The following is a 57,671-nucleotide window of genomic DNA, read 5'->3' as shown; positions in this document are numbered from 1 at the left end:
AAATTCAGCATCTTGGGTGACTACAATCTTTTTATGATGCTCTAATGTAGAAATTGAAACTTAAAAATGACTTAAATAAAAAATGATCTAATTCAGAAGCTTTAAAGCATGCTAATTCTTTTAATTTATATAAAAAAAGACGAGGTTAGATTTAACCTCGTCTTTTGAGCTTTTAACTAAATATTGTTTTTAGAAACTGTATTTAGCCATTAAACCAACACGGTTGTCTTTGTAATCATCACCAGCAAAGGTTTCGCGTTTACCATTAACATATTCAATACCTAAGTCAATTGGTTTAACTGGTGTATAAATGACGTTGAGCCATGCTTGCTGAACTTTTTCATTACCCGCAGTATATGCTTTAGCATAGTCTGTGCCATCATCAGCGAATTGAGCACCGTATGCTAAAGTAGCACGTAGGTTAGGTAAAATCTTATAAGTTCCACCCACTTGTACAGCTACAAATTCATTTTGCTCAATATTATCATTAACTAAAGTATAAGCAGAATTACTACCATATAAGTAGTTACTGTTACCTACAACATAAGAAGCATCAGCAAAGAGTTTTAAAGGATCTGCTACTTTAAAGTCAGTACCTGCAGCAACGCCCCACCCAGTCTGGTCATCGCCCTTTCCTGATTTGTAGTTTTCAACAAAAGCTCGAGCAGAAGCATTACCATTACCACCAGCATAACCTTGAGTAATTTTAGCTGTTAATACAGGTAATCTATATTTAACTGAGTCACCTGTTGCTGAACTATTACCTTCCTCAGCTGAAACAAATAATTGAGTCGCAGGAGCTAATTTATAGTTATAACGTACTTGTGGAATACGCGTTGTACCACCACCAATGTTCGTCGAAAAGTCGATCATTTCTGGTGCGTGGCTCGCCAAGAAGTTAGATGTAGTTTGACCAAACAACCAGTTGTTATAAGTTAAGTAAGCATGACGAATACGTACATTTTCAGATTTGTTATTGTCACCACTTGCAAAGTCCAACTCAATTTTACCACCAACTTTGGCATTGCTTACAGGAGCAGTAAAATCTAAACCTAGACGAGTCGTTTTAGCAGTAGCACGCAATTTATCTTTTGCTTCACCATTAGACTTACTTACATCAGCGAAGTCACCATCCGCACCTTCGATAATATAGTTAGCATCGCCACGAACAAAACCATATAGATTCACATCAGCACCAGTTTTAGATTTTAATGATGCTAATGGAGAAGCTGGTGCAGCAGCTTGAGGTTGTGCCTTAACTTCAGCTAACTGTACTTGCTGTTGTTGCTGTACTTGCTGTTGTTGTTGCTGAACTTGACGTTGTTCTTGAATTAAAGCTTTTAACGCTTCAACTTCTTTACGAAGCTGTTGAATTTCCGCTTTGTCGGAAGTCGCAGCATGTGCCCCACTCATCATTAAAGCTGTAACTGTAAGAGCTAAACTTTTAATAACGAAAGATTTACGATTAAGGAATAGATCCATCAAAAACTCCTAAAAATATATTTTATGTTGCCTATCCATGCCAAGTTGATTTACGCCATTAAACTAGGGGCTAAAAAATCAACTCTCCTCCACATTGGTTACATTAATTTTATTACCGCAACCAAAACCAATTTCAACGTTGTGCAAGACTAAAACCGATAAACAAAGACATAAAAAACATACTTTGATTTACAGATTTTTACCTTAACTTCATGTTGTAACGAATCCTACACAACTCTCTTATCTTATAGAATGATTAAATCGTTATTTCATTATTCTTTTTTAGACTTTAGGCTAATAACCAATCTAATTGAACATTTTTCTGCCCATTTTGATTGATTCACATGATTTTTCTTGTTATCCAAATCCATTTTTTCTCCATTTAGCTTCCATTTGCTACCCACACAAGATGGCACAATTAATTGAGCATTTAAATAGCTAAAAATATACATTTTTAAAAACATAGACAAAGGTAGTAGATAAAGCTTAGATCACTGCTTGAGCAATATTAAAGTTCTTTATTTCATTTAGTTAACATTATTTTTCCTGTAGTTTCTCATGTTTCCAGAGGAAAATAGGCAGTAAACTGATCACTGCAATAATGACAATAGCTATCAAATAATGGAAATAACCGAGTAAATCTCCAATCACACCGCTAAAACTATAAAGAAGACCGCTAACAGTCGCCATAACTGAAACCTGAAAGGTAAAATCTGTCCCCGCATATTCTTTTCGACTGTAATGCATGACTAGAGTCAACATAGCTACCAATAGCATTGCCGAGAATGCATCTTCTAAAGCATTGACTGTATATATAACCCAGACATTCAACTGAATTTTTTGTTCATAGGCATAGGCTAAATAAGCATAGGCTCCTACACTCATAATTTTAAAAATTGAAAAGCCAATTAATGCTGCTGGTCTTGAAAAGTATTTAAGCACGCCTCCTGCTATTGCCGCCCCAGCGAGTGCTGCTAATGCACCGAGCATCGTGATGTAAACACCAATTTGAGTAAAACTTAACCCCATATCAACCATTAAAGGTTTAAGTAATGGTCCAGCTAAGCCGTCTGCTACTTTAAAAGTGATCAGTACCACCAACCAAGAACGGAGTTCTTTATTTTGAGAGAAATATCTTAGGTAAGCTTTAATTTTTAGGACTAAATTTTGCTGATTAAGTTTGAGTTCGCGACTCGCATGAGAAGTATGTTGAGGCTCTTTAAATAACCAAATAGGTAAAGTATTTAAAAATACTATGGTTGCTAATAGCAAAAAAGTGGGTTGCCATGTTAACCAGTCTAAGCACCAAAGTACGGCACCTCCCCCAACAATAAAACCTAAGCGTGAACCAATGACCTGAAATGTATTGCCCCAATGCTGCTGATCATGTTTTAACAAGTTGACTGCTAAAGCATCGGTAGCAATGTCTTGTGTTGCTCCAGTTAAGTTCATAAAAAGTAGTGAAATAAAAAAGGCTAATAAATAAATAGGTTGATCTAAAGCTTGAACGGGGAAAAAAGATAAAATACACAGTACAGCTACCGTCAAAAACTGAGTAGGTAGAATCCAACTACGATAATGTCCTAAACGGGAAAGTGCGTGTCGGTCGACCCATGGCGCCCAAAAAATCTTGATTGACCACGGCAACATTAATAAGCCAAAGCCACCAATGTGGGCGAGTGAAACTCCTTCTGCCCTTAAAATCACAGGTAAAGCATGAGTCATAAACCCAACAGGCAGTCCTTGTGCCCAATATAAAGAAAATAGCAGAAGATAAAGATTTTGCTGCCGCAACATAGAAACCTACTTTTTATTTGTTTAATGAGGAATAACATCAAATGTCATGTTGTTCTTACATTTTGCCAATGAAGCATATATTTCAAAAGATTAAGATAAAACTAGGACAAGTTAAAATTTAAAAAAATATGGATCAACATTTCCCTAATTTACCTGATTTAGTACCTCAACGCGGTACTGCTTTAAGCCGAGCGCTATTTAAAAAACTTTTTTTAGCGCAAGGTTGGACAATTGAAGGTGAAGTTCCTAATTTGCCAAAAGCAGTGGCGATTATTTCCCCCCATACTTCCAATATTGATGGATGGTATGGCTTTCTTGCAATTTTTGGATTAGGTATTCAAATTACGGTCCTAGGTAAAGATGCCCTTTTTAAACCACCGTTTAAACGAGCTTTAGATTGGGCTGGGGTCATTCCAGTTAAACGTGACACAGCCAATGGACTTACTGAGCAAGTCGTTGCAACCATTCAAAAATATGACAAGATCTGGATTGGAATGGCGCCCGAAGGCACACGTAAAAAAGCAAAAAAAATGAAAAGTGGTTTTTACCATATCGCAGCAAAAGCCAATATTCCCATTGTGATGTTTTCTTTTGATTATGATCACAAGACGATTCACTGCTTAGGTCACCTAAACCCAAGTGGCAACTACGACGAAGATCTCGCCAAGATTTTTGAGCGTTATGAAGGAAAAATATCACCTAAAAATCGTAATTGGCTTGCTGAACCTTTACAAAATCTAGTGAAAAAAACCTAGCAAAAATTGAGCAAATCTGGTCTCATGAGCCCTCTTAATTTATCTCGACGTAGATTATTTTTAAAGATGAAAATTGCTCAATTTGCCAGTATTGGATTTATCTCTCTAGCACTATTTGGCTGTGATAAATTTAGCAAAACACCAACACCGACAACCTCAATGAAAGCCCGTGAACCTGTGATTGCACTTGCTTTAGGTGGCGGTGGAGCAAAAGGATTTTCACATATTGGTGTAATTAAGGTTTTAGAGTCTCACGGAATTAAACCTAAAATTGTCACGGGTACCAGTGCCGGTAGCTTTGTTGGAAGTATCTACGCAAGTGGACAAACGCCTTATCAATTGCAAAGTCTGGCTCTAAAGTTACAAGAGTCAGATATCCGCGATTTAACACTTAATCGTCAGGGTATTATTCTTGGACAAAAGTTACAGGACTACGTTAACCGTAATGTAGGCAATAAACCGATTGAGAAGTTTCCAATCCGTTTTGCTGCCGTGGCAACACGCCTTGATAATGGTCAAAAAGCTGACTTCATTAAAGGTAATGCAGGCCAAGCAGTACGTGCATCTTGTAGTATTCCAAATGTGTTTGTACCAGCGACAATTGGCAAGCAGAAATATGTCGATGGTGGATTGGTTAGCCCAATTCCTGTTAAAACAGCTCGTGACATGGGTGCAGATATTGTGATTGCTGTTGATATTTCCGCGCGTCCAGCAGGAAATCGCCCAGCCAATATGTGGGGACTACTGGATCAAACCATTAATATCATGGGTCAACAAAGTATTAATGAAGAGCTCAAGCAGGCCAATGTTGTCATTCAACCTAAAGTTGGTCATCTAGGTACTCTTGATCTCAAATCAAGTAATCAAGCAATTTTGGAAGGCGAAAAAGCAGCTCAAGCGCAAATACGCCAAGTTGAAACTGCAATTGCAAACTTCAAAAAATCTCCAGCTGCGTTTAAGCCTGCACCACGCCCTAAATTCTAATTGAGGTGGTTTTTTTCTATCCACACTCCCTATCATCTGCTACAGTGGTAAAAGTGATATTGAGTCACTTTTACCCATCATAAAGATATATAAAAGAGCAGATCTATGGAGTTTGTTATACAACCTTGGCACTGGTTTGTATTGGGTATCTTACTTATTCTTTCTGAACTGATTCTACCCGCCTTTGCCGCGCTTTGGTTTGGTATTGCCGCCATTATGGTGTGCTTTCTCTACTGGTTATTTCCAGATATTAGCCTCACAACGCAAATTGTATTGTGGATAGTTCTGTCAGTGCTATGCACCATTCTTTGGTTCAAATTTATTAAACCATTATCAATTGATAAAACTAAAGCGGGATTACCCCGTGAAGCGACTATTGGTCAAATTGGTATGGTGATTCAAACTGGTCTTGACCATGACCAAATTATCGTTCGTTTTCCAATGCCCATTTTAGGGGCGGATGAGTGGAACTGCCGAAGCACCACACCAGTCAAAGTCGGTGATCGTGTGAGAGTTATTGATATTTCGGGTAATGACTTAATTGTCCAGTCCCATGGTACTTCATAAACATTAAAGATAAAGAGAGGGTATTTTCATGCCAGTCGGTACTATTATTGTTTTAGCCTTTTTGGCTTTTGTGGCTGTCACCATTTTTAAAGGGGTTCGTATTGTTCCTCAGGGTTATAAGTGGATTGTTCAACGTTTAGGGAAATATCATTCTACCCTTAATCCCGGGCTTAATTTCGTGATTCCCTATGTTGATGAAGTGGCTTATAAAGTTACCACTAAAGATATTGTGTTAGATATCCCATCTCAAGAAGTGATTACGCGTGACAATGCTGTATTACTCATGAATGCTGTGGCATATATTAATTTAACCACACCAGAAAAAGCGGTTTATGGTATTGAAAACTATACATGGGCTATTCAAAACCTTGTACAAACTTCGTTACGTTCTATTGTCGGTGAAATGGATCTAGATGATGCTTTGTCTTCACGAGATCATATTAAAGCGAAGCTCAAAGCTGCGATTTCCGATGATATTTCAGATTGGGGGATCACTTTAAAAACTGTTGAAATTCAAGACATTCAACCCTCTTCTACCATGCAAGCTGCCATGGAAGCTCAAGCTGCGGCAGAACGTCAACGCCGTGCTACAGTAACGAGAGCTGATGGTGAAAAACAAGCTGCAATTTTAGAAGCTGATGGTCGCTTAGAAGCATCTCGCCGTGATGCAGAAGCACAAGTTGTTTTGGCTGAAGCTTCACAAAAAGCCATTGAGATGGTGACAAGTGCAGTGGGTGATAAAGAAACGCCAGTTGCCTACCTATTAGGTGAACAGTATGTCAAAGCGATGCAAGATATGGCGAAATCAAGCAATGCTAAAACTGTGGTTTTACCAGCCGATGTTTTAAATACAATTCGCGGAATTATGGGAAAACATAATTAATTTAGTTACTTTGAATACGTAATTGAAGTCAAAACGGCGACCACTATGTCGCCGTTTTTTATCTTTTATATTATTGGTTTTTTAATCTTTTCTGATCTTTCAAAGGGAGTTTTTTTACAACCAAATCATAAGAGTCGCGAATTAAATCTTGAAGTAAATCGGTTGTTAAGTTCTTATGCGGTGTAATCGAAATCCAGTGCTTTTTATTCATGTGATAGCCCGGAATAATAAATGAATAGAGCTCCTGATATTCCTGACTTTTATAGGGATCACATTTGACATTAACTATTTTGACATCAGCTACTTCTGCGGTCAGCATGAATATTTTTTCTAAAATTTTAAAAACTTCATATTCGGGCCCAAATGGATGATCCTGTTGGCTAAAAGGAAGATTGCGAGCGATTTCAATTGCTTTTTGATGGAGTTGTTCACCATTCATTCTTTTCTCCCTTATTCATTGAATATGAATAGAAGCACGAATATTGATTTAATATTATTAATTGGTACGTGCTAAAAGAAATTGTGAGATATCTACTAATTCTTTTGCATCGTCACCAAAATGAGCTAAGGCTTCAAAAGCTTGATCATGCAATTCTTTAGCATACGACTTTGCTTGTTCGAGCCCCATTAAGGCTGGGTACGTCGATTTTTGTACTTGTTCATCCTTACCTGCAGTTTTACCCAAGGTTTCAGTACTCGAAGTAATATCAAGAATATCGTCTAATACTTGAAAAGCCAAACCTATCGTTTGCCCATATTGACGCAACTTTGGAATTGCTTGATCTGTTCCAGAGAAGATAGTCACTGCACCCATCATAATGGCCGCCTGAATGAGCGCACCGGTTTTATTGCGATGAATATTTTCAAGTTCGTCTTGAGTAATTTGCTTGCCTTCAGCTTGCAAATCTAAAACCTGTCCAGAGACCATTTTGGAGCTAGCAGTTGCTAAAATCTGCATTTGTTTTAATACAATCGCGGCATCGGTACCCTGGCCTTGTTCATCGAACAAACGGCTCCCTAAAACCTCAAAAGCCATTGATTGTAAAATGTCGCCTGCAAGCAAAGCAGTATCTTCACCAAACGCAACATGGCAAGTCGGCTGACCACGACGCAGTAAATCATTATCCATGCAAGGCAAATCATCGTGTGCTAGTGAGTAACAATGAATAAGTTCAACTGCAACCGCAGCACGGCGAGCCGCAGCAAAATTCGGATTTGGCTGTAAAGAAGCCGTGGCATAACATAAAGCTGGACGCACACGTTTTCCACCAAGCATGACTGCATGGTGTACTGCACTTTTTAAAGGTTCTGGAATTGAAAATGCGGCCAGTGTCGTCAATAAATCTTGTTGAATACGTTGTTGAGCTTGTTTTAAAACATCCGCATTAACTTGAGAGAGTGATGACACAGTCGCCTCGATAAAATCAGTAGAGAAATTTTATTGAATGTCATGAAGCATTCATGCGCTACATCATACACGATTCACTATGAAAAGTGCGTGATGAGTTTTCGAAGGCCCATGTAAAAAAGCCTCTACAAAATGGAGAGGCTTTTTTCATTTTTAAGTGACTTTTAGAAACTGTCACCTGGAACGCGTACCCAACCTTCCATTAACACACGCGCACTACGGCTCATAATTGCCTTTTTAACAACCCACTGGCCATTTGTAAGTTCAGCTTGAGCACCAACACGTAATGTCCCAGATGGATGACCAAAGCGTACTGCTTCACGTTCACCACCGCCAGCTGCTAAATTTACCAATGTGCCGGGAATAGCAGCTGCCGTACCAATCGCTACCGCTGCTGTTCCCATCATGGCATGGTGAAGTTTACCCATCGACAAAGCACGAACCAGTAAATCGACATCACTTTCTGAAACTGACTTACCACTTGAAGCGATATAGTTTTTAGGTTTAGAAACAAAAGCAATTTTTGGTGTGTGCTGACGCGCAGCCGCTTCTGAAATATCTTTAATTAAACCCATCTGTACTGCGCCATAGGCACGAATTTTTTCAAAACGTGCTAGTGCTGCTGCATCACTATTAATATGATCTTGTAATTCTGTACCTTGGTAACCCAAATCTTCTGCATTTAAGAAAATAGTTGGAATACCTGCATTAATGAATGTCGCTTGGAAACGGCCAATATCAGGAACATCTAATTCATCAACGATATTTCCTGTCGGGAACATATCGCCGCCGTCTTCACCGTCATCGGCTGGGTCTAAAAACTCAATTTGAACCTCAGCGGCAGGAAACGTCACCCCATCAAGTTCAAAGTCGCCAGTTTCTTGAACTTGTCCATTGGTAATAGGCACATGCGCAATAATCGTTTTTTGAATATTTTTTTGCCAGATTCGAACCATGCATAGGCCATTTTCTGGAATACGATCTGCACCAACCAAACCATTTGAAATCGCAAAAGAACCAACAGCAGCAGTCAAATTACCGCAGTTACCACTCCAATCTACAAAAGCTTGATCAATTGAAACCTGACCAAATAAATAATCGACATCATGATCTGGCTGAGAACTTTTAGCGAGAATAACAGTTTTGCTGGTACTCGAAGTGGCTCCTCCCATCCCATCAATTTGTTTTCCATAAGGATCTGGACTACCAATGACTCGTAGTAACAGCTGATCTCTTGCTTGACCCGCAACTTGAGCTCTTTCCGGCAAATCATCAAGTTTAAAAAAGACACCTTTACTCGTTCCACCACGTATATAAGTTGCTGGAATTTTAATTTGCGGTACTGAGCTCATATCAACTGTTATCCTTACTAATTATGTTCTTCTATATCAAAACAAGCATTCTTGTTTACCCTTCTCTTCATCTTAAATTGTTTTAAGGCCAAGAGATAGCGATCTGCTTTATACATCAATCGTATTGACGCGAGCATATTTTGTGAATTTAACAATGCTCTTGCAATGACTTAATCTAAGCAAAATCTAAGAAAAAAAGTCTATCTGAAATTATATTTTTTAGAGTACTTTTCACTCGAAATAGAAATATTAAAAGCAAGATTATGATTTTAAATAGTTTTTACAATTACTTTTCAGTCACTGCTTATTAATTTGTAGTCTAGGCTAAAATAACTCCATCTATTAGAATAATTTACTTATTCATAGTGAGTGAAGACCTTTGACCAACGAATCTTCTACACTTCAACGAGGACTAAAAAATCGACATATCCAATTAATTGCTATGGGTGGAGCAATTGGTACCGGATTATTTTTAGGCTCGGCGCAAGTGATTCAATCTGCGGGACCATCCATTATTTTAGGATATGCCATTGGTGGCTTAATTGCTTTTTTAATTATGCGCCACCTGGGAGAAATGATTGTTGAAGAACCTGTTGCAGGATCGTTCAGCCATTTTGCGTATAAATACTGGGGGAAATTTCCCGGATTTTTAACCGGATGGAATTATTGGATACTCTACGTTCTGGTTGCGATGAGCGAACTCACCGCAGTGGCCAAATATATTAATTATTGGTGGCCTCATATTCCAGCGTGGACGTCTGTCTTATTTTTCTTTGTCGTGATTACGGCAATTAACCTAACAAACGTCAAATTTTATGGTGAGTCCGAATTCTGGCTCGCTATTATTAAAGTTGCTGCGGTCATCTCTATGATTGTTTTTGGACTCTATTTGCTATTTACAGCAGATGTAGGCTCAAATATTTCATTTAGTAACCTTTGGTCTCATGGTGGATTTTTTCCAAATGGCTTTAGCGGCCTCTTCTATATGTTGGCTTTCTTGATGTTCGCCTTTGGTGGTATTGAACTGATTGGTATGGCCGCAGCAGAAGCAAAAGATCCGAAAAAAACGATTCCAAAAGCAATTAACCAAGTCGTTTTCCGTATCTTGATTTTCTATATCGGTTCATTGGCAATTTTACTTTCATTAGTGCCATGGAACCAATTAGATCTTGGCGGTCTCGACAAAAGTCCATTTGTTATGATTTTTAGCCAAATGGGTATTGGTTGGGCTGCACACTTACTTAACTTTATTATTTTAACTGCTGCTCTATCTGTTTATAACAGTGGGATGTTTGCAAATAGCCGTATGCTCTACAGTCTTGCTCAACAAGGGAATGCACCAAAAGTTTTTGCAAAAACCAATAAACAGGGGGTTCCTATTCCCGCTGTTTTACTTTCTGCTTTATTAATCTTTGGTTGCGTTCTTTTAAATTACTTTGTACCTGAAGATGCTCTTGGACATCTCATGTATGTTGTAGTTGGTGCACTTGTTCTAAACTGGGCAATGATATCAATTACACATTTGAAGTATAAACGCTTTGTTAAGCACGCGAATATTAAGACTTCTTTTCCAGCGTTATGGTCACCTTTTAGTAATTACTTAGTTTTAGTCTTTATTGCTGTGGTTCTCTATATTATGTGGACTCAAGGCTTCAAAGAGTCAGTAATGATGATCCCTATTTGGATTACGGCAATGCTCGTACTTTTTGACTATTTAAATCCTAAAAAACTAGATTCCATTGAGAATCCTGAAGAATAAATAAATCTAAAAAGCCATTGTCTAGACAATGGCTTTTTTATTTAAAACTATAAGATTAAAGCCATATCTGAATCTCAGTTTAAAGCCACTGCTTCGTATCATCAGCGACAGGTGTGCCATGAATAACGTGCATAATCATTGCATGAGCAATACTGCCCTTAAATGGAATTTCAGGTAATTGATTAAATTTGAAAAACTGAGCATCGCTAAGTTCTTTCTCCTGAATTTCAATTTCGTCCGCTTCATATTCAGCTTTAAAAGCCAACATTAAGTTACTCGGAAATGGCCATGGTTGACTCGCCAAATACTGAATATTCTTAATGTGTAATCCAACTTCTTCTAATGTTTCACGTCGAACAGCATCTTCTAGTGTTTCCCCTACCTCGACAAAGCCAGCAATTAAACTGTACATCTGGCTCGTATTTCTAGCATTTTTAGCCAGCAAAATCTCGTCTTCACCACGCGTAATAATGGTAATTACACAAGGATTGACCCTAGGATATTGATTAAAATTACATGCTAGACAAGTCATTGAATATTCAGTCTTATGCTGCTGGGTTTTATGTCCGCAACGACTACAAAACTGATGATTACGGCGCCACTCTAGCAACTGAAAAGCGCGACTTGCCTGCTCAAACTGAGATTTAGTCCAATACTGTAAGAGTTGGCGAATGGGTATGAACTGATATCCATTTGGTATAAGTTCGCTTTCTTGGAAATCTCTTGCTATTACTAGAGGGTCTGCTTGTATAGGTAAATCATATTCCTGCTGTTCAAGGCAAGGTAGATTAAAATTCGCATCAACCAAAAGTTGTTGCTGCTGAAAAATATAAGCAATAGGAAGGTTGTTGGTATCCATTTATATACTCGAGTGAAGAACCTTTCGATGGCCTCTATGGCTCCTTCAAAAGGATCAAGCTTAAACATATTTTTTAAAAATCTTACGCATACTGGCAAACATCTTCAATTCATTTAATTTGTATCTTTTTGATTAAAATCACATTTTATTCACGCGCGCTATGCTTTTAAGTTATATCTATGACTTTATAGCTAACTGACCAGTGATGAACTTAGAAGCTCTGCTTCACATAAAATTGATCTCTGAAAACTTAAACTAGTTTTAGTTCCATCTCATGAAGCAAAAATATGCGATTTGGTTTAATTCTGGGTGATCAATTAAATCACCAACTCGCAACGCTCAAGTATTTAAACCGTAATGAAGACGTTATTTTGATGGCTGAAGTGCTTGAGGAAACGTCTTATGTTGCTCATCATCCACAAAAAATAGCACTGATTTTTAGTGCAATGCGTCACTTTGCAAAAGAATTAAAAGCACAGGGCTGGAAAATCCGTTATCACACATTTAAGCGCGAAAGTCATATAAAAAAGTTAGTCGACTTTATTGCTTTGCAGCAGCAACACTTCTCGGCGAATACTCTCGTCATTACCCAATGTGGTGAGTATCGCTTACAACATGAAATCGAAACTTCATGGGCTAACAAGCTAAAACTACCTGTTATTTGTTTAGAAGATGATCGATTCTTTTGTACCGTAGAACAATTCAAGCAATGGGCAAACAAATATAAAACACTAAGAATGGAATACTTTTACCGAGAAATGCGCAAGCAAACTCATTATTTAATGCATGACCAACAACCCGTTGGCGGGCAATGGAACTTTGATCAAGCCAATCGAAAAGCTTGGTCAGGCAATCCACCTTTGCCACCAAAATTAACCTTTGAGCATGATCAAATTGATATAGATGTTATTCAACTGGTCAAGAAAGAATTTTCTCAACATATCGGCAATATCAACTCCTTTCAATGGGCAACAACCCGTCAAAATGCCCTACTTGCTCTAGATCATTTTATTTCTAACAACCTACCCCACTTTGGCGATTATCAAGATGCCATGGTTTATGGTTCAGATTTTATGTTTCATAGTCTGCTCTCGCCTTATTTAAATTGTGGATTGTTATTGCCAAAAGAAGTGTGTGACGCTGCCCAAACAGCTTATTACAACGGACAGGTTCCCTTAAATGCAGTAGAAGGATTTATTCGGCAGATATTAGGGTGGCGGGAATATGTGCGTGGAATCTATTGGTTGTGTATGCCTGACTATAGCGATCAAAATACCCTTCAAGCCAGCACGCCGCTGCCACAATATTACTGGACGGGTAATACAAAAATGGCATGTATGGCCGAGTGTTTCAGAAATACCTTTGCACATGGATATGCTCACCATATTCAGCGTTTAATGATTACAGGCAACTTTGCGCTTTTAGCAGGTGTAAACCCATCAGAAATTTGCGAATGGTATTTAGCTGTCTATGTAGATGCTTATGAATGGGTTGAGTTACCGAATACATTAGGTATGGCAATGTATGCAGATGGCGGCACCATGGCAAGTAAACCCTATGCTGCATCAGGTAATTACATACATAAAATGTCAAATTATTGTCAGCAGTGTACATATAACGTCAAAACCAAAACTGAACCAGACAGTTGTCCATTTAACAGTTTGTATTGGTATTTTATGAGCCAGCATGAGGCCATATTTCGTCAGAATCCCAGAATGTCGATGATTTATAAAAACCTTGATCGTATGAAAGATAAAGCTTCTGTCATGAAGCATGCAAAGTTACTTATTCATCAACTTGATGAGCTTTAATATCATGAAAAAACAGCATCTACCCCAGAAAATATGTGTCTATTGCCAACGCCCTTTTGACTGGCGAAAAAAATGGGAACGTTGCTGGGAAGAAGTAAAATATTGCTCTGAAAGATGTAAAAGACAAGCCCGTTCAAATAAGTAAATATTTCACCAGATTATTTTAACTGATTCAACACGACTCTTCATTGTTGAATCAGATGTATTTCAATTGGTTATATATGATGATGTTAAGCATATTTATACTGACGAGAGCAGTAAGCTCGTTCAACGGCTGGTGAACGTAATTGTTGATGTTTAGTTTTACGCCCTGCCATACGTTTACGCCAAAGTTTAAAACTATTGGTTTTCAGGTTATATCTCATTAAACGAATCACTTCGCTTTCACTTAAGCCATATTCTCGCTCAATTGCTTCAAATGGGGTTCGATCTTCCCATGCCATTTCAATAATTCTAGATAAGTCCTGTTCATCAATTTTTTTCATGCTATGCCCTTTTGAATTATAGGTAGCTAAATCTGATTTTTAACAAACAACCTTTCGGGAACAGTTTCATTTACTCAATTGCTTGTCTTAAACCTTTTCGTGTTTTGCTTCAGATCATAGAAAGATCAACATGAAGTTTTTGTGATTTTTTAGCTTTATAAACTGTTTTTCTACAGATATAAGTGTTTGAAACCGTTGAATGGTTCAACTTTATCTTTATTGGCCACTCTGGCAAAATTTTTAATAACTAAAACGTAAAAAAGCCATTGCCTTCGCAATAGCTTTTTTGTTTATAATCATAAAATTATGCGCCCTTAGCTTAACTGGATAGAGCAGTTGCCTCCTAAGCGACCGACGTGGGTTCGAGTCCCGCAGGGCGTACATATTTCATCACTTAATCCTTCACTTCAGCCAACAATGTTTCAGCTGCAAGTTTCCCTAAATTATTAGAAGCAAGCGGACTATCACCAGTTAGCAATTTACGGTCTCTATGACATTGACCTGTAATGCCCTTATTTAAAATTTCTACACCGAGTTTTTCAAGATTTTCACCCACTAACCAAGGTAAAGCTCCAGGCATATAACCAATATCAATATTTGCTCCTTTATCTAATGAATCAGGGAATACACAAATTTGATAGCCTTTAAAAATATAGTTTTCTGGCTGTTCATTAACTGCCGCAGCCAGTAATGAGGCTGGACCATGGCATAACGTAATAATAAATTTATCTTGTTCAACCGCCCATTTAAGAACTTTCTTTACCTCAAGACTATGTGGAATTTTAGCTAATACGCCATGCCCACCCGGAATAAATACAGCCGCATAGGGTGAGTTTTCACCAACTGCATTTTCTAAAATGTCAGCTAGTTTTAGCGGATTTTTTAATTTATCTGCATATTTCTGAAAGGTATCTAACACCACTTGTTCTTGCTTTGGCATTGCCCACATTTCAAGTTTGGCTGGATTTCCTGAAAGTGTCGCAATATCAATTTCGAAGCCTGCATTATCTAAATGAAACATCGGTAAAAGCATTTCTACAGGATGGTTACCTGTTGAAAAGAACTTACCGTTTTGCATCTGGATGTAACGTTCATCAGTTGCAATCATTAAGACCTTTTTATTGCCTGTATACGGCGTTGAATAAGTCGTACCATCGTAATCGGTTTTAGGAGCAGTATATTGACTCAGTGAATAAGGTGATGGGAAAAAGGCATTATCTTCAGCCAAATCTGGAGTAGGATTTTTATCATCAATATTTGCAGTATTCATTGTTACTATCCTTTTTCATCAGTATGGAAAGAAATAAGGTAAAAACCAATTGTTATTTCTTACTCAATTTATAGGTGAAGTTATAGAAGTGGTGCAATCTGCCAATAGAATTTGGCAATTTTTATAGAGAAATAGGCAGAATCTAGAATTATAAAATTCAGTTTAGGCGAACCTGTCGTTCGCCCAAACTTCAATGATTACAGCGTTACGCATTCATTTCTAAAACGATCTTTCCAATATGATCACCTTGTTCCATACATGCGTGAGCACTTTGTACATCTGAAAAAGCATACGATTTATAGATTTGCGGTAAACATTTACCTTGAGCCAATAATGGCCACACATGCTCACTCAAAGATTGGGCAATTTGTGCTTTTTCTTGGCTATTACGTGCTCGCATCGTTGAACCCGTAATTGTGGCACGTTTTAAAATCAGTTTTTGTAAATCAAATTCTTTTGCGATTCGTCCCCCCATAAAACCAATAATGACCAATCGGCCATCACGTTTTAATAGATTTAGGTTTTTCGTGAAATAAGAACCACCTACAATATCTAAAATGACATCAACACCTTGATCTTGAGTGTGCTTCAAAACTTCCTGCTCAAAATCTTGGGTTTTATAGTTAATTGCTGTGGTGAAACTAGAGAGTGCTTTAATTTTATCTTCACTACCAACCGTAGCAAAAGTTTTAATCCCTAAAGCTTGGCAAATCGCTAAAGCTGTGGTTCCAATACCACTTGCCCCACCGTGAATCAATGCAGTTTCATGTTTCTTTAAACGGCCAATATCAAATAGGTTTGCCCAAACCGTAAAAAATGTTTCCGGAATCGCAGCAGCTTGTGTAAAAGATAAATTTTCAGGAATTGGTAATACTTGAGTTGCTGTTACCGCACAGTACTCAGCATAACCACCGCCATTTGTTAGGGCGCAAACTTTATCTCCAACCTTGAATTGATCGACTTGTTCACCTACAGCAACCACGACACCAGCGACTTCAAGTCCGGGTATTTGAGTAACACCTTTAGGCATTGGATATAAACCCATACGCTGCAATACATCAGGGCGATTAATTCCAGCAGCCTTTACCTCAATTAAGACTTCATCTGCTTGAGGTGCTGGAATATTTGCATCTTGAACTTTTAGAACCTCAGGTCCACCAGGAGCCGTAATTTCAATAATTTTCATGGTTGTTGGAAGGGTCATATAATGCTCCATGTTTGATTTATATTTCAAAATACTAATCTACGTTAAATAATTGAAGACTTGGGTGGAACTCCAAACAGTCGCTTAAATTCTCGGCTAAATTGAGAAGCACTAACATATCCAACTTCATAGGCGGCTTCTGCGACTCCCATTTTATTGTTCGTGATTAACTCGCGTGCCTTATGTAACCGAGTAATTTTGATGTACTGTAAGGGCGAATAATTCGTCACCTTTTTAAAAGTTTGATGAAAAAGCGATATGCTCATGCCCGCTTGTTTCGCCAACTCTTGAACCGTTAAGTTATGATAATAATCACGTTGAATAATTTCACAAATGGTGTAAATCACGCCATTTCGACTTGCCATAGCCGATAAGCTCTCGACTAGATTGCCGCCTGAAGCCTGCACCACACGATAAACCAATTCTCTTTTAACTTGCTCACCCAATATAAAAGTATCTTGTTTAGAACGAAGTAAATTGAGCAATCTGAGAGCAACATCTGAAATGGTGGCATTCATGTCAATCACTCTAAGCCCACAGCTTAATTTTAAATCTTTTGAATGAGCATCTTCAGTAACCACTTGTTGCTGTTTATCCATTTTAGTAATGAGATCAGCTATCATTTGTGGTTCAAACTTTATTGCGATTGCCAACATGGGTTCATTATTTTCAACTACAGTATCGCAATCAAACGGTATTGCAATTGAGATAAATAAGCACTGTCCTTGTTGAAACTGAAAGATTTCTTTACCAATATATCCGCGCTTTAACCCCTGTATCACTAAAACAATTGAGGGTTCTTGCAGCACGGCAATAGGTGGTGTGGAATGATCTACACGCATTAAAGTGATATTAGAAATAAAAGTAGGATAGAGGCCTTCTGCTGGAGCCAAGTGCAAAAATGCATCGACCAAATGTTCTGTAAGATGATTTTGCGGCATAGTTTTATTGTGAGAGATAATCTAATAGTCAATATAACAATGAACCCAAAATGAAAACATCTGTCTTACGTTTACTTTGTATAAATAGGCAATCCAAATCAATTTTTAGGCATAAAAAAACCTAGAGCATTCTAGGTTTTTTCACTTTATCAGGCTATTTAAGCCGATAAATTAAAGAACATTGCTGCAATCAAAATAATTACACCGAGGACAATTCGGTACCAAGCAAATACACGTAAAGTGTGACGTTCTACAAACAGTACCAATGCTTTTACAACAAACAGCGCGGCAATAAAAGCAGCAACGAATCCCACCCCAATATTAACCATATTGTCTGAGGTCAATACGTCAGCATTTTTAATCAAGTCAAAAGTCGCAGCCCCCAGCATGGTCGGCATAGCAAGGAAGAAAGAAAACTCTGTAGCAGCTTTGCGTGATAAACCTGCAAACATTCCGCCTACAATTGTTGCGCCTGAACGCGAAGTTCCCGGAATCATCGCCACACACTGAGCAAGACCTACTAAAAGTGCTTGTTTAAAAGTAATTTTAGTTGCATCAAGTGTCTTATGTTCAAACTGTCTAGATTCAACCCAGAAAATGATCAGGGCGCCGACAATTAAGGCAATCGCAACCACAATTGGGCTAAATAGAACACTTTTAATAAAGTCGACAGCTAGAACACCAATAATGACTGCTGGAAAGAATGCAATAAGCACACTAATCGCAAAATGACGTGACTCCACATCACCGCTAAAGAATCCCTTAATCAAGTTAATAATTTTTTGTCGGTATAACCAGCACACTGCCAAAATAGCACCTAACTGGATTACGACCTCAAATACACGACCGCCGTCTGAGTGGAAATCGATAATATGACCAAATAAAATTAAATGGCCTGTACTCGAGATAGGTAAAAATTCAGTTAAGCCTTCGACAAAGCCTAAAAACAGTGCTTTTATAACTTCAAAATTTTCCATAACTTGCTCAAAGAAAGTTAATCATTAGAACGACCTAAAATTTGTTTTATCGAAATTGGTAAGTCCCAAATTAGACTTAACACATGTTCAATATCAGATCATTTCTAACGTTTGTGGTTATTGCCCCTAGTTAAAGGCAGTTTATTTAAAGTGCGATAATGTATCACATCATGATGACAAACTTGGGTTAACTATCGTAAAAAGATAAAACTTGGTTAAGAACTGCCAAAGTTTTTCTTGTTATAGACAAAGCTTTTTACCTTTACTTACTCTACAAAATGATCTTAAAAAGTCCTTAAAAAAACATGATATTATTCTGATCAAATGCAACTCATATCAAAAATTCAATCTGAATGAAAAATATCAAAATTAATGCACGCCATCTCATTATCGATTTATTTCTTTCCTCTGCTTACCCTCAGCTCACGATTAGACAAATATTAATTGCCGCTAAACTTTTTAATATGAGTGACAACGGTATTCGTGTGGCTACGACTCGGCTATTAAATGAAGGCATGATAGAAAGTGTAGAACGCGGTATTTATCAACTTTCGCCATCAACCAAAGAATGGGCAAAAGTCATTTTGAATCGTAAAAATGGCATTAAGCAGACTAAAGAATGGCAACAACACTATCTGGCAGTATTTACGGGGACATTAGGTCGTATTGATCGAACCGCTTTAAAAAAGAGAGAACACGCTTTACGTCAATTTGGTTTTAGAGAACTCGAAACTGGAATTTATATACGTCCAGATAATTTAGCGTATAGCTTTGAAAAAACATGTGAAGAGCTCATTTTAGCGGGTCTTGAAAATGAAGCTAAAATTTCTATTATTCAAAAATTTGACGAAAAAACAGTTGCGTTAATTCCTTCCTTGTGGGATACCAAGCAGCTTGAAAAAAACTATGAAATGTATAGTCAAGATATCCAAGAATGGCTTTTGAATTATAAAAATTTATCCTTAAATGAGGCTGCTACCCAAGCTTTATTATTAGGACGTGAAACCATTACCTTACTCATGAATGATCCTCTACTGCCTTCTCCATTTGTTGATGAACATGCCCGCAATCAGTTTGCTCAAAATGTACAACAGCTCGATTCGATTGGACAAAAGCTATGGCAGAAACTTTATGAAAATGAATTAGCCCACTAAAGGGCGATTTATTTTTTTACAAACAAATATTTCACATTTTAAAATTTTATGATTATATTTGTAATATAAGATATGGATACCAAAATCTGATTTGGGAGAATAAAAATGAATGCACAAGTGAGTGTGACCGATCTATTTAGCAGAGAAGAAATACAAGAACTCACACAACCCTCAGATATATACGGTGCTTGGGCTGTTGCAAGCACATGGGCCGTTATTGGCGGAACATTTGCAAGCTTAATCATGATGTGGGATTACTTACCTAGCTGGGGCAAATTACTTGCTTGTATGCTAGCTTTAGCTATATTGGCAGGTCGCCAGTTATGCCTAGCAATTTTGATGCATGATGCATCTCATAAAAGCTTATTCAAAAATAAAAAAATAAATGACTTTGTAGGTGAATGGCTATGCGCCCGTCCAATCTGGAATGATCTACAAAAATATCGCGTACATCATGTTCGTCATCATGCAAAAACCTCTACTCCAGATGACCCTGACCTTTCGTTAGTTTCTGGTTTTCCTGTAAGCAAAAAATCTCTTACTCGTAAATTTTTACGCGACTTAACAGGTATGACAGGATTAAAGTTTAGCTTTGGTCGAGTGTTAATGGATCTCGATTTAATGAAATGGACTGTTGCAAATGATCAAGTCTGGCTAGATCGAAGCAATAAAGATTTCGTTGACTATGCCAAAAGCCTAATAAAAAACAGTAGCGGAGCTATTGCAATCAATGTAGCTCTTTATGGTGTTTTAAAAGCTTTTGGTCAGCAACGGTTTTATTGGTTATGGCCTTTAGCGTATTTGACACCGTTTCCTTTATTTTTAAGAATTCGCTCAATGGCCGAACATGCAGGTATGCAAACGAGTAATACAGCTTTAACCAATACCCGTACTACACGTGCAGGTTGGATTGCTAGAAGTTTTGTAGCGCCTATTCATGTCAATTACCATATGGAACACCATTTAATGGCTTCGGTGCCCTACTTCAAACTGCCGCGTATGCATCGTCTATTGAGAGACCGCGGCCATGTTCCAGTACCACCTAGCTATTTTGAAGTGATTGAATCACTCTCATCTAAGCCAGAACAATCTACTTAATTGACTTAAATCATAAATGAAAAGCCACGAATTTAAATTTGTGGCCCTTTAATTTGAATCCGCCATTTTATGCTGGGTTTGGAAATATTTAGGCGTTACTCCCATCCAGCGCTTAAATGCACGGGTGAAGTGAGAAGTCTCGGCATAACCTAGCATTAAAGCGACTTTTTCGATCGACATGTTATTTTGAGCTAAAAGTTTCTGGGCATGCTCCTTTTTGAGAGAGTCTACCAAGAGGGTAAAACTAGTATCATCAAGAGCTAAATAGCGTTGCAAAGTTCGCTCTGACATATTCATGATATGAGCCACTTGCCCAACTTTTAATGTCTCAATCTCCCCATTCAAAAGCAATTTTTCGGCAACTTGTTTGACTTGTCCTTTCCAACCACTTTTTAAGTTTAATTTCTCTATATCCCGCTTACATTGCGCATTTAATAACGGCGCTAGCATTGGGTCTGCCGTTAATACAGATTGTGCTAAATACTCTTTTGGAAATATCCAACGATTACCCTTTTGGTTAAATAAACAAGTCACAGCCAGTTGATGACTGATTTGGTCAAAACCTATCGGCTCTGGCATTTGTAATTCAACTTTTCCCAAATGAGAAAGCCCTGTTAATTTTTTCGCAATTTGAACAAAACCGAGTAACAAAAAAATGTTGGCATTTGGGCTCAGTTGAAATGCACTGACAGGCTGATGAATTGACCAACATGCATCATTATTTTCTTGTTTTAATTCCGGTTTAAAAACCTTACAACGTGAAGCAATGAATTGTTCAAGTATTTTCAATGCTTCTCCTAAATTTGGAGAAACTATGGCAGCCATTCCGACTGAACCATAACATGAAGCCGTCATACTTAAAGCTAAATAACCTGCTAGTGCTGGCTCTTTGCATAACTCGATTGCCCGTTCAATAAACTGATTTAAGATATTGAATTCAACATACCAGTAAGGCTTTTCTAATTGGTCTAAAGTTATTCCACTACCATTTAAAAGCTGCTCACCAGAGACACCCCACCGCTTAACAGTCTCAACGATTAAATTAATATAAGTTCCGGGTAATTCTGGATTCATAAACAACCCATATGAGCAAAATAAAATGGCGTAAAATGGTAAAAACTGTCAGTTCATGAACTATGCCATGCTTTTAAATTGATGCATAGTTATTCAAAACAAAATCCGCTGAATTGCACCAGACAGCAAAATTTCTGAAAAAGAATACAGGTCCTCCCCTATGAACATTCTAATTGTCCATGCTCATCCAGAACCACAGTCTTTTACCACTGCTCTAAAAAGTACAGCTAAGCAAACATTAGAAAAATTTGGGCACAGCGTAGAAGTTTCAGATTTATATGCGATGCAATTTAACCCTATTGCATCCAAAGCGGATTTCTTAGAGCTTAATCAGCCTGAGTATTTTAACTATGCACTTGAACAAAGAAATGCCAGCAAAAATCAGCTTCTAGCTCCAGATATTCAAGCTGAAATTGAAAAGGTAAAAAAAGCTGATCTCGTCATTTTAAATTTCCCACTTTATTGGACATCTGTTCCAGCAATTTTAAAGGGCTGGATTGATCGTGTGTTTGTCTCTGGACTTTTTTATGGGGGCAAGCGTTTTTACAACCATGGCGGCATGGCAGGTAAAAAAGCGATGTTGTGTTTAACACTCGGTGGTAGAACACACATGTTTGGAGAAAACTCAATTCACGGACCAATCGAAAATTATTTATCGCCGATTCAACGTGGTACTTTGGCATATGCTGGTTTTGAAGTCCTACCTCCATTCATTGCTTACCATGTACCGTATATTAGCCAAGAAGCACGACAAACCCTTCTTGAAGACTATGTAATCTACCTTACTCATCTGGACCAGCTCGAGTCATTAAAATTTCCCAAACTTGAGCAATTTGATGAAAAGTTATACCCACTCTAATGCTGTGTTTTAGCTCTAAAAATAGAATAGCCGAATTTAGATCATTATTTTCGGTTTTTTATTACACATAACTTTCAAATATAGAATCCAAATTCGCTCAAAAAATAGATCAAATGGTAAAAAAATTAAGGTAAACTTTTTCATAAAATGAATAATATAAAATTTAATCAATAATATACAGATGTAGAGAAACTGGACTTATCAACTAAAAATGACAACTAATACTCATTTCATAATCACTTAATTCATATTTTTACAAAAAAATCTTTGACCATTTTTCTTGAATTTGTGACAAAAATGTCATAAAAACAAAGGTCACCACTAATAGATAAAAATATAAATATCAATTAATTAAATTAATTTAACAATACAAATATTCCTTCATATTTCATCCATTATTGACTCTATTTGTATAAAAAGTGAGTACTCCTCAGTTCATATAACAGATTTACTCTTATTGTAATTATGCTATTTTTGTTACATGGAGTTATCAAAGCTTCTATTACTTGTAATTTGGAGCTTTGAAGGCAACACAGTTTAAACGGTTTAACTCTGTTACTTTTAAAAAAATGTCTTGAAGTTCAAGGAAAGATTAAAATGAAATTAAAACATCTGAGCACTGCAATGATTTTAGCAACGCTGCCTGCAACTGGGGTTTTTGCAGCAGCATTGGATCGCTCTGGACAATCAATGTCTGCATTTTTGCAGCCTGGTAACTACTTTGAAGCTGGTATTTCTGTTTTAGACCCAGATGTATCGGGTAAAGAAGCAGGATCAAGCGCAACACGCCGTGATATTAGCGATATGGGTGAGGATTATTTTTTCCCAAATGCAGCTTTAAAACTACAACTTAACGATAAATTCTCATTTGGTTTACTGTACGATCAGCCATTTGGTGCAGATGCAGAATATTCTGGGAAAAATGTATTTGTATCAGATTCTTCTAACACAATTTTAGCGCAAGACAGACTAGATGTAATTCGTGCCAATACTATTGATACAACATTTAACGGATTAACTAGCGATCAGCGTGTCGGTGCTGTTCTGCAAGCCCAGGGAGTTGATTTAAGCTCTGATGCTGGGAAAGCACAATTTGCTGCTACTTTAAGTGCGTATAATAATAATGCAGCTACTAAAGCTGCTATCGATACAGCTGTAAAACAAAGCGTCACAGAAAGAGTAGATGCTGGAATAAATAACATTAATGGTTTACTCGGCAAAGGTGGCACTAAAGTTGAAGTTGATACTCAAAACCTTGCTATGGTTTTTGGTTTCCAACCAAATAAAAATTGGAACCTCTATGCAGGTGGTGTGTATCAAACAATTAAAGGAAATATTAGCCTTCGTGGACAAGCTTATAGTATCTACAATGGCTATGATGCAGATATCAAAGAAACTGGCGGTGTGGGTTGGCTAGCAGGTTTTGCTTATCAAATTCCTGAAATTGCACTTAAAGCTTCTTTAACTTATCGTTCAGAAGTTGACCATGACGTCAATATTCGTGAAAATTTGCCTACACTTCCCGCTCTTTCATTATTAGGGCAAGCTGCAGCGGCCGATGCAATTAAAAATAGCTCAGCAGATACCACAATTACTACACCTCAATCTGTTAACTTTGATTTCCAAACAGGTATCATGGCTGACACAGTTGCGTTTGCAAACATTCGTTGGGTGAACTGGAAAGATTTCTCTGTTCAACCATACAAATTTGGACAGCTATCAAAAGTTGTAGGGCCTATTGTCAACCGCCCAAATGGTTTCGATTTAGTGAGCTATACAGATGACCAATGGACAGTAACCACAGGTGTTGGTCGCAAACTTACCGACAAGTGGGCGGGTAACGTTTCTGTAGGTTGGGACTCTGGTGCGGGTGACCCAATCACAACTTTAGGTCCAACTGAAGGTTACTGGAACGTAGGTTTAGGTCTTCAATATAGCCCTACTCCACAAACGTTTATTGCTGGTGGTGTAAAATACTTTTGGTTAGGTGATGCTAAAGCTCAAACTGGTGCGCAAGCGGGCGGTGATGAATATGTTGCAGAGTTCTCTGACAATAATGCAATCGCTTATGGTTTAAAACTTGGTTATAAATTCTAAGTTTAAAAACCATAAATAATAAAAAAGGCGCTTAAAGCGCCTTTTTTATTATTTATATTAAGCTGGGATATTACGCTGTGAAACTGAACGGATTGCTTCTTTTAATGCATCATAGCCGTGAATAGCTGGGAACTGTGGAAACTCAGCAATCACATTTGCAGGTGCATCAAACAAGAAACCATGGTCCGCTTCACCCAGCATGGTTGTATCATTATACGAGTCACCCGCTGCGATTACTCGGAAATTTAAACCATGTAGAGCTTTAACAGACTCACGTTTTTGATCGGGTTGACGTAGTTTATAAGCGGTAATCATACCTTCTTCATCTGTCTCTAACTTATGACAGAAAATTGTTGGCCACCCTAATTGCTTCATTAAAGGATGCGCAAATTCATAGAAGGTATCTGACAAAATCACAAGTTGAAAATGGGTACTCACCCATTCAACAAACTCTTTTGCACCTGGTAATGGCCCCATCTCAGCAATGACTTCTTGAATATCGTTTAAGCCTAAACCGTGTTGTTTTAAAATATTAAGACGCTGAGTCATTAAAACATCATAATCCGGAATATCACGAGTTGTTGCTTCGAGTTCTTTAATCCCTGTTTTTTTAGCGAAATTGATCCAAATTTCAGGAACTAAAACCCCTTCAAGATCTAGGCATACGATTTCCATGAATGCTTCCAACGTTGGTTAAAAATTGCTGTATCATACCATTAAGATTTTCAGTTTTGCGTTGTTATTGATCAAATCAATTTTATTCATAAGGATCGAAATTAAAGTGCTAAGCACTTTATCAACTATCCTTTAGAATATTTTTCATAACTCAATGCGCCCAAGCCTTTTGCCAGGAACACACATGACCGTTATTCCGACTATTGATATCGTAGATGCTCTTGCTGCTGAATATGCAACCAAAAGCCCTCGAGAAATTTTAGAACTTGCCTTAAGCCAACAAGGTGAAATTGCAATTTCATTTTCGGGTGCAGAAGATGTTGTGTTAATTGATATTGCTTCACGCTTAGGCAAACCTTTCCGTGTATTTAGTCTCGACACGGGTCGCCTGCATGCCGAAACTTATCAATTTATTGAAACTGTCCGTAAACACTACAATATCAATATCGAAGTTTGTTTCCCTGAATCTGAAGCTGTTCAAAACATGGTAAACGAAAAAGGTTTATTCAGCTTTTTTACAGATGGGCATCAAGAATGTTGCGGTATTCGAAAAGTTCAGCCTTTGCGTAAAAAACTTGCGACTTTAGATGGCTGGATTACGGGTCAACGTAAAGATCAAAGTCCTGGTACGCGTACAGAGATTCCTGTAGTACAAGCTGATGCAGGTTTCTCTGGCCCAGGTAAGCAACTCATTAAATATAACCCTCTAGCGAACTGGACAAGTGCTGAGGTATGGAGCTACATCCGTATGATGGAAATTCCATATAACCCTCTTCATGAGCGTGGTTTTGTTTCTATTGGATGTGAACCATGTACGCGACCTGTATTACCTAATCAACATGAGCGTGAAGGACGCTGGTGGTGGGAAGAAGCCACTCAAAAAGAGTGTGGATTACATGCAGGTAATATGAAAAAGTAATTGGATATCAAAAAACCACTGGCAAATCAGTGGTTTTTTTTATGTCATGTTCCGTACACAAAGTCATATTTTCTCTACTCTAAACGCTATATACTTAATTTTACGGTTCTATAATTCTAATAAGAGCTCATATAAGGGCTTCTTAGAAAAATGCATGAGGCACAATGATTTATGCGTCCATTACACCCAATTGATTTCATTTTTCTGTCACTTGAAAAAAGACAGCAACCCATGCATGTCGGTGGATTATTTTTATTTGAAATTCCTGAAAATGCACCAGAAACCTTTGTACATGATTTAGTAGAAGATATTAAACGCTCAAAGAGCATTCCTATTCCGCCCTTCAATAACCGTTTAAGTGGTCTATTTTGGGATGAAGATGAAGAATTCGATATCGATCATCATTTTCGCCATATTGCTTTGCCTCATCCTGGCCGTATTCGTGAACTACTAGTTTATATTTCACAGCAGCATAGTTCACTAATTGATCGTGCAAAGCCACTTTGGACTTGTGACATTATTGAAGGAATCGAAGGCAATCGTTTTGCCATGTATTTTAAAATCCATCATGCAATGGTAGATGGTGTTGCTGGTATGCGTTTGATCGAGAAATCTCTATCAAAAACACCAGAAGAAAAACATGTTGTTCCTTTATGGTGTGTTGAAAGTAAAAGAGCTAAGCGTCTAAAAGTACCAACTCCAAGTACTAGTAAAATTAAAAGTATTTTAGGCGGTATTAAGTCTCAACTCGACATAGCTCCAAAAGTCATGCACGAGCTATCTCAAACAATATTCAAGGAAATGGGTAAAAATCCTGATTATGTTTCTACTTTTCAGGCACCAGTTTCTATTTTGAACCAAAGAGTCAGTGCTTCACGTCGTTTTGCGGCCCAATCATTTGAATTAAGCCGCCTTAGAAAAATTTCAAAAGCATTAGGCGTAACGATTAATGATGTTGTCCTAGCTGTATGTTCAGGCGCTTTACGTGAATATTTGATTAGCCAAAACAGCTTACCTAAAAAGCCACTTATTGCCATGGTTCCAGCTTCATTACGTACAGATGATTCTGACATGAGTAACCGAATTACTATGATTTTGGCAAATTTAGGGACGCATAAAGATCAACCGTTAGAGCGTCTAGAAATCATTCGCCGTAGCATGCAGAATTCAAAGCAACGCTTTAGCCGCATGACTGCGAATGAAATTTTAAACTATAGTGCGGTTGTTTATGGCCCGGCAGGATTAAACATCATGTCAGGAATGCTTCCTAAGCGTCAGGCGTTCAATTTAGTGATTTCCAATGTACCAGGACCACGTGAGCCGCTTTATTGGAATGGCGCGAAATTAGATGCGCTCTACCCTGCTTCGATTGTCATGGATGGACAAGCTCTAAACATTACCATGACCAGTTATTTAGATAAGCTTGAAGTTGGATTAACAGCTTGTCGAAATGCTTTGCCAAAAATGCAAAACCTTTTGACTCATTTAGAGGATGAGATTCAACGTTTTGAAGAAATTATTGCAGAGAAACAACTGAAACATCATTCAGCAAGTTAGAAAATTAAGGGGCTTTGAATTGGCCCCTTATTTTTTGATTGTGCGGCACTGGTTAAGCAACTGATGACATACTGAACGAATCATTGCAGTTGTGATTGGGACTTCTTTACCTTGGTCATTCAACATATAGCAGCTATTTACTGGCGTGCTTTCTAAAACATGTTTAAGACCGTTGCTAATTAAGTTTTCACTTACATTCATGGGTTATACCTCTTATTGTTTGCTAAGACGTTTAATAGGGAGAACGTCTAGGGCTACTGTATGTAAGTAGTATTTAAAATTCATGAATGAAAGTAAAATTTCAGTTGTAACAAGGATTAAGCGATATCTTGTTACAACTTTAACTTAAAATGATATCGTATTGCTCTTGCGTATATAAATTTTCGACCTGAAATTTAATAACACGGTTAATAAAATGCTCTAAATCGGCTACTGCTGGTGCTTCTGCTGTTAATAATCGGTCAATCACAGAAGGATGGGCAACAACAGTAAAGCCACTCGTTGACTCAAATGCGCGGGTATAACGTAATATCTCACGAAATATTTCGTAACACACTGTCTCCGCTGTTTTGACAAAACCACGCCCTTGGCATGTTGGACATGATTCACATAACAAGTGTTCTAATGATTCACGAGTTCGTTTACGCGTCATTTCGACCAGACCAAGTTCTGACACTTGAGTAATTTTAGTCTTCGCGTGATCTCGCTCAAGCATTTTCTCAAACTGACGCATCACCTCTTCACGGTGGGTGGCTTCTTGCATGTCAATAAAATCAATAATGAGAATCCCCCCCAAATTACGCAATCTAAGTTGACGCGCGATAACTTGAGTCGCCTCCATATTGGTTTTAAAAACCGTGTCTTCAAGACTACGACCACCTACATATGAACCTGTATTAACGTCAATCGTTGTCATGGCTTCAGTCTGGTCGATCATCAGATAACCGCCCGACTTCAAAGCTACGCGAGTTTGTAAGGCTTTTTGAATATCTTCTTCAACATTATAAAGATCAAATAGTGGTCGCTCGCCCGGATAATGAATGAGACGACTCTTCATATTCGGGACAAATTCATTTACAAACTCAAGCAGTTTTGCATGAATCTCTCGCGAATCTACATAAATCTTTGCAGTTTCTTCGCTTGCTAAGTCGCGAATAATACGTTGAGGTAATGGAAGTTCTTCAAAAATTAAAGAAGGAACAGCAACGTCGGTCTGTTTACGCTGAATGTACTCCCACAATTTGCTCAGATAGCACATGTCCTGTGCAATTTCTGCCTCATCCACACCTTCTGCAGCCGTACGGACAATCACGCTACCGGGTAAATTATGCTCAGATTGAATACCTTCAATAATATTACGCAGTCGATCTCGCTCTTCTTCAGACTCAATACGTTGCGAAACACCAATATGGTTGCCATACGGCATTAAAACTAAATAGCGAGAAGGGATTGAAAGATCTGTACTTAGACGTGCGCCTTTTGTGCCCAACATATCTTTCATTACTTGGACAGTAAGGGTTTGCCCAGGATGTAATAGCTCAAAGACATTCGGGGTAGGCTGTGAACGAGGCCAAACCATATCATTGATATGTAAAAAGGCTGTTCGAGACAAACCAATATCAACAAAGGCAGCTTGCATGCCCGGAAGCACTCGTACAACTTTACCCTTGTAGATATTGCCGACTAGACCGCGTTTAACTGTACGCTCGACATACAGTTCATTAACAGTTCCATTTTCGATTAATGCCACCCGACACTCCATAGGCGTGACATTAATAAGTAGTTCTTCTGACATACATAAACTCAAAGCATTATAAAATTTTTATTAAAGAGTCAGAGAAGCTGTTAACTTTAACGTTGTCTAGTGTTCATCGACAATGCTATTCAATGAAGAATGATAACAACCCCTTATGTCTTTACTCTTTTGAATAACTGTGCAAATTCGTATAAAGGAAGTCCTACCACATTACTATAACTTCCTTGAATTTGGGGAATATATTGCGAGGCAATTCCTTGAATTGCATATCCACCCGCTTTTCCAACAGGCTCACCCGTGGTCCAATAATCTTCCATATCCTGTGTAGTCAGGCGCTGAAACTCAACTTGTGTTTGCACCACCTGACTTAACATTTGTTGTTGAGTCGCAACGCATAATCCAGAAAACACATCATGCCAACGTCCAGACAATTGTTTCCAGATTTCAAAGGCATGATTTTTCGATTCAGGCTTACCAATAATTTGACCATCAAGTCCCAGACTTGTATCGGCAGCAATAACAATTGCTTCTGGAAAAAGCTTCAATACAGTTTGAGCTTTTTCTCTAGCCAACCGTTCAACATAATGATGAACCAGCTCATTTTCATGAACAGACTCATCAATGTCAGGACTATAGATTTCAAAATCTAAGCCTAACTGTTGCAACAGCTCCTTCCGACGAGGAGAGCTAGATGCTAAAACTATATGCGCCATTTTGCCAAACAATAATAGACGACTGGCCACGTGATGATACTTGTCATCAAAGGTTGCCAATGTCTAGCAATCGAAAAATGAATTCCACCCATCGTCTGTGTTACCCACATAAATGCTAAATGGGCAATAATGACCAGCGTTGCTATCGTCCATAAATTAACAAAAGTTAAAATACGGCGTTCCCGAATTAAAAAACGGGTAAGAAAAGTCACAATTACAAAACTTAAGGCATTGAGCCCTAAAGGCGCATCAAGCAGTAAGTCTGTAAAAATCCCCATCCCAAATGCAAACCAGACCCCACACCATGTTGGCTGACATACTACCCAAAATAGCATAATCATTAACATGAATAGTGGCCGCCATCCTGAAATATCATAAGATAGCGGATAAACCATGAGTACAGAACCCACAATAACGGAGAGAATAATTCCCCATAATGGGTCTTTACGCTTTTCTCGTTTAAGTTTAGCGATCGGCATATGGCTGCTCCTTCGCTAATGATTCAGAGAAAAGTACAACTACATGATGGCCTGTTGCCAATTGTGCTGATGGTGTTACATCAATTTCAGCAAACTCACCTGAATTATGGCGTTTTATTTTAGCAACTGTACCCACTGCGTAACCTGCTGGGAAATGTTCACCCAAGCCTGAGCTAAACACTTTATCACCCACCTGAATATTCGCACTGGTCGGGACATATTCCATTTTTAAACGGCCCAAATCGCCTGTACCAGAAACAATCGCCCGCATTCCTGTACGTTCAAGACGTACCGACAGTGAATGTTCTTTATCTGATAACAACATCACACGTGAGCTATGAGGATATACATTAATAATCTGCCCCATAATTCCCTTATCATCCAGAACCGTTTGACCGACCTTTAGATGGTCCGTAGAGCCTCGGTTAATAATGATGATATGACGTAATGGATCTGCATCTGTCCCAATCACTTCGGCAATTTCCATACGACCATCAATAATTAATGGTGTATCAAGAAGTCCTCGTAAACGGGTATTTTCAGCTGACAGTTCAGAAAGTTTCTGTAAGCGGACTTGAGCTTGTAAAAGCTCAGCCTGCATCGCGGTATTTTCACGACGCAGTTGTGCTTCAGATTTTGTTTGTTGATTCAGCCATTCTCTCGACAGTACCGGATAACTAGCCAATGCATAAATTGGGTTATATGCAGCGTACAAGACATCCCTTGCTGGCTGAATTACATAAGGCATGCGCCAATCAAAGAACAGCACAACCAAACATGTAATGACCGCAATAATGAACGAGCGGAAAGATGGCGGCTGTCTTGAAAAAATATTCGGTTGCACCGCCTAATCCTTAAACTTAACCGACGAAAAGCATGTCATGGTTCGGGTTGTCGAAGAATTCTAATACTTTACCACCACCACGGGTTACGCAAGTAAGAGGATCTTCAGCAACAACAACTGGTAAACCAGTTTCTTGAGCCAATAACTTGTCAAGGTTACGAAGTAGCGCACCACCACCTGTCAACACAATACCGCGCTCAGCAATATCAGAAGAAAGTTCAGGAGGAGTTTGCTCAAGAGCAGATTTCACAGCGCTTACAATGCTTTGTAACGGATCAGAAATGGCTTGAGTAATTTCGTCAGAAGTTACGGTAATTGCACGAGGCACACCTTCTGCAAGGTTACGGCCACGTACTTCGATTTCTAATGTTGTACCATCAGAAACAGCCATGCCTACTTCTTTTTTAATAATTTCAGCAGTGGTTTCACCAATCACACAACCGTGAGCTTTACGAACATAATTGATGATTTGCTCATCAAAAACATCGCCGCCGATGCGTAAAGAGTCAGCATAGACACAACCTTGCAATGAAATAATTGCAATTTCTGTTGTACCGCCACCAACATCCACAACCATAGAACCACATGCTTGTTCAACTGGCATACCTGCGCCAATTGCTGCTGCCATAGGCTCTTCAATCAAACGAACATCACGGGCACCAGCATTAAATACTGCTTCGCGAATCGCACGACGCTCGACCAAAGTTGATTTACATGGTACACATACAACTACACGAGGTGCAGGTGGGAACAAACGTTTTTCGTGAACTTTACCAATAAACTGATTCAACATGGTTTCAGTCACTTCAAAATCCGCAATTACACCGTCTTTCATTGGACGAATTGCAGAAATATTCGCAGGCGTACGGCCAAGCATTTGCTTAGCATCTAGACCTACAGCAGCAACAATTTTTTGTGAACCACTGTGACGAATTGCCACAACTGTTGGTTCATTTAATATAATGCCGCGGCCTGGTGCATAAATAAGTGTATTTGCTGTACCTAAATCAATGGCTAGATCCGGCGAAAACAAGCCAATTAGTCGTTTTAGAATCACGGTTCGTTCTCAGTTAAACTTTCATGTGGATGCAAGGTGGCAACTTTAAACTAAATGTGATGATTTGAACAAGTCAATCGCTTATTATAACGCACGATATTTTGAAAATTTTTAATACTGATTAGGTGATGTTATGTCTACATCGGATGCACAGCATTCAGCAGATTTAAATGCACAAACAGTTTCAGCAATCGCCAATCTTGCTCGATTGTCGCTCAATGATACGCAATCTGCTGAATATGCTCAAAGTCTAAATAAAATTTTAGGCATGATGGAAACCTTAAAAGGCATTGATACGGAAGGCGTAGAACCTTTGAAAAGCCCTTTTGACAATCCTCAACCTTTACGTGCTGATGTGGTAACTGAAAGCAATCATCGAGATGAATACCAAGCAGTTGCGCCTGCAACTCAAGATGGTTTGTATCTTGTTCCTCGCGTGATTGAATAACTTTTACTCAATTAACCCATCTTCCCTATTTTGAATGTAAAGAAATTTTACTCATGACTGATTTACATCGCTTATCAATTCGTGAACTTGCTGAGGGCTTAAGCCAAGCGAAGTTTTCATCTCGCGAACTGACTGAACACTATTTAAAACGTATTGCTAAAATTGACCCACTGGTAAAAAGCTACGTGACGGTTACGCCTGAACAAGCGCTTGCTGAAGCCGACGCTGCCGATGCTGCATTAAAAGCGGGTAATGCAACCGCTTTAACGGGTATTCCTCTTGCGCATAAAGACATTTTCTGTACCAAAGGTATTAAAACTACTGCTGGTTCAAAAATACTAGACAACTTCATCTCTCCTTACGATGCAACTGTTGTTGAAAAAACTAAAGCAGCTGGTCTTGTCACTTTAGGTAAAGTGAACATGGACGAGTTTGCGATGGGCTCAACTTCTGAAAGCTCATATGTTGGGGCAACGAGTAACCCATGGGCACTTGACCACGTTCCTGGTGGTTCATCAGGTGGTTCTGCTGCGGCTGTAGCGGCTGATTTAGCACCTTTTGCTACAGGTACTGATACAGGTGGTTCAATCCGTCAACCTGCGTCATTCTGTGGCTTAACGGGCTTAAAACCAACCTATGGTCGTGTATCTCGTTTCGGGATCATTGCTTATGCATCATCTTTAGACCAAGCAGGTCCGATGGCACGCTCTGCTGAAGACTGTGCTTACTTAATGAATGTAATTGCAGGTCACGATGCGAAAGACTCAACTTCGGTTAAAAAAGAGGTTGATGACTACGTTGCAAACTTAAACAACACATCTGTAAAAGGTCTACGCATTGGTATTCCTAAACAGTACTTTAACGTTGCAGGTTTAGATGCAGACGTAAAAGCTCGTGTTGAAGAATCATTGAAAAAACTTGAAGAAATGGGTGCAACACTTGTTGAGATCGATCTCAACATGACTGAAGCTTACGTACCAACGTATTACCTCATCGCGCCAGCAGAAGCGTCTTCTAACCTGTCTCGTTATGACGGTGTTCGCTATGGCTATCGCTGTGAAAACCCAGCTGACTTGATGGATCTTTACAAGCGCTCTCGTTCAGAAGGTTTTGGTCCAGAAGTTCAACGTCGTATTCTCATTGGTACTTACGCGCTTTCTGCGGGTTATTACGATGCTTATTATGTGAAAGCACAAAAAGTACGTCGTTTAATTCAACAAGACTTCTTAAAAGCATTTGAGAATGTGGATGTGATTGCGGCTCCTGCTGCACCAACAACTGCATATAAAATTGGTGCGAACTTAAGCCCAACTGAAATGTATTTAGGCGATATCTATACACTTGCAGTGAACTTGGCAGGCTTACCAGCGATTAACGCTCCTGTTGGTTTTGATAAAGACAGCTTACCTGTAGGCTTACAATTAATTGGTAACTACTGGTCAGAATCACGATTATTGTCGATTGTTCATCAATACCAACAAAACACCGATTTCCATACTCAACGTGCGGCAATTGCTGAGGAGAATGCATAATGGCTGAAGCTCAAAAGTTGAAATTGATTGACGGTTGGGAAGTCGTTATTGGTATCGAGATTCACACTCAGCTTGCAACCAATTCTAAAATTTTCTCAGGTTCATCGACTGAATTTGGTCAAGACCCAAATACACAAGCCAGCCTTGTAGACTTGGCAATGCCGGGTGTATTGCCTGTTTTAAATGAAAAAGTAGTTGATCTTGCAATTCGCTTTGGTTTAGGGATTGATGCCTACATCGACCAAGCATCTGTGTTTGCACGTAAAAACTACTTCTACCCTGACTCTCCAAAAGGCTACCAAATTAGTCAAATGGACAACCCGATTGTGGGCTTGGGTCATATCGACATTCAACTTGAAGATGGTACGACTAAACGTATTGGCGTAACTCGTGCTCACCTTGAAGAAGATGCGGGTAAATCTGTACACGACCAATTTGAAGGTATGTCTGGCATTGACTTAAACCGTGCTGGTACACCTTTGCTTGAAATCGTTTCTGAACCTGACATGCGTTCGGTTGAAGAAGCTGTTGCTTATATCAAAGCAATTCACACATTAGTACGTTGGTTAGGTATTTCTGACGGTAACATGGCAGAAGGTTCATTCCGTGCGGACTGTAACGTATCTTTACGCCGTCCGGGCCAACCTTTTGGTACGCGCTGTGAGCTTAAAAACCTCAACTCATTCCGCTTCATTGAGCAAGCAATCAATGTTGAAATTGAACGCCAAATGGAAATTTTGGAATACGGCGGAAGTATCGACCAAGAAACTCGTTTGTTCGATCCGAACAAAATGGAAACACGCTCAATGCGTTCTAAAGAAGAAGCAAACGATTACCGCTACTTCCCAGATCCAGACTTGTTACCGGTGATTATTGCAGATGAGCAAATCGAAGCTGCTCGCGCTGCACTTCCAGAGCTCCCTGCTGCTCGCCGTGCACGCTTTATCGCAGACTTTGGTGTAACTGAGTACGATGCTCACGTACTTACGCTCTCACGCGAAATGGCAGACTTCTATGAAGCTGTTGTGGCTGCTGCTGGCGGTGCGAAGCAAGGTAAAGTGTCTGCAAACTGGGTAATGGGCGAATTCTCAGGTGCTTTAAACAAAGCAGGCCTAGATCTGGCTGACTCACCTGTTTCTGCTGAACAGCTTGGCGGCATGATTGCTCGTATTGTTGACAACACCATTAGCGGTAAGATTGCTAAACAAGTTTTTGGCTTTATGTGGGAATCGGAAGGTAAATCTGCCGATGACATTATTGCGGAAAAAGGCTTAAAGCAAGAAACTGACACAGGTGCAATTGAAGCGATCATTAAAGAAGTACTTGCAGCCAATGAAAAAATGGTTGAAGAGTACAAGTCTGGTAAAGAAAAAGCCTTTAACGGTCTTGTTGGTCAAGTCATGAAAGCATCTAAGGGTAAAGCCAACCCTGCTCAAGTCAATGAATTAATGAAAAAATTGATTGGTTAATTTGACTAGCCAACTCAAGAAAAAGCCTCGATTTATCGGGGCTTTTTTATATCCGTCTAAAGCATTCTTCGACTAAAGAATGCACTTTTTTCCTAAAAAATTACTCAGTGACTGTGCTAATTTAAATTAATAATTTAGATAAATTATATTTTAAAAAGAGAGATAAATTATGTCTAAAAAGATTTTAATGTTGGTCGGTGACTATGCCGAAGACTATGAAACTATGGTTCCATTTCAGTTCTTAACTGGTTTAGGTTATACCGTGCATGCTGTTTGCCCGAATAAAAAGAACGGCGACCATATTGCAACGGCTATTCATGATTTTGAAGGTGAGCAAACTTATAGCGAAAAACGTGGCCACAACTTTGCGATTAACTATGATTTTGATGCCGTTAATACCGAAGACTATGTAGGTCTAGTGATTCCGGGTGGTCGTGCACCAGAGTATTTACGCATGAATGAACGTATTATCGAAATTGTGCGTGAGTTTGATCGAGTGAAAAAACCAATAGCAGCCGTATGCCATGGCGCTCAGTTACTAGCAGCGGCAGATGTATTACAAGGCCGCCTCTGTTCTGCTTATCCAGCATGTGCTGTCGAAGTAAAATTGGCAGGTGGACAATACGCAGATATTGCTGTGACTGAAGCAGTTACAGATGGTCATTTGGTGACTGCTCCAGCTTGGCCTGCACATCCAGCTTGGTTAGCTCAATTTGTGAAAGTTTTAGGGGCTACAATTACGATCTAAAAAGATCTCTTTATCCCAAATACAATAAAGCCTACTCTTAGATAGCAGGCTTTATTACTAAAATAGAAAACTAGACTTTTATCTTGTAATCCCTAATTTATTCCAAATTTCTGGTGTTAAAAACGTCGTCACCAATTTATTTAAGTCAATATAGCGTAATGTGCCCTGCAACTGCTGTTTAACGGCTGGGTCTTTAACAATATCTTCACCCGCACTTTGACCTAACTGTTGAAAGGCCTCTCCAACTGCCTTCACACCTTCAGCCTGAATTACAGCTTTAGTTTGGGTAGAACATTGCTCCACAATCACACGTTGTAAAACCTGCGCCAGTTTTTGATCTAACTGATCCTTTTGCTCAGGTGTTACATTACTAAATGCTTTTAAATCTGGATGAGCAGCTAAAGCCGTAAATGTCCATTGAAGTACAGTAGTTTTGTCTGAAGCCGTTGTAGCCTTAACTAAACAGTCACTTAACTGATCAACTGTTGGGCCAGCCATCGCAATTTGGGTAGTTCCCAACACAGCAGCAGCCACACATATTGAACGGCTCAGGTGTGAAAACTTACGGCGAACAATAGCGTAAAGATGATGTGACATAGCTCTGGCTCCAATAAACAATCTGTTCTTTTTATCACAGAGTCACCAAAGTTACCTGTTATGACTCTGTAACCGCAAAATACTTATTTCACCACAGACTCTATTCGATCCAGTTCCCACACTCCACCTGCTGCCAAGCCTTTACACATACCCGTCCACATATCCTTAGTATGTACAAAACTCTTGCCATCCCACACCCATTCTTCACTTGCCCAGCAGTCTCCAATGCCTCTTCCCTTTTGAGCACTGCTGATCATACCGCTATCAAAATCTGAAGCAGATTCAGTCACAAACACGGCCTTACCATTTAATGACTCATCTAGCACCCAAGCGCCATATCCTTCGTTATAAGCCCCTCTCCAGCACAACGTAGTCGCCAAAACTTTCTTATTGGTTAGTTTATATATCTCAATTTTTTGTGGTTCAGCTCCATCACTATTACCACCATAAATTCCTTCACAAAAGTCTTCTTTAGGATTCGGATTAGCTACCATCAAGCTACGGTGTATTGCTTGATACTGCTTGCTTTTCAGTTGTAGCGTTAAATAAGGTTTGACTGTAGTTTTAATGCGTTTAACAAGTAGTTTTGGCTCAGGCATAAGTACTTTAGTTTCATTGGCGCTGCCCTTTTTAACCAAAGCACCAACAGTTCCGATACGCTTCTGAAAATCATCCATTTTTAGTAACACAGCAGTCATTCCTGCATCAGAAATTTTCCATTCATGCTGAGCATTTTTAAATACAATTTCGGTCTTCTGTTTGGACTGCTGTAGTAAAGCATTGACTTGTGAGCTGTTGAGTTTACCCATAAGTGGTAACTCAGTACCATCTACAGTCACAGCGCCTAAATCTTTGCCATTTATATAAAAATGAATATTTTTAAGCTGGTTTGCTGGCATGCTTTGCTCATAGTCTGACAAAGCAAATTCAATCTGCACAGGTTGTTTTGGGCCTGTTTTACGTGTTAATAAAATTGAAGCTGGGTTATCACCATTTTCTTCATTTTGATACCCTGCAGCCTTACATGTTCCCGTATTGCTGCAAGAAACTTCCCACTCTTGGTGTGAAAATGAAATACCTTTGATGTCTTGAGCAAAACTATAAGAACTAATTACCGCTAAACAGCAGATTGAAAGCATATTTTTCATTATTTCATATCTCGATAGGTCTGTTTTATTATGAAGTTAATAATAGCGTTAAATTTTGAATTACCGTCTAGTTTAAAAGAATATGCTAGATTTATATAAAATTTAAATTGATTACTTTCTAAAAATGAAAAAACTAAATTTTTTATTATGGGCAACATTAGTCAGCCTAAATTCAACTGCTTATGCAGAAGTAAAAAGCTTTACACCTCATTTTCCAAAGTTTTATAGCTCTGCTGCAACCCGCAAAGCAGATAATCAATTCTACGCTCTAGGAGAGGCAAAGTTTTTAAACGGCGTTGTAGTCCCTTTTTATGGTGTTACTGCACAGAACCCAATGGAGGATGGTTTACTTAAAGATTTTGAAAAATGCACGCCTAAAAGCTGCCGTTTTAATTTTCAACTCGATGCTCAACACGCCAAACAATTAAAACTTCTTGCATTACCTGAAATAGGTTTAATACTTGTTCCACGTAACTGGCAAGATGTTCAAGCAAATGCAGGGGCAAATGGAGCTGGTTTTGCTCTAATAATGAGTCCAGATCAAAAGCAAGCGATTAAGCTTTATGACTCTTCTTTTTGTGTTGGGTGTGGATTACCCAATGCAACGCTTTATTTTCCCGAGCTATTAAAACAAAGTCTGGAAAATGAATTTGGCGGATTTAAAGATCCTAAAAAACTCATCCATATTGTTCACCCTTCTAAAAAAGTGGCTTTTTTTAGTTATCAAATTCCACAAGTGAACAATAAAACCCATGGTATTGCTAAATATTATGATGAAGACACTTTTAACTATAAAGAGATTCAAGTCACCTTAGATAAATCGCAGCAGTCTTTAGTTGGCCCTATCCTTAATTTTTATAATGCAACGCACTAATCCAATACTTATAAAAAAACCCGCTTTCGCGGGTTTTCTTAATCACCAAATAGTTACCCGCTTCTCTGGTGGTAAATACATCTGATCATCTTCGTTTATTTTAAAAGCCTCATAAAATGGTTTTTGATTCATTAAAGCTCCATTGCCACGTACTTTATCAGGAGAGTGAGGATCTGTTTTTAAATAGATAATCGCTTGAGCTTCGCGGGTTTTCGCACGCCAAACTTGAGCCCATCCCATATAAAAACGTTGCTCCCCAGTCTGTCCATCAATTACAGGAGCTGGCTTACCGCCTAGTGCAATTTGGTAAGCCTTATAGGCAATTGCTAACCCAGAGTTATCTGCAATGTTTTCACCTAATGTTAATTCACCATTAACATGATAACCAGCAATCGGTTCATAACGGTTATATTGTTCAATCAACGCTTGTGTTTTAGCTTTAAAATGCTGATGATCTTCAGCATTCCACCAGTTTCTCATATTGCCCAATTCATCAAACTGACTACCCTGATCATCAAAGCCATGACTAATTTCATGGCCAATCACAGCACCTATACCACCATAGTTCACTGCATCATCTGCGTTTATATTAAAAAAAGGCGGTTGTAATATCGCTGCTGGAAATACAATTTCATTCAATGATGGATTGTAATAAGCATTCACCGTTTGTGGTTTCATATACCATTCATCACGATCAACCGGCTTACCCAATTTATTAAGTTCATATTGGTATCTAAACTCACTTGCGCGAATTATATTTCCAACTAAATCATTTTTAGCGATGTGCAGACCAGAATAATTACGCCACTTTTTTGGATGACCGATCTTTATTGACATGTGAGAAAGCTTTTTACGAGCTTGTATTTTCGTCGCAGGACTCATCCAGTCCAATTCTGTAATGCTTTGGTCATAAGCACGAATCAGATTTTGAACCAATAATTCCATCCGTTGTTTTTTCTCAGCAGGAAAGTATTTTTCAACATACAGTTTGCCAATACCATCTCCCAGAATCTTATCAACAAGCTGTACACCCCGCTTCCAACGTGTTTCTTGTTCAGTAATATCTCGAAGTGTCTTGTTATAAAAATCAAATTTATTATCTACAAAAGCGCTATTTAATAATGGAGAAAAATTATTTATCAAATGCAATTTAAAATAAGCTTTCCATATATCTAAGGGTGTATCTTGAATAATTGTATTTAAGCCCTGAAAGTAGTCTGGCTGATTTACCTGAATAGTATCAATTTTTCCTTTTAATTCAGTTGTAGTTAGATAACCTTGCCAATCAAATGCAGGGGTCAATTTATACAAATCTGCGAGTTTATATTTATTGTAGCGTTTTGCAAGATCGCGGTTTTGAACGTTGCTCCACTGTATTCGTGCTAACTGAGTTTCAAGTTTTAAGATTTCCTGAGCATGTTGCGCGGCTTGCGAGTCTCCAGCAAGTGTTAAAGTTTTTTCAATATACTTTAAATACTGTGCACGAGTTTCAATAAATTTTTTATCATCTTTCAAATAATAATCACGGTCAGGTAGACCCAAACCACTTTGCTCCAACCCAGCCACCATTTCAGTAGATTGTTTCATATCCTGTTCAATGCTTAGACGGATTGGGCTATTGACATCAATACGAGCAAAATGTGCCATTAAAATTGCAATTTGATTCTTATTTTTCAATTTATCAATTTGATTTATCTCATTTTTTAGAGGACTAACACCTTGCTTCTCAATACTTTTTTCATCCATAAAGCTAGCATATAGAGTAGCTATTTTCTGCTCTAAACTACCATCCACCCACTTTTGACCAGATAGCTCTTCTACAATTCCATGTACTTGGGTGATTGATAACTCACGGAGCTGATTAAAAGCTCCCCAACTTGCTTTATCAGCTGGGATTTCAGTATTTTTTAACCAAATACCATTTACATGTGAATAAAAATCGTTCTTTTCATTAATAGAGGAATCAATATATTGTTGATCTATACCTGATATTTTTTTGATTTGAGAATTTGTTACTAATTCCGCACGTACCAAATTAGCAGAAGTCATAAGTGCAATCGTAAGAGCACTTTTAAGTAAAATAGATTTCAAAGACTTAACCTCATATTTAAATATTTAATGATCTAAAACAATGGTTTAAAGTGATTATTTTTTATCAATTAAGCGAATGGCAAAATTAAAACCAATATAGAAGCAAGTTTTATACCGCGAAAATATAATATTTTCAAAAATATATTTTTATATAAATCAAAATTATAAACGAAGAAACTTACCAAATCTTTTATTCTACTAAATACTTAATATTCTAAAGATGCCCTGACTTAAACCAAGGCATCTTACAGAGCGATGATTACTTTTTAATTTAAAATTTTCTCAAATATTCTCAAACGCTTATAAATTGAAAGCAGCTCAATAATTGTTTTCCATGAACTAATTAAATATTGGAATGATTCACGGACTTTATCAAAAACATTACCTATTTGCGTAATTAAACCCAATGTCATTTTACCTGCGGCAATAGAAGGGAATAAAACAACTAGACTATATAAAATATCTAATTGGATATACCAAATACTAACTAAATTAAAATAAGAGTAATGCAGATATAAACGGAAATAATTCAGCCTAACACTTGAGAACAATTCTCTTAATGTTTTTGGCTGTGCGCGCTCCTCATGATCCTCACCATAGACAAGTTCTTTACGATAGGCTGCTTCTACTTTTTGATTATTAAACTGTAAACCAGGTAATTTAATACCAACAACCATTAATAGAACAGTACCAAAAACAGCCCATACAATTGCAGCCCAGACCAATGAATGATCAATTTCACCTACAATAGGTAATACTTTAACTTGTTTAGAAAGTTCAAAAAGAATAGGTAAAAAGGCAATTAAAACCATTATAGCCTTAACAAAATTCACTCCCAGATCTTCTAAAACAGAGGCGAAACGCATGGTATCTTCTTGAACACGCTGTGAAGCCCCCTCGATATGACGAAGCTTTTCCCAATGCTCTGTGTAATATTCATTCATTGCTGTACGCCAGCGGAATACATAATGACTAGCAAAAAAAGCATTAATAACAGCTAAAGTCACACCGACCATCGCAATTAAAAGAAATGTAACTGTTCCCATATAAAGTTTATTAATATCACCACCACCGTGATCTAACATACTTTGAATGAGATTATAAAAAGGCCCATACCATGCATTAACAGCTACACTAACCTGAACGCTAAACCAGATATTGAATAAAATAAACGCCGAGCCCCACACAGACCAACGTTGCCAAGGGTTATTCGATATAGTCCTCCAGAAACCAGCAAAAAGCGCAGTAGAGACTAAAAACCAAACATAAAACCATAAGAAAGTGGGAGACCAAAAACGGCTCACACCTAATGGTGGTTGAACATCATGGTAGCCCTTAGCAAAGCCGATAAAAGTTCCCCATGTGTTCCCACCTGAGTACCAGAGCACCATATTGAGCGCGATCCAAATGACCGCAGATATAAAGAAATACCTTGGTGATGGAAAAAATGATTTGAACATTGAGCGTGGATATCCCTATATTTCTTCAAATTTACAATGAAAGGAATACTAAAACCTAAACCTTAAAATTGTGAAGGGTAAAGTTTAGAGAATTGTCAGTTTTTCCTGTTCCATTGAAGGATTTGATCGTTTTTTTGTAAATTAATCCCTTTTTTGGCAATTTAATCCATTTAAATTACCTTGTATATGACTCTTGATAGAGCCATATACAGCTTTTATAACACAGTGATATCAGAGATTAAATCTCTTCTTTACGAACAATATAGCCTTCCAATTGCATTGCTTGAATGAGTAAATCTAGGTCCGAGGCACTTTTTAACTCTACATCAACGCTCACAGCGCTTTCTTTGGCACGGCTTGTTGCCGCAAAGCGTTCATGACGTAACTCATAAATATTACCACCTTGCTCAGCAATAATGGCCGTTAAACGAGCTAAAGCACCTGGATTGTCTGGTAATTCAACACGAATACGAACCATACGACCTGTACGGGTTAAATGGCGTTGTAATACAGAGACCATAACACGTGTATCAATATTGCCACCTGACAGCACCACGCCCAATTTATGACCTAAAAACAGATCGGGACGCGACATAATTGCAGCAATACCTGTTGCCCCCGCTCCTTCACATACTGTTTTTTCAATATTAAGTAAGAGTGCAATAGCCTCTTCAATCATGTCTTCAGTGACAACGACAATGTCATCAACATATTCTTTAGCAACTTGGGTCGTAAGCTCACCTGGAGTTTTTACCGCAATGCCCTCAGCAACAGTAGAGCCCATTGAAACCGCATGTTGATAATTACAAAGTAGTTTTGCCATACTTGGGTATACAACTGATTGCACCCCAATAATTTTAATTTTTGGATTGATCGCTTTAGCAGCAATTGCAATACCAGAAATTAAACCACCACCACCAATTGGCACAACCAAAATATCCAGATCAGGCACAGCCGCAAGCATTTCAAGTGCAATGGTGCCTTGACCCGCAATAATTTCAGCATCATCAAATGGGTGGATAATCGTTAAAGATTCTTCTTGTGCAACACGATGCATTTCAGCAGCAGCTTCTGAAAAGTCCTGCCCATGCAAAATAACGCGCGCACCATACTCACGTACTCGTTGCACCTTAACATTTGGTGTAGATTTCGGCATTACAATAGTTGCAGTCACACCTGTCCGCTGAGCATGGTAGGCTACACCTTGTGCGTGATTGCCTGCCGAAGCTGCAATAACACCATGTTGCTTTTCTTGCTCAGATAAACACAACAGTTTATTCAGAGCACCCCGCTCTTTAAATGAAGCTGTAAATTGTAAGTTTTCAAATTTCAACCACATCTCAGCCCCTAAGGTTTTAGAAATGGTCTCTGAGAAAACAAAGGGAGTTTTTACAACTAAACCCTCCAAACGCTCTGCGGCAGCATGAACATCATCTAATGTTGGAAAGCCATTTTTAACCTGTTGCTGTATCATTTATCCAGTCAGCCTCAATACACTACAAATCAATTATTTTTAAAAAACGGCAACAATATTTCATATTAACCATTAGAGTTTTCAGCATATCCAACATATCTCTAATATACAAAAAATTTTATTCCAAAAATTGAAGGTTTAGACTTCCATAAAAAAATCCCTATGTGGGCTTTTTTTATAATTTTCAGAATATTAACGTTTATTTATTGGCTTTGAGCACTCAAGCCTTCCGTAGACATATTTTGTTCAGCTATTTTTTCATCAATAGCAAACTGAATATCAGAAAGCTTGGCATTAGCTGCATCTATACCAGATTTCATAGTAGCTTCACGGCCTTTGACATCAAAAATATGTGCTTTTTCTCTTAAATCTGGCTGAATAACAACATCTGCATATTGCAATTCTTCTGCTGCCAAACGCCCTTGCATGATATTAATATTCTGATTAAATAGTCCCCAGACATTCGAAGTTTCTGTGTAAATAGGTTGAGCTAGAATATCAACTGCAATAATGACATCAGCACCTAAATCACGAGCCACTTCAACTGGCACAGGACTCACCAACCCACCATCTACATATTCAGATTTACCAATTTTAGTCGGCACAAACATACTCGGAATCGAAGCAGAGGCTCTTACGGCTTGACCGGTATTGCCGTAGTTAAATACGGTCTTAGTGCCATGCTTTAGTTCAGTTGCCACCACATACATTGGAATCTTCATTTTTTCGAGTGGCATGTTATTTACTTGCTGGTTAACGTAGTTCTCTACTTTTTTACCATCAAAAAAACCTTTTAATCCGATACTAATATCACGGACGTCACCAGCTTTCATTTTTAAAGCAGTATCACGCAGCTCAGCAGGTGTTTTACCACTCGCATAAATTGCCCCAACAATACTACCGGCACTCGTACCTACAATAAAATCCGGGCGAATACCATGTTGTTCTAAAACTTCAATCACCCCAATATGAGCATAACCTCGTGCTCCACCGCTACCCAATACAAGCGCAACAACAGGACGTTTTTGCATTTTTTTAATTCTTGCAAAAGGTTGATCGACAGGACGAGCATAAGCTTCTGTCATTTGCGGTTTTAGAGCAGCAGACAAGTGTGTGGTGGTCTGGCATCCCGCCAACACCATAGAGAGTCCGAGAACCCACAATTTAAGCTGTTTCATGGCCCATCTTCGTACTATGAGGTTTAAGTTCGGATTGCAATTTTAGTTGCTACTTTCGTGAAAAGCTGTAGTGAATTTATTTAATTTGTCATGTTTAAAATTTAGACTCAAGTATTTTATTTATCGCCTATATGAAAAAGGCCCCTTATGTATAAGAGGCCTTTTGAAACTTACCAGATATCTGAATCAACTTTTTTCTTCAATTCCGGATACTTGTCAATTTTAAACTCAGGCTCTTTAATGCCTCGTTTCAATTGCTCGCGGTAATCTTTTAACAAAGTGCGTGCCATTGGCGTTAATAGTAAAATTGCAATCAAGTTAATGGTTGCCATGATACCCATAAACAAGTCAGCCATTGACCAAACGAGTGGAACACTACCGATTGCACCGAAGTACACCATCACCAATACGAAAATTCGGAAGATGAACATGACTTTCGGGTTGTTATTAATAAACTGTACATTACCTTCTGCATAAGCATAGTTACCTAATACAGCTGAATAACAGAATAAGAATAATAGAACTGCAAGGAAATCAGATCCCCAATGCCCAACTTGAGTTTCTAAGGCACGTTGTGTTAATTCAACACCAACAAAGCCTGCGTCTTGGTATACGCCAGAAACTAAGATGATGATTGCAGTACTCGTACATACAATGAACGTATCTACGAATACACCAAGCATTTGTACTAAACCTTGGTTTACAGGGTGTTTTACATCAGATGCAGCAGCTGCGTTTGGCGCAGACCCCATACCTGCTTCGTTTGAGAACAAACCACGTTTAATACCTTGCATCATTGCCATTGACACTGCCGCACCGAAGAAACCACCTGCCGCAGCATTGAAGTGGAAAGCTTCAGTCACAATCAGCTTTAAAATATCAGGCAAAATTGCATAGTTGCTTAATGCGATATATAGAGCAACGGCTAGATAAAGACCTGCTTTTAAAGGTACAAACATCTCTGCAAATTTAGCGATACGTTTAATACCACCAAAAATTGCCAATGCAACCATAACAACAAGCGCAAGGCCAACCCATGAAATTTCTAGATCAACACCACCTAAATGAGCAATAAGATTAGCTTTGTCCCAACCCCAAGCATGTGAAGAAGCATTCGCAATCGCATTAATTTGGACTGAGTTGAATACGAAACCGTAGGTAAAGATGAGTGCTAGTGCGAAAACCACACCAAAGGTTTTACTGCGTAAGCCTTGGGTAATATAGTAAGCTGGTCCACCGCGGAACTGTTTAGTCTTGTTATCTCGAACTTTAAAAAGCTGAGCAAGTGTAGACTCAATAAAAGCAGAGCTCATACCAAGTACAGCAGTTACCCACATCCAGAACACAGCGCCAGGGCCACCAATTGCAATCGCAATTGCCACACCTGCAATGTTACCCACCCCAACACGGCTCGCAAGACCCGTTACAAAAGCTTGGAAAGGTGTAAGTCCATGCTCATCTTCGCCTTCTGTACGGCTGCTTTTCATGACACGGATACTTTGCAAGAACATGCGGATCTGCACTGCCCCTGTTAAGACCGTATAAAAAATACCGACAGCCAGCAAGAAAATAACCAGAAAATCCCATAAAGGATCATTAAAAAATTGTACCCACGACATCAGTGTGGCATTGAGTTGTTCATTCATACTCGGTCCGCTTACGTTCTTGCTAATGTGCTAATAGCACAAGCCAAAATACTGCAATAAACAAAAAAGCCCCTCAAAATAGGGACTTCTTCAGTACATTTAAGGAAAAACTTTTAATGTCACTTGAATAGCAATTAACGTCACAAGTTTAAGCAACATAATGCCCAGCACTAAGCCTTTGAAGGTCGCATGAGAGAAAGCACCCTTCAGATAAAATGAATTCATCGCACCACTGAACATATTCCCATTTGGGTGAACAGAATGCATCGACTCGGCTACAAACTTGGAAACTAACAAATGACCACCGCTAAATCAGCTCGTTTAATGATTCCCATCAATTAATCGAGTTATAAAAATCTGGATTTAAGCCAATAAGCATATTTACATATACTTGAGAGCGAATGTCTAAAATGGATATGAATTTCAAAGACTGTAACGAGCCATCGCCATAACGCGGCTATCTGCGCCCTTTTCCCTCTGATTGGAGAAGAGTGCATTTAGATCTGTACCAAGCTGTTGTATTTCTTGTGGCTCAGTAGTTGCGTGAGTTACGTTCATTTTCATGGTTGCAATGGTAATCGCCAATCCTTGTTTCATGAACTGCTTGTTGATGAGCGGTAAACTCATGTAAAGCTCCTTATTCCTCGTGTATTTCTCCATTTCTACATTCAAATCCTTTTTGTAAAGGGATTTTGTATGCAGCCATTTCTTTCCTAACATGAGTATGGAGAAATCATACCTGCGTAAAAAAGTCGGTATTATGCAGAAATTTAAAATTTTGTGTATGTTTTTCATTAAAAATTTATGTTATTTCTGATTATTTTTTATCCAAAACCATCTGTTTTTTACTGTTTTTAAACATATTATACCTTTTTTTCAATTGAGTGATTTTTAATCCAACTGATGCTATAAATTTATTTTTATAGTCAAAAACATCATACTTTTTTGTCTATTTAGATCTAAAATGGCATATTCACATTAGAGTTAATTAGACATTATATCCAAACTAAACACATCATCATATCTTTAAGGATATCCCTTTTCTAATATTTTTTGCTTATAAATGAAGTACTTTCAAAACATGAAATTAAACTTCAAAAAAGTATTAAGTATTTAAGAAAAGATATAGGAGTACGCATGAATCTGGAACAAGTTCGTCTCGTTGATGAAGCTATCACTTCTCGACATTCTGTCCGCGCTTTTTTAAATACTCCAATTGAGCCAGAAGTCATTAAAGATATATTACGAGTCGCAAGTCGAGCACCTTCTGGAACGAACACCCAACCATGGAAAGTCTATGTGGTCACAGGTAAAAAGCGTGATGAAATGGTTGAACGTGTCTGTGCTGCACAAATTGAAGTTTCAAAAAATCCTGAACTAGCAGAACAATATAAAGAAACTTTTGCCTATTACCCTGAAAAATGGATATCCCCTTTTATTGACCGCCGCCGCGAGAATGGCTGGGGACTCTACGGTTTACTCGAAATCAAAAAGGGCGAAAAAGAAAAAATGGCTGAACAGCAGCTACGTAATTTTAAATTGTTTGATGCACCAGTCGGCCTTTTCTTTACCGTAAATAAAACGATGGGAATCGGCTCTAAAATGGATATCGCAATGATGATCCAAAACGTGATGGTCGCTGCCAAGGCACGTGGTTTAGATACATGCCCACAAGCAGCTTGGAATCATTTTCACCCTATTGTTTTAGATATAGTAGGTGCATCAGATGACGAAGAACTGGTATGTGCAATTGCATTAGGTCATGCCGATCCTAACCACATTGTAAATACCTTTATTACACCTAGAGAACCTGTTGAAAATTTCACAGTTTTTCTAGACGAATAAGCTATAAGTGGCTATTCTCTAAAAGCTATGAGAATGGCTTGGTTTTGACCTGTTGTGTCGCTTTCAATACGACAATAAAACCACTTAGTGTAAATAACACCATCATTACGCCCATATTGAGCGATGCGGACCAAATCAGGAAGTTAAGAAGCACGCCACCTAAAAGGCCACAAGCGAATTGCATACTTCCCATAATTGCACTTGCTGTCCCAGCGCGAGCACCTTGTTTGGACATTGCTAACGCCATAGCATTTGGGCCTGTTAAACCAATGCCTGAAATAGCTAAAAATAACCCTACCATAACAAGCCATAAAGGCGCTGCAGGGATTAAACCAGCAATAAATACAATGATGGCTCCAGTCACTTGCACAAGGGAACCCGATTTTAAGCGTTTGGTAATTTCAACACGTGTTGTTAAATGCTTGTTTAAAGAAGACATCAACATGATGCCAAAAGCATTTAGTCCAAATACGTAAGCAAACTCTTGCTGATTAAGTCCGTACTGGTCCATAAACACTGCAGGTGCTGAACTGATATAGCAAAATAATGCAGCCCCCGTTAAACAGCCTGCAAACATAGGTAAGCGGAAACTCGCATCTTTGAAAATAGCTCCATATAAAGTCACCACTTGATAGAGTGATAGCTTAAGCCTTTTATCATTTGCCAAAGTTTCTTTAAAAAAGAAATGTACGCACAGCCAACACAGCGCACCCACAATTGAAAGCGCAATAAAAATAGCCTGCCACGGAAACCAAATTAAAATCCATGCTCCGATCATAGGAGCCAAAATTGGTGCAAGTCCCATGACAATCATCATGCTTGAGAAAGCTTGTGCAGAGCCTTGAACGTCCAATTTATCGCGTATTGCTGCACGAGCCATGACTACGCCAACACAACCACCTAAAGCTTGTAAAATACGGGCCGCAATCAAGCTCCATTCATTAGTAGCCATTACACAAAATAAGCTTGCGACTGCATAAAGCGCGAGGCCAAAGTAAAGTGGTTTCTTTCTACCGATACGATCGCTTAAAGGACCATAAACCAACTGCCCAATGGCTAAACCAAAAAAATAAGCTGGTAGTGTATTTGCCACCATTTGCGTACTTACCCCAAAATCATGGGCCATTTGTGGTAACGCAGGTAAGTACATATCAATGGATAACGGCCCTAAAGCCGTAAGTAAAGCGAGCAACATAATCCAGCCAATAGAGTATTGACGCTGGGCTGTTTGTTCAGACATAACGATATTTCATTTTTCACTCATTTGCATACAGACAAGCTTACACTGTCTATCGTATGATTTGTGCAACATTGGTGTAGAAATACACAAATCCTTTATCACTCAGGTTGATCAGCAAGGACTTCATTTGAAATCTTGGTTTAAACGCCTAAAAAGAGCGACTTATAACACAACATTTATGTATAACGTGCGAATGCTGATAGCCTTTTCAGGAACTGCTTTCGTGCCTTATTTTTTAGGCTATCAATTAGCAACTATTCCACTCACTTTAGGTGTAGTCGCAGCAGGTTTGAGTGATATTGATGATCGCTTTTCCGTGCGAATCATGAACCTAATTTATACTTATATTGGGTTCTTCGTTACCGCAGCTTCTGTACAACTACTTTTCCCCTACCCAATGGCTTTTGCTTTAGGGTTGATTGCTTCATGTATTGGCTGGATTTTACTAGGTTCATTAGGACGTCGTTACGCCACTATTTCTTATGGCTGTTTGGTTGTTTCGGTCTATACCATGTTGGGTGTTCACCTTTTTGATCACTGGTATATTCAACCTGCTCTTTTAGTTGCAGGTGCTGCTTGGTATGGCGTCATTGCTACTATTAGCTTTTTACTATTTCCGGTTCGCCAACTTCAAGATAAACTCGCAGCGTCTTATGCATCTCTAGGTGATTTTCTATTTGCAAAATCAAATTTATTTGATGTAGATATGACTCCTGCCAGCTATCAGCAAAGTATGATTGAGCTGTCATTAGAAAATGGTAAGTTAATTACGATTTTTAACGACTTAAAAACAGCTTTATTGACTCGTTTAAAAGGTGACCGTGGGCAAAAAGATACACGCCGAAGCTTACATTATTATTTTGTCGCTCAAGACATTCATGAGCGTGCTGACTCAGCCCATATCGACTATCAAAAGTTAGCCAAAATTTTTCAGCACAGTGATATTTTATTTAGATTTCAACGAATTTTGGCGGTTCAAGGCAAAGCTTGCCAAGAGTTAAACGAATGTATTTTACAACGCAAACCTTATAATCATAACAAACGCTTCAAGCAGAGTTTTGAGAACTTAAGACTATCTTTAGAGAAACTAAGACGTGATCAGCATTATGATCTGTTATGGGTAAATGCTCTCTTCGCTTTATACCAAAATTTAAAATCTATCGACTCTCAGTTACTCAACTTAGAAACGGAACAACACATTCAGTCTGATAAAGTTAAACAAGCAGAGAACCAGCTTAAAGATGATGATTTACAAGGATGGAACGATATTGTCATCCGAATAAAGCAAAATCTAACTCCTGAATCTGTACTTTTCCGCCATGCAATTCGCGTCTCAATTGTTCTTTTTATTGGGTATGTGCTGATTCAAATGACCAATATCGAGTACGGCTATTGGATTATGCTTACAGCCCTATTTGTAAGCCAACCTAACTTCAACGCAACCAAACGTCGCTTACGCTTACGAATTGTCGGAACATTAGTCGGAATTATTGTTGGTCTTACCATTGTATTTCTCGTGCCTTCCGTCGAAGGACAACTATTAATGTTGATCTTGAGCGGGGTACTGTTTTTTGAGTTACGCAGTAAGCAATATGCTCAAGCAACCGCATTTATTACAATTTTGGCATTAATTAACTTTAATCTAGATGGCTCGGCAATGGCTGCTGCTATTCCGCGATTTGTAGATACTTTAATTGGATGTGCCCTAGCTTGGTTTGGGGTGACATTTATTTGGCCTGACTGGAAATTCCGACGCTTACCTCGCAACATCAGACGTTCATTACAAGCTCAATGCAATTATTTAGCTGAAGTTGTTAAACAATATCATGAAGGCCGCAATCATGCGTTGAATTACCGTATTGTAAGACGAGCTGCTCATAATACAGATGCCGAGGTTGCTTCACTTATTTCAACTTTAGCAACAGAGCCAGACTTTGACCCTACCCGTAAGTCGGATATCTTTGAATTTTTATGTTTAAACCATACATTTTTAAGTTATATCGCCGCACTTGGAGCACATCGAGAAAGCATTCAAGATCAAGCTGTTCTTAAACTCTTAGACCAAGCGCTAGATGATATTCAGGGTGCATTATTAAGAGATGAGATGCCTGATCTTACAGCACAAAATATGCTCCAGACGATACGTCAACGTTTGAGTCAAAATAATGAAGAGGACCAGAAATCACTCATTATTTTACAGCAGCTATCACTCATGCTTGGTGTATTGAACCGTTTTAGTATGCTAAAACAACGCCTAAGTCATGATCTTGATAATGATGCCAGCGAGCTTGCATCGTTATAAATTTGAGTCGGAAATTAGTATGAAATTGGCATAATATCCTTTCCTGACTTATGCCAATTAATGCTAAACTTAAAACAGTTTACAATTTGTTATTTGCACTATGACCGCGAAAACTTTATACGCTTATACGCTTCAGCCTGTTCCCTATGATGTGTCAGAAGCTGAACAACGTAATGCACAGCTTCTTATCTGGCGCAGCACCAATAAAATCAGCACAAAAATTTGGGCAATTATGGGTGTCGTTTTAGCCCTAGCTATATTAGGTCTTATTTTTATTAAGAACTACTCTACTGTTTTTTGCTGGGTTGCTATTGTCGCTGTTGTACTTTACTACCTAGGTCGTAAATACGGATTAGAGTGGTACGTTAAACGCAAAATGAATGAATTTCCGGTACAGGAAATCAAAGGTATTCGTTTAGGTGTGCAGCCTCATGGTATTGTGATGCGTCAACAAATGGGCTTACAAGAAGGCGTAGGTACTATTGGATGGAAAAATATCTACGAATGGTACAATACACCTGATTTTATTTTGGTCAATTTCAAAGTAAAAGATCCAAAAGGCCAAGAACAACAAGGTGCTTATATCCTACCTAAGCGCATGGATTCGAAAAACTTCTCGTTCAACACAATTCGCACACACTTAAAAGAATCTGTAGGCGAACCAAAAACCTTGTAATTCTAGATTTTATAAAAAGCCTCCTTAGGGAGGTTTTTTATTAAGCTAAAAATAAATGATAATGAAAATTAATATTATCTCCAAAATCCATATTATCTCCCCAATCTTCGGCTATACTTCGTTACAAGATCTCCATCATATTTACATTTTCGACCATGTTTAAAAAAATTTTATTTCAAATTCATTGGTTTCTGGGTATCACTGCTGGCCTCATCTTATCCATTATGGGTGTTACAGGGGCAATTTATTCTTATGACCAACAAATTTTAAAATGGGTGAATTCTGATAGTTATGTTGTTCAAGCTGAAAACACTCCAAAATTAACTCCTGCTCAGCTTTACCAGCATTTCAATACAACCCAACCTGAAATCAAAATTAATAGCATTACGATCGCCAAGGACCCCACCTCTTCTTCTGTGGTGAATATTGAAAAAGAAGGTGAACGCCGTGGCTATAATATGATGGTGAACCCTTATAACGCTGAGATTCTTCCAGATGTTAAAGGCCGAAAGTTGTTGTTACTCATACAACAAATTCATCGTAATTTAACAGCAGGTGAAGTTGGTAAACAAATTACTGGTGCCTGCGCACTCATGCTAATTTACTTCGTACTCAGTGGGTTATATTTACGTTGGCCTAAAAAGCACTCTGCTCGTCAATGGCTTGCTGTTAAACCGAAACTCAAAGGCCGGAATTTTATTTGGGATCTACATGCTGTTGTCGGCACATGGGTCATTGTTTTTTATCTTCTTTTCGCATGTACAGGCCTATATTGGTCTTATGATTGGTGGCGTAGTGGCATGTTCAAAGTGATGGGAGTTGAACAACCTAAACGACAAGATCATGGCGCTGCTCCTCAAAATCAAAATCGTGGAATGCAGCAAGGTAAACAATCTGACCGTAATAATGATAAAAAATCAGAGCCTCAATTAGATAATACTCAACTCATTACAGCACTTAATCAAACATGGAGTGGCTTCAATAGTCAGGTTGGACGTGATTATTCGACTCTAACATTAAGCTTACCGAAAAAAGATGATGGAAAAATTGAGTTAACCTTTGTCGATGCTACCCCACAACACGAACGGGCACGTAACCAAGCCATCTATAATTATCAAACTGGCAACATCGAAAAGATGGAGCTTTACGAAGACAAAAAGCTTAATCAAAAGATTATGAGCAGCATGTTACCCGTACACCGCGGTAGCTTCTTTGGACCAATTTATCAATTCGTTGCGATGCTTGCTTCTCTAGCAATGCCTTTGTTCTTGGTTACTGGGTGGATGCTGTATCTTAAACGCCGTAAACAGAAAAAATTAACACAGGCGGCTCGTCAGTCTTTAGCAGGACAATACATTGATCCAAATGCAAAGCCTTGGCTTATTACTTATGCAACTCAAACAGGCGTAGCTGAACAACTCGCTTGGAGCACGGCAACAAGTTTACAAGAAGCTCATCAACCTGTTCAGGTAAAACCTGTACAGCAACTAACACAAACTGATTTAGAGCAACATCAACAGGTTTTATTCGTGATCAGTACTTATGGTACTGGTGATGCTCCTGATCTTGCTACAAGCTTTGCTAAAAAACTTTTAAAATTGAATGTGGATCTTAAGCACATCAACTATGCTGTTCTAGCGCTGGGCTCTAAAGAATATCCAGACACTTATTGTAGTTTTGGCCATGCAGTAGATGCTTGGCTTAAAGCAAATGGTGCCCATGCTCTCTTCAATACAATTGAAGTTGATAATGCAAACCCATCGGATATTCAAAATTGGAATCAATCTCTCGCTAAAGCAACCAAATTAGATTTACATGCTGTAAATCTGGAAAAAGTATTTGATAGTTGGACATTGCAGCAACGTGATTTACTCAATCCAAATAGCTTAGGTCAGCCTGCTTATAATATTGAACTTAAAGCAAATCATGAAGCGATATGGCAAGCGGGTGATATTGCTGAAATCCAGCCTGGTAATAGTCCTGAGCGCATTCATGCTTTTTTGCAAAAGCATCATATTCTTAAAAATTCAAAAGTTGATTCATTGCAGATTTCAATCGAAAAAGCACTTTGGAATAAAGATTTAACTGGTGAAATTGAACCATTTGCCAATTTGGATCATTTATTAGAGCAGCTCCCAACACTACCAACGCGAGAGTATTCGATTGCGAGTATTCCTTCTCAGCAAGTCCTTCGTTTGGTTGTACGCCAACAATATGATGCGTCTGGCAACTTAGGTTTAGGTTCAGGTTGGCTTACTCAATATACGCAAGTTAATAATGAAATTGCCTTGCGTATTCGTACCAATGAATCATTCCATCTTATTGATGACAACCGCCCTATTATTTGTATTGGTAACGGAACAGGTATTGCTGGCTTAATGAGCCTATTACACACCCGTACGCGTCATGATTACACTGAAAACTGGTTAATTTTTGGTGAACGTCAAAGAGCATGTGATTTCTTCTATGCATCAACTATTGAAGCATGGAAAACCACAGGAATGTTAAAACGCCTCGATTTAGCATTTTCCAGAGATCAAGAACAACGCATGTATGTTCAAGATGTAATCCGTCAGAATGCAGCAGAATTAGTAAGCTGGGTAGAACGCGGTGCTGTTCTGTATGTATGCGGTAGTATTGATGGTATGGCAAGTGGAGTCGATCAAGCACTTATCGAAATTCTAGGTGAAGAACAGGTAGATGATTTAAGACAACAAGGCCGTTACCGCCGTGATGTTTATTAAAGATCAATAAAAACTAAAACCGAGTAATAGCTTAAATGCTTTACTCGGTTTTTTATTGCATTCAGAATGATTTTGCATACACTGTCTGCAATTTAAATTGCAACTCTAAGCACAATGCAAGTCAGTAAGTGGATCCGTATTTTCCTAGCAATCATTGGTTCGATTTTATTTCTAGATGGATTAGTTCTAATTTGTCTCAATAAAATTAATGTAGGAACCGTTATTCCTTTAATTCTAGGTGCTTTCTTCTGCCTATATTCCTTATTTTATTATCATTTAGAACGCTTTTTCTTCTATCACTATCGCTTACACACACTTTGGCGTTTTGGATGGTTATGCTTCTGGATATGGTTAATTGGCTTAGGCTATTTCTTTAGCTTTATTAAAGAAAATAAAGATACTTCAAATAATATTCCTCCAGTAAAAGCAATTATTGTCTTAGGAAGCGGTGTTGAGAATGGTCAGCCATCCACAATTCTTGCAAAACGTTTAGATACGGCCGCCCCTCTAGCCCTAAAACAGCAGCAAGCACAGATTGTTCTAACAGGTGGTCTTGATTTTTCAGAAAAAGAAAGCGAAGCATTGGTTATGTCTCGTTATCTTGAACAAAAGTATCATATCGCAAGAGATCAAATGATCCTTGAAGATAAAAGTACCAGCACAGAGCTTAACTTAAAAAATAGTAAACCCTTATTAGAACAGCACCACATTACCTTAGACCAGCCAATCGCTATTGTGACAAGTGATTTTCATATTCCTCGAGCAATAGCAATTGCAAAAAAACAGGGCTATACCCAAGTTTATGGGGTAGCGGCCGAGACACCATTAGCTACTCGCTACAATGCATGGTTACGTGAATATTTCGCGTATACGAGTGGATGGCTTTTAAACGAATATTAAAAATAATTTAATAAAAAACTGCTATTTAAAAAATAGCAGTTTTTTTATTTGTAAAAATATTAGTGATCTGTACAAATACAAAGTTGATCTAAGCTGAAGATCATAAATTGCAGGTTAGATTCATATCTTTAGCCACTAATAAAGAAATTTAATAAGGAGGAGGAAGCCCATCAACAGCAAGAGTAAAAAAACACTAATGCTAAAAAATTAAGAACTAGCGATCAATAAAAAGAATAACTTAAAGATATTATGAATTTAGGAGATTTTAAATTTCTGATAGAAATTATGGTGGGCGCTGACGGGATCGAACCGCCGACATTCTGCTTGTAAGGCAGACGCTCTACCAACTGAGCTAAGCGCCCTTAATGAGAAAAGATAGCGAATGTATCTTTATACTCTACATTCTCTAGACAAGGGAATCAAGAGAATGGCGCAGCGGACGGGGCTCGAACCCGCGACCCCCGGCGTGACAGGCCGGTATTC

54 protein-coding genes and 2 tRNA genes (1 of these 56 cut by a window edge) are annotated in these 57,671 nt (G+C 38.5%); 24 read left to right on the top strand and 32 right to left on the bottom strand.

From position 1 onward, the window contains the following. The 4 genes from ACTJJG_RS07895 to ACTJJG_RS07880 form a co-directional block, all read right to left on the bottom strand. A protein-coding gene (locus ACTJJG_RS07895) for a phosphoethanolamine transferase (protein WP_057077440.1) crosses the window boundary here: on the bottom strand, positions 1-11 show its 5' end (the start). 1,639 nt of this gene lie to the left of the window's left edge; the window shows 11 of its 1,650 coding nt (coding positions 1-11); its start codon is at positions 9-11; its stop codon lies off the left edge, out of view. A gap of 178 nt (positions 12-189) precedes the next feature. Then, a complete protein-coding gene (locus ACTJJG_RS07890; RefSeq protein ID WP_002116353.1) occupies positions 190-1,482 on the bottom strand; it encodes a DcaP family trimeric outer membrane transporter in 1,293 nt (430 codons plus the stop codon). A gap of 272 nt (positions 1,483-1,754) precedes the next feature. Further along, positions 1,755-1,946, bottom strand: coding sequence for a hypothetical protein (locus tag ACTJJG_RS07885; protein WP_014207513.1), 192 nt, complete (start codon positions 1,944-1,946; stop codon positions 1,755-1,757). 73 nt (positions 1,947-2,019) lie between these two features. After that, positions 2,020-3,279, bottom strand: coding sequence for an MFS transporter (locus ACTJJG_RS07880; protein ID WP_069119189.1), 1,260 nt, complete (start codon positions 3,277-3,279; stop codon positions 2,020-2,022). 128 nt (positions 3,280-3,407) lie between these two features. Between ACTJJG_RS07880 and ACTJJG_RS07875 the strand changes: the two genes are divergently transcribed. The 4 genes from ACTJJG_RS07875 to ACTJJG_RS07860 all read left to right on the top strand — a co-directional run bounded on the left by ACTJJG_RS07875 (position 3,408) and on the right by ACTJJG_RS07860 (position 6,468). Continuing rightward, positions 3,408-4,034: a lysophospholipid acyltransferase family protein gene (locus tag ACTJJG_RS07875; protein WP_032056647.1), complete on the top strand. Its 627-nt coding sequence runs from the start codon at positions 3,408-3,410 to the stop codon at positions 4,032-4,034. Positions 4,035-4,100: 66 nt separating this feature from the next. After that, a complete protein-coding gene (locus ACTJJG_RS07870; RefSeq protein WP_014207516.1) occupies positions 4,101-5,018 on the top strand; it encodes a patatin-like phospholipase family protein in 918 nt (305 codons plus the stop codon). 105 nt (positions 5,019-5,123) lie between these two features. After that, a complete protein-coding gene (locus ACTJJG_RS07865; RefSeq protein WP_016143172.1) occupies positions 5,124-5,585 on the top strand; it encodes an NfeD family protein in 462 nt (153 codons plus the stop codon). Between the two features lie 28 nt (positions 5,586-5,613). After that, a complete protein-coding gene (locus ACTJJG_RS07860) occupies positions 5,614-6,468 on the top strand; it encodes an SPFH domain-containing protein (RefSeq protein ID WP_002116544.1) in 855 nt (284 codons plus the stop codon). 70 nt (positions 6,469-6,538) lie between these two features. Here ACTJJG_RS07860 and ACTJJG_RS07855 read toward each other — a convergent pair whose 3' ends face one another. The 3 genes from ACTJJG_RS07855 to prpF form a co-directional block, all read right to left on the bottom strand. Beyond that, entirely contained in the window at positions 6,539-6,907 is a 369-nt protein-coding gene (locus ACTJJG_RS07855; RefSeq protein WP_032056649.1) for an MmcQ/YjbR family DNA-binding protein, read from the bottom strand. A 57-nt stretch (positions 6,908-6,964) separates the two neighbouring features. Continuing rightward, positions 6,965-7,876 carry a polyprenyl synthetase family protein gene (locus tag ACTJJG_RS07850; RefSeq protein ID WP_014207519.1) on the bottom strand — a complete coding sequence of 304 codons (912 nt, stop codon included), beginning with the start codon at positions 7,874-7,876 and terminating at the stop codon, positions 6,965-6,967. Positions 7,877-8,040: 164 nt separating this feature from the next. Next, positions 8,041-9,228 (bottom strand): 2-methylaconitate cis-trans isomerase PrpF, encoded by a 1,188-nt coding sequence (prpF, locus tag ACTJJG_RS07845; protein WP_069119190.1) that lies wholly within the window; start codon positions 9,226-9,228, stop codon positions 8,041-8,043. 379 nt (positions 9,229-9,607) lie between these two features. On the opposite strand from prpF, the gene ACTJJG_RS07840 reads away from it, so the two are divergent. Continuing rightward, positions 9,608-10,987 (top strand): amino acid permease, encoded by a 1,380-nt coding sequence (locus ACTJJG_RS07840; RefSeq protein WP_081318445.1) that lies wholly within the window; start codon positions 9,608-9,610, stop codon positions 10,985-10,987. A gap of 79 nt (positions 10,988-11,066) precedes the next feature. Here the strand turns inward: ACTJJG_RS07840 and nudC are convergent, their stop codons facing one another. Beyond that, a complete protein-coding gene (nudC, locus tag ACTJJG_RS07835) occupies positions 11,067-11,846 on the bottom strand; it encodes an NAD(+) diphosphatase (RefSeq protein ID WP_032056651.1) in 780 nt (259 codons plus the stop codon). Positions 11,847-12,133: 287 nt separating this feature from the next. Between nudC and ACTJJG_RS07830 the strand changes: the two genes are divergently transcribed. Further along, positions 12,134-13,657 (top strand): cryptochrome/photolyase family protein, encoded by a 1,524-nt coding sequence (locus ACTJJG_RS07830; protein WP_017386292.1) that lies wholly within the window; start codon positions 12,134-12,136, stop codon positions 13,655-13,657. Then, entirely contained in the window at positions 13,620-13,802 is a 183-nt protein-coding gene (locus ACTJJG_RS07825; RefSeq protein WP_425394744.1) for a DUF2256 domain-containing protein, read from the top strand. The genes ACTJJG_RS07830 and ACTJJG_RS07825 overlap by 38 nt, the downstream gene beginning before the upstream one ends. An 85-nt stretch (positions 13,803-13,887) precedes the next feature. Here the strand turns inward: ACTJJG_RS07825 and ACTJJG_RS07820 are convergent, their stop codons facing one another. Then, a complete protein-coding gene (locus tag ACTJJG_RS07820) occupies positions 13,888-14,142 on the bottom strand; it encodes a TIGR03643 family protein (protein WP_017386291.1) in 255 nt (84 codons plus the stop codon). Positions 14,143-14,450: 308 nt separating this feature from the next. Between ACTJJG_RS07820 and ACTJJG_RS07815 the strand changes: the two genes are divergently transcribed. Further along, positions 14,451-14,523: transfer RNA gene (locus tag ACTJJG_RS07815), tRNA-Arg, on the top strand. 13 nt (positions 14,524-14,536) lie between these two features. Here ACTJJG_RS07815 and hchA read toward each other — a convergent pair. The 4 genes from hchA to ACTJJG_RS07795 form a co-directional block, all read right to left on the bottom strand. Then, positions 14,537-15,412 (bottom strand): glyoxalase III HchA, encoded by an 876-nt coding sequence (hchA, locus tag ACTJJG_RS07810; RefSeq protein WP_005064435.1) that lies wholly within the window; start codon positions 15,410-15,412, stop codon positions 14,537-14,539. A 205-nt stretch (positions 15,413-15,617) separates the two neighbouring features. Then, positions 15,618-16,628 (bottom strand): NAD(P)H-quinone oxidoreductase, encoded by a 1,011-nt coding sequence (locus ACTJJG_RS07805; RefSeq protein ID WP_081038271.1) that lies wholly within the window; start codon positions 16,626-16,628, stop codon positions 15,618-15,620. A 32-nt stretch (positions 16,629-16,660) separates the two neighbouring features. Next, positions 16,661-17,557 (bottom strand): AraC family transcriptional regulator, encoded by an 897-nt coding sequence (locus ACTJJG_RS07800; protein WP_032056654.1) that lies wholly within the window; start codon positions 17,555-17,557, stop codon positions 16,661-16,663. 158 nt (positions 17,558-17,715) lie between these two features. Next, on the bottom strand, positions 17,716-18,534 hold the full coding sequence (locus ACTJJG_RS07795; protein ID WP_002116515.1) for an undecaprenyl-diphosphate phosphatase: 819 nt from the start codon (positions 18,532-18,534) through the stop codon (positions 17,716-17,718). 353 nt (positions 18,535-18,887) lie between these two features. Here ACTJJG_RS07795 and ACTJJG_RS07790 point away from each other — a divergent pair, with 353 nt between their 5' ends. Both ACTJJG_RS07790 and ACTJJG_RS07785 read left to right on the top strand, forming a co-directional pair. Continuing rightward, positions 18,888-19,688 (top strand): PaaX family transcriptional regulator C-terminal domain-containing protein, encoded by an 801-nt coding sequence (locus tag ACTJJG_RS07790; protein ID WP_372552771.1) that lies wholly within the window; start codon positions 18,888-18,890, stop codon positions 19,686-19,688. Positions 19,689-19,793: 105 nt separating this feature from the next. Continuing rightward, positions 19,794-20,786 (top strand): fatty acid desaturase family protein, encoded by a 993-nt coding sequence (locus ACTJJG_RS07785; protein WP_017482120.1) that lies wholly within the window; start codon positions 19,794-19,796, stop codon positions 20,784-20,786. A gap of 48 nt (positions 20,787-20,834) precedes the next feature. On the opposite strand, the gene ACTJJG_RS07780 is transcribed toward ACTJJG_RS07785, so the two are convergent. Further along, positions 20,835-21,860 (bottom strand): AraC family transcriptional regulator, encoded by a 1,026-nt coding sequence (locus ACTJJG_RS07780; protein ID WP_032056656.1) that lies wholly within the window; start codon positions 21,858-21,860, stop codon positions 20,835-20,837. 160 nt (positions 21,861-22,020) lie between these two features. Here ACTJJG_RS07780 and ACTJJG_RS07775 point away from each other — a divergent pair, with 160 nt between their 5' ends. Together ACTJJG_RS07775 and ACTJJG_RS07770 are read left to right on the top strand one after the other, a co-directional pair. Next, a complete protein-coding gene (locus ACTJJG_RS07775) occupies positions 22,021-22,719 on the top strand; it encodes an NAD(P)H-dependent oxidoreductase (protein WP_032070544.1) in 699 nt (232 codons plus the stop codon). Positions 22,720-23,316: 597 nt separating this feature from the next. Next, positions 23,317-24,816 carry an outer membrane protein transport protein gene (locus ACTJJG_RS07770; RefSeq protein ID WP_017400223.1) on the top strand — a complete coding sequence of 500 codons (1,500 nt, stop codon included), beginning with the start codon at positions 23,317-23,319 and terminating at the stop codon, positions 24,814-24,816. A 57-nt stretch (positions 24,817-24,873) separates the two neighbouring features. On the opposite strand, the gene thrH is transcribed toward ACTJJG_RS07770, so the two are convergent. Beyond that, positions 24,874-25,491, bottom strand: coding sequence for a bifunctional phosphoserine phosphatase/homoserine phosphotransferase ThrH (gene thrH / locus ACTJJG_RS07765; protein ID WP_017400224.1), 618 nt, complete (start codon positions 25,489-25,491; stop codon positions 24,874-24,876). A 184-nt stretch (positions 25,492-25,675) separates the two neighbouring features. Between thrH and ACTJJG_RS07760 the strand changes: the two genes are divergently transcribed. Both ACTJJG_RS07760 and ACTJJG_RS07755 read left to right on the top strand, forming a co-directional pair. After that, a complete protein-coding gene (locus ACTJJG_RS07760) occupies positions 25,676-26,410 on the top strand; it encodes a phosphoadenylyl-sulfate reductase (RefSeq protein ID WP_017400225.1) in 735 nt (244 codons plus the stop codon). Between the two features lie 171 nt (positions 26,411-26,581). Next, positions 26,582-27,967, top strand: coding sequence for a WS/DGAT/MGAT family O-acyltransferase (locus ACTJJG_RS07755; RefSeq protein WP_005064414.1), 1,386 nt, complete (start codon positions 26,582-26,584; stop codon positions 27,965-27,967). Positions 27,968-27,994: 27 nt separating this feature from the next. On the opposite strand, the gene ACTJJG_RS07750 is transcribed toward ACTJJG_RS07755, so the two are convergent. The 6 genes from ACTJJG_RS07750 to ACTJJG_RS07725 all read right to left on the bottom strand — a co-directional run bounded on the left by ACTJJG_RS07750 (position 27,995) and on the right by ACTJJG_RS07725 (position 32,816). Beyond that, complete coding sequence (locus ACTJJG_RS07750; RefSeq protein WP_002116397.1) at positions 27,995-28,168, bottom strand: PA1571 family protein; 174 nt, start codon at positions 28,166-28,168, stop codon at positions 27,995-27,997. Between the two features lie 139 nt (positions 28,169-28,307). Further along, positions 28,308-29,762 (bottom strand): ribonuclease G, encoded by a 1,455-nt coding sequence (gene rng / locus ACTJJG_RS07745; protein ID WP_069119193.1) that lies wholly within the window; start codon positions 29,760-29,762, stop codon positions 28,308-28,310. A 113-nt stretch (positions 29,763-29,875) separates the two neighbouring features. Next, positions 29,876-30,436 (bottom strand): Maf-like protein, encoded by a 561-nt coding sequence (locus ACTJJG_RS07740; RefSeq protein WP_025465969.1) that lies wholly within the window; start codon positions 30,434-30,436, stop codon positions 29,876-29,878. After that, on the bottom strand, positions 30,424-30,915 hold the full coding sequence (mreD, locus tag ACTJJG_RS07735; protein ID WP_002116279.1) for a rod shape-determining protein MreD: 492 nt from the start codon (positions 30,913-30,915) through the stop codon (positions 30,424-30,426). The genes ACTJJG_RS07740 and mreD overlap by 13 nt, the downstream gene beginning before the upstream one ends. Beyond that, a complete protein-coding gene (gene mreC / locus ACTJJG_RS07730) occupies positions 30,902-31,759 on the bottom strand; it encodes a rod shape-determining protein MreC (protein ID WP_002116449.1) in 858 nt (285 codons plus the stop codon). The genes mreD and mreC overlap by 14 nt, the downstream gene beginning before the upstream one ends. Before the next feature lie 16 nt (positions 31,760-31,775). Then, entirely contained in the window at positions 31,776-32,816 is a 1,041-nt protein-coding gene (locus ACTJJG_RS07725; protein ID WP_000601379.1) for a rod shape-determining protein, read from the bottom strand. A 133-nt stretch (positions 32,817-32,949) separates the two neighbouring features. On the opposite strand from ACTJJG_RS07725, the gene gatC reads away from it, so the two are divergent. From gatC to ACTJJG_RS07705, 4 genes are all read left to right on the top strand, one after another. After that, positions 32,950-33,264: an Asp-tRNA(Asn)/Glu-tRNA(Gln) amidotransferase subunit GatC gene (gatC, locus tag ACTJJG_RS07720; RefSeq protein ID WP_000107699.1), complete on the top strand. Its 315-nt coding sequence runs from the start codon at positions 32,950-32,952 to the stop codon at positions 33,262-33,264. Between the two features lie 53 nt (positions 33,265-33,317). After that, positions 33,318-34,796 carry an Asp-tRNA(Asn)/Glu-tRNA(Gln) amidotransferase subunit GatA gene (gatA, locus tag ACTJJG_RS07715; protein WP_069119195.1) on the top strand — a complete coding sequence of 493 codons (1,479 nt, stop codon included), beginning with the start codon at positions 33,318-33,320 and terminating at the stop codon, positions 34,794-34,796. After that, the gene (gene gatB, locus ACTJJG_RS07710; RefSeq protein WP_000796643.1) at positions 34,796-36,265 is read left to right on the top strand and encodes an Asp-tRNA(Asn)/Glu-tRNA(Gln) amidotransferase subunit GatB; all 1,470 of its coding nucleotides are present in this window, start codon (positions 34,796-34,798) and stop codon (positions 36,263-36,265) included. The genes gatA and gatB overlap by 1 nt, the downstream gene beginning before the upstream one ends. A 169-nt stretch (positions 36,266-36,434) precedes the next feature. Beyond that, positions 36,435-37,013 carry a DJ-1/PfpI family protein gene (locus ACTJJG_RS07705; RefSeq protein WP_005064406.1) on the top strand — a complete coding sequence of 193 codons (579 nt, stop codon included), beginning with the start codon at positions 36,435-36,437 and terminating at the stop codon, positions 37,011-37,013. 78 nt (positions 37,014-37,091) lie between these two features. Here the strand turns inward: ACTJJG_RS07705 and ACTJJG_RS07700 are convergent, their stop codons facing one another. Both ACTJJG_RS07700 and ACTJJG_RS07695 read right to left on the bottom strand, forming a co-directional pair. Beyond that, complete coding sequence (locus tag ACTJJG_RS07700) at positions 37,092-37,610, bottom strand: hypothetical protein (protein ID WP_005064404.1); 519 nt, start codon at positions 37,608-37,610, stop codon at positions 37,092-37,094. Between the two features lie 83 nt (positions 37,611-37,693). Further along, a complete protein-coding gene (locus ACTJJG_RS07695; RefSeq protein ID WP_372552772.1) occupies positions 37,694-38,758 on the bottom strand; it encodes a DUF1176 domain-containing protein in 1,065 nt (354 codons plus the stop codon). Positions 38,759-38,882: 124 nt separating this feature from the next. Here ACTJJG_RS07695 and ACTJJG_RS07690 point away from each other — a divergent pair, with 124 nt between their 5' ends. Next, complete coding sequence (locus ACTJJG_RS07690) at positions 38,883-39,632, top strand: DUF4850 domain-containing protein (RefSeq protein ID WP_032070543.1); 750 nt, start codon at positions 38,883-38,885, stop codon at positions 39,630-39,632. A gap of 42 nt (positions 39,633-39,674) precedes the next feature. On the opposite strand, the gene ACTJJG_RS07685 is transcribed toward ACTJJG_RS07690, so the two are convergent. From ACTJJG_RS07685 to ACTJJG_RS07655, 7 genes are all read right to left on the bottom strand, one after another. Next, a complete protein-coding gene (locus tag ACTJJG_RS07685) occupies positions 39,675-41,723 on the bottom strand; it encodes a M13 family metallopeptidase (protein ID WP_372552773.1) in 2,049 nt (682 codons plus the stop codon). Between the two features lie 266 nt (positions 41,724-41,989). Further along, on the bottom strand, positions 41,990-43,183 hold the full coding sequence (gene sbmA / locus ACTJJG_RS07680) for a peptide antibiotic transporter SbmA (RefSeq protein WP_032056664.1): 1,194 nt from the start codon (positions 43,181-43,183) through the stop codon (positions 41,990-41,992). A gap of 238 nt (positions 43,184-43,421) precedes the next feature. Beyond that, complete coding sequence (locus tag ACTJJG_RS07675; protein WP_005064397.1) at positions 43,422-44,657, bottom strand: threonine ammonia-lyase; 1,236 nt, start codon at positions 44,655-44,657, stop codon at positions 43,422-43,424. Positions 44,658-44,860: 203 nt separating this feature from the next. Next, a complete protein-coding gene (locus ACTJJG_RS07670; RefSeq protein ID WP_032056665.1) occupies positions 44,861-45,835 on the bottom strand; it encodes a patatin-like phospholipase family protein in 975 nt (324 codons plus the stop codon). 170 nt (positions 45,836-46,005) lie between these two features. Beyond that, the gene (locus ACTJJG_RS07665) at positions 46,006-47,481 is read right to left on the bottom strand and encodes an alanine/glycine:cation symporter family protein (RefSeq protein WP_017482134.1); all 1,476 of its coding nucleotides are present in this window, start codon (positions 47,479-47,481) and stop codon (positions 46,006-46,008) included. A 99-nt stretch (positions 47,482-47,580) separates the two neighbouring features. Beyond that, entirely contained in the window at positions 47,581-47,721 is a 141-nt protein-coding gene (locus ACTJJG_RS07660; protein WP_014207545.1) for a hypothetical protein, read from the bottom strand. A gap of 183 nt (positions 47,722-47,904) precedes the next feature. After that, positions 47,905-48,108: a hypothetical protein gene (locus ACTJJG_RS07655; RefSeq protein ID WP_005064392.1), complete on the bottom strand. Its 204-nt coding sequence runs from the start codon at positions 48,106-48,108 to the stop codon at positions 47,905-47,907. Between the two features lie 510 nt (positions 48,109-48,618). Here ACTJJG_RS07655 and ACTJJG_RS07650 point away from each other — a divergent pair. Beyond that, on the top strand, positions 48,619-49,326 hold the full coding sequence (locus tag ACTJJG_RS07650; RefSeq protein WP_002116417.1) for a nitroreductase: 708 nt from the start codon (positions 48,619-48,621) through the stop codon (positions 49,324-49,326). A gap of 25 nt (positions 49,327-49,351) precedes the next feature. On the opposite strand, the gene ACTJJG_RS07645 is transcribed toward ACTJJG_RS07650, so the two are convergent. Next, entirely contained in the window at positions 49,352-50,566 is a 1,215-nt protein-coding gene (locus ACTJJG_RS07645; protein ID WP_014207547.1) for a multidrug effflux MFS transporter, read from the bottom strand. A gap of 127 nt (positions 50,567-50,693) precedes the next feature. Between ACTJJG_RS07645 and yccS the strand changes: the two genes are divergently transcribed. From yccS to ACTJJG_RS07625, 4 genes are all read left to right on the top strand, one after another. Continuing rightward, positions 50,694-52,868 (top strand): YccS family putative transporter, encoded by a 2,175-nt coding sequence (yccS, locus tag ACTJJG_RS07640; protein ID WP_032070540.1) that lies wholly within the window; start codon positions 50,694-50,696, stop codon positions 52,866-52,868. A gap of 100 nt (positions 52,869-52,968) precedes the next feature. Then, positions 52,969-53,544: an SdpI family protein gene (locus ACTJJG_RS07635; RefSeq protein ID WP_002116136.1), complete on the top strand. Its 576-nt coding sequence runs from the start codon at positions 52,969-52,971 to the stop codon at positions 53,542-53,544. A gap of 155 nt (positions 53,545-53,699) precedes the next feature. Further along, positions 53,700-56,288, top strand: coding sequence for a PepSY domain-containing protein (locus ACTJJG_RS07630; protein ID WP_032056669.1), 2,589 nt, complete (start codon positions 53,700-53,702; stop codon positions 56,286-56,288). A 114-nt stretch (positions 56,289-56,402) separates the two neighbouring features. Continuing rightward, on the top strand, positions 56,403-57,188 hold the full coding sequence (locus ACTJJG_RS07625) for a YdcF family protein (RefSeq protein ID WP_032056670.1): 786 nt from the start codon (positions 56,403-56,405) through the stop codon (positions 57,186-57,188). Between the two features lie 286 nt (positions 57,189-57,474). On the opposite strand, the gene ACTJJG_RS07620 is transcribed toward ACTJJG_RS07625, so the two are convergent. Then, positions 57,475-57,550, bottom strand: a tRNA-Val gene (locus ACTJJG_RS07620). Positions 57,551-57,671: the final 121 nt, after the last annotated feature.

This window comes from Acinetobacter sp. 22512, assembly GCF_052044755.1.
GTDB lineage: Bacteria > Pseudomonadota > Gammaproteobacteria > Pseudomonadales > Moraxellaceae > Acinetobacter > Acinetobacter pittii.
Note: the sequence above shows the minus strand (reverse complement) of the source record. Positions and strands in the feature narration are given on the sequence as shown.

What these genes read in the sequence shown, in the direction of transcription:
- ACTJJG_RS07740 (WP_025465969.1), bottom strand. Translation starts at nt 30,436, where the DNA reads ATGGCGCATATAGTTTTAGCATCTAGCTCTCCTCGTCGGAAGGAGCTG.
- ACTJJG_RS07785 (WP_017482120.1), top strand. Translation starts at nt 19,794, where the DNA reads ATGAATGCACAAGTGAGTGTGACCGATCTATTTAGCAGAGAAGAAATA.
- ACTJJG_RS07650 (WP_002116417.1), top strand. Translation starts at nt 48,619, where the DNA reads ATGAATCTGGAACAAGTTCGTCTCGTTGATGAAGCTATCACTTCTCGA.
- gatB (WP_000796643.1), top strand. Translation starts at nt 34,796, where the DNA reads ATGGCTGAAGCTCAAAAGTTGAAATTGATTGACGGTTGGGAAGTCGTT.
- ACTJJG_RS07690 (WP_032070543.1), top strand. Translation starts at nt 38,883, where the DNA reads ATGAAAAAACTAAATTTTTTATTATGGGCAACATTAGTCAGCCTAAAT.
- gatC (WP_000107699.1), top strand. Translation starts at nt 32,950, where the DNA reads ATGTCTACATCGGATGCACAGCATTCAGCAGATTTAAATGCACAAACA.
- ACTJJG_RS07820 (WP_017386291.1), bottom strand. Translation starts at nt 14,142, where the DNA reads ATGAAAAAAATTGATGAACAGGACTTATCTAGAATTATTGAAATGGCA.
- ACTJJG_RS07695 (WP_372552772.1), bottom strand. Translation starts at nt 38,758, where the DNA reads ATGAAAAATATGCTTTCAATCTGCTGTTTAGCGGTAATTAGTTCTTAT.
- nudC (WP_032056651.1), bottom strand. Translation starts at nt 11,846, where the DNA reads ATGGATACCAACAACCTTCCTATTGCTTATATTTTTCAGCAGCAACAA.
- ACTJJG_RS07875 (WP_032056647.1), top strand. Translation starts at nt 3,408, where the DNA reads ATGGATCAACATTTCCCTAATTTACCTGATTTAGTACCTCAACGCGGT.
- ACTJJG_RS07880 (WP_069119189.1), bottom strand. Translation starts at nt 3,279, where the DNA reads ATGTTGCGGCAGCAAAATCTTTATCTTCTGCTATTTTCTTTATATTGG.
- ACTJJG_RS07825 (WP_425394744.1), top strand. Translation starts at nt 13,620, where the DNA reads ATGCAAAGTTACTTATTCATCAACTTGATGAGCTTTAATATCATGAAA.
- ACTJJG_RS07755 (WP_005064414.1), top strand. Translation starts at nt 26,582, where the DNA reads ATGCGTCCATTACACCCAATTGATTTCATTTTTCTGTCACTTGAAAAA.
- ACTJJG_RS07790 (WP_372552771.1), top strand. Translation starts at nt 18,888, where the DNA reads ATGAAAAATATCAAAATTAATGCACGCCATCTCATTATCGATTTATTT.
- ACTJJG_RS07800 (WP_032056654.1), bottom strand. Translation starts at nt 17,557, where the DNA reads ATGCCGCAAAATCATCTTACAGAACATTTGGTCGATGCATTTTTGCAC.
- ACTJJG_RS07885 (WP_014207513.1), bottom strand. Translation starts at nt 1,946, where the DNA reads ATGTTTTTAAAAATGTATATTTTTAGCTATTTAAATGCTCAATTAATT.
- ACTJJG_RS07625 (WP_032056670.1), top strand. Translation starts at nt 56,403, where the DNA reads ATGCAAGTCAGTAAGTGGATCCGTATTTTCCTAGCAATCATTGGTTCG.
- prpF (WP_069119190.1), bottom strand. Translation starts at nt 9,228, where the DNA reads ATGAGCTCAGTACCGCAAATTAAAATTCCAGCAACTTATATACGTGGT.
- ACTJJG_RS07865 (WP_016143172.1), top strand. Translation starts at nt 5,124, where the DNA reads ATGGAGTTTGTTATACAACCTTGGCACTGGTTTGTATTGGGTATCTTA.
- ACTJJG_RS07890 (WP_002116353.1), bottom strand. Translation starts at nt 1,482, where the DNA reads ATGGATCTATTCCTTAATCGTAAATCTTTCGTTATTAAAAGTTTAGCT.
- ACTJJG_RS07860 (WP_002116544.1), top strand. Translation starts at nt 5,614, where the DNA reads ATGCCAGTCGGTACTATTATTGTTTTAGCCTTTTTGGCTTTTGTGGCT.
- ACTJJG_RS07655 (WP_005064392.1), bottom strand. Translation starts at nt 48,108, where the DNA reads ATGAGTTTACCGCTCATCAACAAGCAGTTCATGAAACAAGGATTGGCG.
- ACTJJG_RS07830 (WP_017386292.1), top strand. Translation starts at nt 12,134, where the DNA reads ATGCGATTTGGTTTAATTCTGGGTGATCAATTAAATCACCAACTCGCA.
- ACTJJG_RS07700 (WP_005064404.1), bottom strand. Translation starts at nt 37,610, where the DNA reads ATGTCACATCATCTTTACGCTATTGTTCGCCGTAAGTTTTCACACCTG.
- ACTJJG_RS07770 (WP_017400223.1), top strand. Translation starts at nt 23,317, where the DNA reads ATGAAATTAAAACATCTGAGCACTGCAATGATTTTAGCAACGCTGCCT.
- thrH (WP_017400224.1), bottom strand. Translation starts at nt 25,491, where the DNA reads ATGGAAATCGTATGCCTAGATCTTGAAGGGGTTTTAGTTCCTGAAATT.
- ACTJJG_RS07705 (WP_005064406.1), top strand. Translation starts at nt 36,435, where the DNA reads ATGTCTAAAAAGATTTTAATGTTGGTCGGTGACTATGCCGAAGACTAT.
- ACTJJG_RS07665 (WP_017482134.1), bottom strand. Translation starts at nt 47,481, where the DNA reads ATGAATGAACAACTCAATGCCACACTGATGTCGTGGGTACAATTTTTT.
- ACTJJG_RS07855 (WP_032056649.1), bottom strand. Translation starts at nt 6,907, where the DNA reads ATGAATGGTGAACAACTCCATCAAAAAGCAATTGAAATCGCTCGCAAT.
- rng (WP_069119193.1), bottom strand. Translation starts at nt 29,762, where the DNA reads ATGTCAGAAGAACTACTTATTAATGTCACGCCTATGGAGTGTCGGGTG.
- ACTJJG_RS07660 (WP_014207545.1), bottom strand. Translation starts at nt 47,721, where the DNA reads ATGTTCAGTGGTGCGATGAATTCATTTTATCTGAAGGGTGCTTTCTCT.
- ACTJJG_RS07750 (WP_002116397.1), bottom strand. Translation starts at nt 28,168, where the DNA reads ATGAATGTAAGTGAAAACTTAATTAGCAACGGTCTTAAACATGTTTTA.
- ACTJJG_RS07675 (WP_005064397.1), bottom strand. Translation starts at nt 44,657, where the DNA reads ATGATACAGCAACAGGTTAAAAATGGCTTTCCAACATTAGATGATGTT.
- ACTJJG_RS07780 (WP_032056656.1), bottom strand. Translation starts at nt 21,860, where the DNA reads ATGAATCCAGAATTACCCGGAACTTATATTAATTTAATCGTTGAGACT.
- sbmA (WP_032056664.1), bottom strand. Translation starts at nt 43,183, where the DNA reads ATGTTCAAATCATTTTTTCCATCACCAAGGTATTTCTTTATATCTGCG.
- hchA (WP_005064435.1), bottom strand. Translation starts at nt 15,412, where the DNA reads ATGAATACTGCAAATATTGATGATAAAAATCCTACTCCAGATTTGGCT.
- ACTJJG_RS07775 (WP_032070544.1), top strand. Translation starts at nt 22,021, where the DNA reads ATGAACATTCTAATTGTCCATGCTCATCCAGAACCACAGTCTTTTACC.
- ACTJJG_RS07630 (WP_032056669.1), top strand. Translation starts at nt 53,700, where the DNA reads ATGTTTAAAAAAATTTTATTTCAAATTCATTGGTTTCTGGGTATCACT.
- gatA (WP_069119195.1), top strand. Translation starts at nt 33,318, where the DNA reads ATGACTGATTTACATCGCTTATCAATTCGTGAACTTGCTGAGGGCTTA.
- ACTJJG_RS07645 (WP_014207547.1), bottom strand. Translation starts at nt 50,566, where the DNA reads ATGTCTGAACAAACAGCCCAGCGTCAATACTCTATTGGCTGGATTATG.
- ACTJJG_RS07760 (WP_017400225.1), top strand. Translation starts at nt 25,676, where the DNA reads ATGACCGTTATTCCGACTATTGATATCGTAGATGCTCTTGCTGCTGAA.
- mreD (WP_002116279.1), bottom strand. Translation starts at nt 30,915, where the DNA reads ATGCCGATCGCTAAACTTAAACGAGAAAAGCGTAAAGACCCATTATGG.
- ACTJJG_RS07870 (WP_014207516.1), top strand. Translation starts at nt 4,101, where the DNA reads ATGAAAATTGCTCAATTTGCCAGTATTGGATTTATCTCTCTAGCACTA.
- ACTJJG_RS07805 (WP_081038271.1), bottom strand. Translation starts at nt 16,628, where the DNA reads ATGGAGCATTATATGACCCTTCCAACAACCATGAAAATTATTGAAATT.
- ACTJJG_RS07670 (WP_032056665.1), bottom strand. Translation starts at nt 45,835, where the DNA reads ATGAAACAGCTTAAATTGTGGGTTCTCGGACTCTCTATGGTGTTGGCG.
- ACTJJG_RS07795 (WP_002116515.1), bottom strand. Translation starts at nt 18,534, where the DNA reads ATGGAAAATTTTGAAGTTATAAAAGCACTGTTTTTAGGCTTTGTCGAA.
- ACTJJG_RS07635 (WP_002116136.1), top strand. Translation starts at nt 52,969, where the DNA reads ATGACCGCGAAAACTTTATACGCTTATACGCTTCAGCCTGTTCCCTAT.